Raw genomic sequence first — 57,521 nt, 5'->3', positions numbered from 1 at the left:
TTTGCCACAAGGCGGACAAGGTCTACAGATTCAGTGAACGCAGATACGACCACTTCTTGACCACTTTGAACATTTACACCTACTTCAACGATGGTTTTTGCATATTGATCTAGTTGTTTTTCGAATGAATTCATAAAAAACCCTCCTTTAGTCATGTTCATCATATCAGATTTAAGACCGAAAAGGAAAATGGGGAGCCGTCCCGAAGCAAAATAAAAAAGCCGCTTTCGTGCGGCTTTTTTAGCGGTTCAGTTGTTTCACAGGCTGTGCATTAGAAGGGGGCATATGTGAAAACGACAGGCTCATTCCTCCTAAAATAATACCGGTTAAAATGACTGTGACAACGACCCGTTTACCTAAATCAAGCAACATGTTCTTCCTCCTTCACGTTTATCCATTCATCACGATATGATCGAAATGATGAAAAAAGAAGTAGAACATGAAGATTATTTTAATGTTTTTTGCAATTTGTCGATGACTTCTAATGAACGACCTGTTCCAATTGCGACAGATTCAAGAGGGTTTGCTGCGATATGAACTGGGACAACAATTTCTTGAGAGAGCCATTCTTGAATGCCGTTTAATAGTGCACCACCGCCAGTTAGAATGACGCCGCGATCTACGATATCACCACTCAGTTCTGGAGGGCTGTCTTCTAATGTAGCCCGAATCGCCTCTAAAATATGAAGAAGTGATTCACGCATAGCACCTTGAATTTCTGTTGATTCAAGTGTAATTGTTTTTGGAAGACCTGTGACAAGGTCGCGTCCACGAACTTCTAATGACTCAGGTTCGTGTTCAATGAGTCCATAACCAATTTCCATTTTTACTTGTTCAGCTGTCCGTTCACCGATCAGTAAATTGTATTTCTTTCTCACAAAAGTAATGATATCTTCATCCAGTTGATCTCCGCCAATTCGGATCGAATGGCAAGAGACAACTCCGCCAAATGAAATGATCGCTACCTCTGTCGTTCCTCCGCCAATGTCTACAACGACGTTGGCAACAGGCTCGTCCACCGGGAGATCAGCACCGATTGCAGCTGCGACGGGTTCTTCAATTAAATGCACATGCTTGGCCCCGCAATTTTTGACAGCATCGCTGATCGCGCGGCGTTCGACAGCTGTTGAACCTGAAGGTGTACAAACAACCACAGTCGGCTTTCTAAAGGTAAACCCAATATTTTTTCCTGCTTTTTTCATAATTTGTTTGAGTAAATCGGTTGTCATATCGTAATCAGCGATGACACCATCTTTCATCGGACGGATCGCTACAATTTTTCCAGGTGTTTTCCCAATCATCTCTTTTGCTTCTGACCCCACTGCAAGGACAGTTTTTGTTTCCGTATCTACTGCCACAACGGATGGTTCATTGAGAATAATTCCTTTATTTTTACTGTAAACCAATATGTTAGCTGTTCCTAAATCAATTCCAATTTCGGCATTTTGAAACATGTTTTCACCCAATCTCTATTTTTGCTGTTTTAAACAATTTTACATTTAAAAGTTCAGAGGGTTGAGGTCATTTGTGGGGGTGTGTGATCACCTTGAAATGAATCTGTAAAATTCAAGTCTCATTTTGACATTCACAATAAATTTTCCCTTTGGTTTTTCGATTTTGAAAAAAATTTTTATGCAGGAGAAACCTTTTAAGAATCTCTTACGTCTACGATATATCAATTGGTGAAAAACAGATTGATCTTGAGCTAATGAAAGAAAGAGGGAACGAAATTGAAATCTATCGGAGTTGTAAGAAAAGTAGATGAACTAGGGCGTATTGTGATGCCAATCGAATTGAGAAGAGCACTTGATATCGCTATTAAAGACAGTATGGAATTTTTTATAGATGGAGATAAAATCGTCTTGAAAAAATATCAGCCAGAGGGCGTCTGCCTGATGACTGGTGAGATTACTTCTGAGAACCACGAGTATGGAAATGGTCAAATTACATTAAGCGCTGAAGGCGCAGAACTGCTGCTAAAAGAGCTTCAAGAAGCCCTTCAGCAGTAAATAAAAATAGCCTGTTCTCTCCCATTGTGCTGAGAGCAGGCTATTTTTTCTAAAAAAGTTCCTAAAAAATGCCGCATCTCCCTCAAAAAATAAGTGGAAAATGGTACAATTGACAAAGAATCTCAGGGCGGCAGGTGGAATTATTTGAACAAAACATATCAAGTACGGATCCTGTTATCCGTTCTTGCATTTATATTAATTTTGAGCTGGGATTTCTTTTATTATCTTAGCGGCTATCACATTAATTGGCCGCTCGATCTAGCCTTTACAGTCGTTGTTTTGGTCGGTATTTGGGTCATCTCAGGCCATGTGGACCGGCTGAATTTACTTGTCTCAGATTTAAATAAACGAGAAAAAGAAGCACACGAACTGACAGAGCGGCTGAATCGAATCACAGATAACTTGCAAGAAATCGTTTTTGAAACCAATGAAAAAGGTGAAATCATTTTTTTAAATCAAGCATGGAAACAAATGACGGGTTACGACATAGAGGAGTGTCTAGGTACGATGTACAATCAGTACTTTGATCAAGAAGAGCATGTCGTTCAGCATTTGTTGTCTGTGATCAAAGAGCATAAGGATGAGGGGCGGGTGGAGCTGCAGCTTCTCCATAAAGAAGGAAAAAAGGTATGGGGAGATGTGCATTATAAGCTTTATTTCGATGAACAGCACCAGTTTACTGGAGGTATTGGAACGGTTGCAGATATCACGAAACAAAAGCAGGCAAAGCTTGAACTTGAAAGATCAAATCAGCAACTGCAAATGCAGGCACAAAAGCTGGCTGTTGCAGGACAAATAGCTGCTGGCATTGCCCATGAAGTCAGAAATCCGCTCACCTCAGTCAATGGATTTTTGCAGCTGATGAAAACGCAATATCCTGAAAGAACCGATTATTTTGATATCATCTTTTCTGAAATTAAACGCATTGATTTTGTTTTAAGTGAACTGCTTGTCTTAGCAAAACCTCAATCGGTTCAATTTCAAGAAGTACAGCTCCATGATTTGCTAGAGCAGGTGATTACCTTATTAAAGACAAATGCCGTTCTTTCAAATATTGATCTCAAACAGCCATTTAAAAAGCAGGATGCTGGCACGATATTAGCAGACGCCAATCAAATGAAGCAGCTGTTCATTAACTTAATCAAAAATGCGATCGAGGCGATGCCTGAAGGCGGCAATATATACATATCAACAGAAAAAGTGATGAATGAATGGAAAATCACGATTCAAGATGAAGGAAAAGGAATGTCCGAAGAGGATATTCTGAAAATATATGATCCTTTCTTTTCGACTAAAAAAGAAGGTACAGGACTTGGTTTAACGATCTGTGCGACGATCTTAAAAGATCACCATGGAAGAATGGATGTAAAGAGCGAGCTCAGCAAAGGGACGGCTTTTGATATTTACTTACCTGTGTATCAAAAAAGCAGATAGTAGCAAGGTGAGAGGATGTGATGTGAGATGACGAAAGAGACAAAGACGTTATTTGTGTATGGGACACTTTTAAAGCACGAAAAGTATCACGAGACATTGATGAAAGAAAGCAGTCCATTAGCAGCATCTGCTTGGATAAAAGGGAGACTGTACGATACAGGTGAGGGTTACCCTGTGTGTGTTGTCTCGGAACAAAACACAGTATATGGAGAATTGTATGAGGTCAGTGATGAAACGCTGCATAAGATAGATGAGCTAGAGGAAGGGTATGACCAGCAGGAAATAGAGGTTATGACAGACCAGGGGCCAAGGTCAGCCGTTGCTTATACAATAGGTAAGCAGAAGGCATCGAGCCTGAAGGAGATTGAAAGCGGCTGCTGGAAGTCATATCAACTATGGGAGCGCAAACCGTCTTCCTTCTATTATTTTGCCTATGGGTCCTGTATGGATGATGCAAGGTTTAAGCTTGCGAAAGTGGAACATTATTTCAAACAAATCATCGGCGGCGGCACACTTGATCGTTTTACCACAAGGTTTACATTGGTGCGCCCTGATGGATCAAGAGCAGATATGGTAGAAGACGGCGGAGAAACAGAGGGTGTTCTATATGAAGTGCCTTTTGATGCCATTCGTTATTTGTACAAACGAGAAGGTGTAAATGAAGGGACTTATCGCCCAGCATTTGTCGATGTCACAGTAGGTGATCAAGTGTATGAGGACTGCTTAACGTTTCTCGTTTTAAAAAAGAGCGAAGAAATTGCGCCTCCTGGCCATTATCGCAGTGAAATCGAAAAAGGAGCAGACCTTTACTTAAGTGAAGCATTCCGTAAAAAAATACGGTCACATATGGATTCATTAATCAAACCGTAGTAAAATGCATGGTAAGTGATATAAAAGGAGTCTGAACATGAAAAAGGAATATGCAGTCATTGGTCTTGGACGCTTCGGCGGAAGTATCTGCAAGGCGCTAAGCGAAGAAGGACTTGAAGTCATGGCCATGGATATGAATGAAGATCGTGTGAACGAATATGCTAAAATTGCATCACATGCCGTGATTGGTGATTCGACGGACGAATCTGTCCTAAAAAACCTAGGCATCCGCAATTTTGATCATGTGATCGTGGCGATAGGTGAAAACATTCAGGCGAGTATTTTAACAACGATTATGCTGAAAGAGCTGGGTGTCAAAATGGTCACAGTGAAAGCTCAAAATGACTACCATGAAAAGGTTTTGAATAAAATTGGTGCGGACCGTATTGTCCATCCTGAACGAGACATGGGCAGACGGATTGCACATAAAATTATTTCTAACAACGTGCTTGATTATTTAGAGCTGTCAGATGAGTACAGCCTTATTGAAATCGTCGCCAACAGCAGACTCGCCGGGCACTCTTTGTTAGATCTCGACATTCGTGCAAGGTACGGGATCAATATCGTGGCAATTAAGCGCGGGAAAGAAGTGATCGTTTCACCGCTCGCAGATGAAATGATTCAAAAAGAAGATATCCTCATTGTCATTGGGGCAGTGGCAGATATCGGGCGCTTTGAAAAACGGGAAATGCAGAACGACTATTAAACACTCCGAGAAGGGGTGTTTTTTGCTTTAGAAGTGTACATATGGGGCGGACATTGAGGAAGAGAAATAAGTGGAAATGAGCCGTTTACTTTCTAAAAGAACAGCAAAATAGACCATGGTTATTTTTCAGCCAATTATCACTATTCAGAAATAAAAATCAATCTTTTGATATGGTTGATTTTCTCTAAATGTCATTGACTGGACAAACAGATTCGTTTACGATAAGAAACATTATATTGTTTACTCGGAGGAGGCAGTGTCGTTGGATAAGGAGCTTTTCAGACATCAAATTGAGGTAGCTGCAAAGAGAAAAAAAGCAGCCCTAGTGATTAAACATGCGAAGGTTATGGACGTGTTTAACCAGGAATGGATAGACGCTGATGTCGCTGTTGAAAATGGAAAAATAGTAGGAATTGGGGAGTATGAGGGAGAACAGGAGCTGGATGCAACAGGTCAAATGCTTGTTCCCGGTTTCATTGACGGCCACGTTCATATCGAATCCTCGATGGTGACTCCTGCTGAATTTTCCAAAGCTGTCGTTCCTCACGGTGTGACAACTGTTGTAACAGACCCGCATGAAATTGCCAATGTATCCGGTGTTGCAGGTATCCGTTTTATGCTCGAAGAAGCGAGAAAAGCTGCTTTAAATATATATTTCATGCTGCCATCCTGTGTACCGGCAGTCAGCTTTGAACGATCAGGTGCTACACTAAAAGCAAAAGATTTAAAGCCTCTTTATGATGAGAAAGAAGTGCTTGGTCTTGCCGAAGTGATGGATTATGTCGCGGTGGAACAAGCGGAAGAAGATATGCTTCAAAAACTGCTTGATGCTCAACATGAACATAAACTCATTGATGGCCATCTAGCAGGATTAACGGACCGATTAATTAATGTGTACCGAACAGCTAATGTCCAAACGGATCATGAGGTGACAACAGCTCAAGAGGCCCTTGAACGTGTCAAAAGAGGCATGTATGTCATGCTCAGAGAAGGCTCTGTTGCTAAAAACGTGAAAAACGTATTACCTGCTGTCAATGAGAAGAATGCGAGACGCTTTTTCTTTTGTACGGATGATAAACATTTAGATGATTTAATGGCTCAAGGAAGTATTGATGAACAAGTACGGATGTCGATACAAGAAGGATTGGACCCCTTTTTAGCATATCAAATGGGAAGTTTAAACGCAGCGGAGTGTTTCGGTCTCAAAACAAAGGGAGCGATTGCACCAGGATTTGACGCGGACTTTATGCTCATTTCTGACTTACATGAGGTAGGAATTACAAGCGTCTTTATCGCAGGAGAATTGGTCTCTGAACATGGAGAATATTTGCCAAGTGTCGACAAGATCACGCCAAATTCTTCGCTTATGCAATCGGTACATGCAGTGGACGTTCAAGAGAAAGATCTAATGCTGCCTATAACAGATCATCAAAAGATGAATGTCATTCGCATTATACCGAATCAGCTTGAAACGAAATTAGAACAAATATCTCCATCTGGAAGCGATGGACAATTTACGAGTGATATTGATCGAGATGTATTAAAAATAGTGCTTGTCGAACGCCACAAAGGTCTATCTGAAATTGGGATAGGGGTTGTCAGCGGATTCGGCCTAAAAGAGGGGGCAATTGCAACAACAGTTGCCCATGACTCGCATAACTTAATTGCCGTTGGAACAAATGATGCTGATATGATCAAAGCCATTGAGACGTTAAAAGAAGCAGGGGGCGGTTTGACCGTTGTAAAAGACGGAGAAGTTCTTCATACGCTTCCATTACCGATTTCCGGTTTATTATCAGATCAACCTGCACATACGGTCAATGAAAGCCTTCATGCACTTCATGATGCTTTAAAGGAAACAGGCTTTGTCTTAGACTTTAATCCGTTTTTGACATTATCCTTCTTGGCACTGCCAGTCATTCCTGATGTGAAAATGACAACACAAGGATTGTTTGATGTGAGAAGTTTTCAGCATCTCCCGATTCAATCGTAAAACAATGACTGAACCCGCACGTATCGTACAGATATGCGGGTTTTTTTATTGCGCATAAAAAAGAGACACAGCCAATTGGCTGTGTCTCCCTGTACGTCCTTACACTTCCATAATAATCGGTAAGATCATTGGGCGGCGTCTTGTTTTTTCATAAAGGAAAGGAGCAAGAGTGTCAGTAATCTCGTTCTTAATTTCTGACCATTGAGTCGTCTTACGTTCCATTACTTTTTCAAGATGCTTTGAAATGAGATCTTGCGCGTCATTAATGAGGTCTCCAGATTCTCTCATGTAGACAAAACCTCTTGAGATTAAATCAGGACCTGCAGAAATTTTGAATTCTTTCATATCCATGCTGACAACAACAATGACAAGACCTTCTTCTGAAAGAATGCGGCGGTCTCTTAACACGATGTTGCCGATATCACCAATACCGCTACCGTCGATATACACGTTGCCTGATGGAATTTTGCCAGCGACACTTGCTTCGTCACCTTTCAGAGCAAGAACTTCACCGTTATCCATGATAAAGCAGTTTTCCTCAGGGATTCCGCAATCATTCGCAAGTTTAATATGCGTTTTTTGCATGCGGTACTCACCGTGAATCGGCATGAAGAATTTAGGTTTAATTAAACGGAGCATCAGCTTTTGTTCTTCCTGCCCGCCGTGTCCAGAGGTATGAATATTATTGAGTGAGCCATGAATGACTTCAGCACCAGCACGATACAGCTGGTTAATAGTACGGCTTACGCTAATATTGTTACCTGGGATCGGTGAAGACGAGAAGACAACAGTGTCTCCAGGGTTAATTGAAATCTGTCGGTGCGTACCGTTGGCAATACGAGAAAGAGCGGCCATCGGTTCACCCTGACTACCAGTACAAAGAATGGTTACTTTGTTTGCTGGAAGGCGGTTGATTTCATTGTGTTCAATGAACGTGTTTTTTGGACATTTGATATATCCGAGCTCTTGTCCAATATCAATGGCAGACTCCATGCTGCGCCCAAACACAGCGACTTTTCGGCCGTTGGCAACAGCTGACTCGATCACTTGCTGAAGTCTGTGAATGTTAGATGCAAATGTAGCAAAGATAATACGTCCATCTACTTTTCTGAAGATGTCATCAATGCTTTCACCTACACGTCTTTCGGACATCGTAAATTCTGGAATTTCACTATTTGTACTGTCAGATAGAAGACAAAGAACGCCTTCTTTCCCGATCTCAGCCATTTTCGTTAAATTGGCAGGCTCGCCAACAGGAGTAAAGTCAAACTTGAAATCGCCTGTATGTACGATGTTACCAGGAGGTGTCTTCACGACAATTCCATAAGAATCTGGGATACTGTGCGTCGTTCTAAAGAAAGACACAGCTGTTTTTCTAAATTTGATCGTATCTTCTTCTTCAAAGATGTGAAGTTTGGTCTGTCTTAATAGACCATGCTCTTCCAATTTGTTACGAAGTAGGCCGATTGCGAGTTTGCCTCCGTAAACTGGAATATTCACTTGCTTGAGAAGGTAAGGGATACCGCCGATGTGGTCTTCATGTCCGTGAGTAATAAAAAGACCTTTGATTTTATCTTCGTTTTTAACTAAATACGTATAGTCAGGGATGACGTAATCAATTCCAAGAAGTTCATCTTCAGGGAACTTAATACCAGCATCAATCAAAATGATTTCATCTTGAAATTGAACGCCATACGTGTTTTTACCGATCTCGCCTAATCCGCCGAGCGCAAAAACTGCCGCCTGATCGTTTTTTACAAATTTCATTCCTCTCATAGCTCCAATACTTTAAAATTTTCACTTTCTCGTTCATAGTCTAAAAAAGCACCGTCTACAGGCTGAATGAATTCAATATTGTAGTTATGTTTTTTCAACTTATCGCGTACGTCTCTTTCAGAAACCGCTTCAACGTATAGTGAATCTGTGTGTTCTCTCACAGGTACCTCAGTCGTACTTGCCTGAAAAAATACCTTATATATCATCCAAATCTCTCCTTAAATACCGTATGTTACACTCGCTTATTCTATTATATTAAAAAAACGCGCATAAGAAAAGTCTCAGAGAAAAAAGGACCTTCAGCAAATGTGCGGAAGATCCTTTTAAGCAATCGATTTTTTACGAAGCATGTCCTTCCATTGTTTTCGAATTTTCTTGCGCAGACGACGAAGCATCGCGGATCGCCTCCTTTCGGTATGAGTCTCATTCAGCCATTTGTTCCGTTCTCTCTATATACTTGTATTATATGATGTTTCCACTTAATGTTACATGGTTATATGTGGGAAATGGGTGTTTTAAGAGGAAGTGGTTTCGTCAGTGAAGATCTTTCTGTATGATGAAGGGGAGAGGGTATACATAACAAGAGACAGGAGACGAGATATGAATAAAAAAGTCATCTTCTTTGATATCGACGGTACTTTATATGACCATGATAAAAAAATACCTGAATCAACGAAGCGAGCTGTTCGTTTATTAAAAGAAAAAGGGCATCATCTCTTCATTGCATCTGGCCGTTCGCCTTTTCTCATTCAGCCTATTTTAGAAGAAATAGGGCTTGACTCATTTATTGCTTATAACGGTCAGTATGTCATGTACGAAGGAGAAGTCATTTACGGCAATCCGCTTAAGCAAGAGCTGATGGATAAAATTTATGAAACAGCGGATCAACATGATCATCCGCTTGTTTTCATGGGAGAGAAGACGATGAAGGCGTCTGTGCCGAACCATCCATTTATCCATGAAGGGATTGGCACTTTAAAAACAGAGCATCCCGAGCATGATTTATCATTCTTTAAAGAAAACGTCATTTATCAAATGCTGCTATTTTGTAAAGCAGAAGAGGAACATCTATATGAAGCGTTCCGTGAAGAAATTGATCTCGTCAGGTGGCATGAGCTGTCTACGGATGTCCTGCCAAAAGGTGGATCAAAGGCTGAAGGAATTAAACGAGTCATTGAAAGACTCCCGTACGATCAAAAGGACACAATTGCCTTCGGTGACGGGCTGAACGATCGAGAAATGATTTCGTTTGTTGGAACAGGCGTTGCGATGGGGAATGCAGTCAATGAATTAAAAACATTAGCTGACTTTGTCACCAAACCTGTAGATGAGGATGGCATATTCCACGCTGTGACTGAATTAGGCCTTATTGAAGAATAAAAAACAAGACCCGCTGATGGACGGGTCTTGTTTTTATTTTATGATCTGCCGATCGCAACCGCGTTGTCTGGCTCGGCGAATGGATGATCTTTTTGAATATGATCATAAAACATAATGCCATTTAAGTGGTCAATTTCATGCTGAAAAACGATGGCCGGAAACCCTTTGAGGCGAATATCAATGTCTTCACCTTCAAGCGTTGTACCTTTCACCCTGATTTTTTCATAGCGCGGGACGAATCCAGGGATGGCTTCATCAACAGATAAACAGCCTTCTCCAGTAGCTAAATAAGCTCTTTTGACTGAATGGCTAACAATGCGAGGATTGAATAATGCATAGCTGTAAAGTTCCCCGCCCTCGTCTTCACAGTGAACAGCGATCATTCGTTTACTGATATTGATTTGCGGAGCTGCTAGGCCAACACCGGGTCTAAGTTCATATTTTTCAGCAATGTCTGCATCCTGACTGTTTTTGACAAATTCAATCATGTCAGCTAATTGCTGTTTTTCTTCTTCTGTTGGCGGGAGTTCGACCGCTTCAGCTGTTTGTCTTAAGACGGGATGCCCGTCTCGTACGATATCATCCATGGTAATCACAAAACTTCACTCCTATTTCCTTTGTATGTAAAGTATATAAAATGATACACGACATATGCAATGAAATAAAGAAGACCGGTCGTATGAGACCGGTCAGAGGCTTATTCAGCCATTAGCAGCAGCCACCGCCGCCTAAGAATGCTGCGCCAACAATGATCAATAGAATGAATAGGACGACGATTAAAGCGAATGTACGTCCACCACCGTAACCGCAACCGTATCCACCACCATAACTTGGATAGCAACAACCGCCGCCGTATCCATAACCGTAACCGCCGTATCCACCATACATACTTCCATGACTATAATTAGACATACTTTTGACCTCCTTTGGAAATACACTCGGCCTCTCATAAGTGAAGGCGAAGCGTGTAATATAAACTATGTATGAATGCACTATTTGTATAGTCATGAGCCTAGAGCATGAAAAAAATCTTCTTTCCCCTCAAAAAACCAGCCTCTTTCCTTGTCACAACCGCCCTGAAAAATTATAGTGGTATGTGGAGATGTAAAGGGGGACCTTGTAATTGAAACAGATGAAAAGAAGAATAAAAGCAGGTGCAACTTTAGCGGGGATATGTACCCTCTTGCTTGCGGGCTGCGGAGGTCAAAATCCGCTTTATGAGATGCAAGATGCCATGACGAAAATGAGCGAAAAAGAAGCATCCTTTGAAAAAGAACAAGGCGCACTGCAAAGCTATGAGAAAAAAGAACAGCAGTTGTATAAAAAAATGATTCAAACAACAAAAGACCACACAAAAACAGTCGCAAGCTTGTCTGATCAAGCATTAGCATCGGCAGAAAAGCGTGAAGAACATTTAAAAACAGAAAAAGACAGCATGGATCAATCGAAAAAAGAATTTCAATCTGTAAAGGAATTCGCTGAACAGATAAAAGATGCGGAAGTAAAAGACAAAGCAGAACAAACAGTCAAATCAATTGAAAAAAGATATGCATCGTATGATCAGCTTTACCGTGAGTATCAAAAGGCGCTGAAACAAGACAAGCACTTGTATGAATCTTTAAAAAGAAAAGACTTAGGATACGCTGAACTGAAATCCAAACTGAAAACAGTCAATCGTTCCTATAGTAAAGTGAGAAAAGAAAGCAAGAAGTTCAATCAATATACAGATCAATTGAACGAATATAAACAAACTTTATACAAAACAGCTCAGAAAGAATCACAAAACAGTTAAAAACAGTACTTTCATATTTGCTAGCTCTGTTTATCGCTGCTACTCACAAAGTGCCCGCGTGTCGTTACTCGTTTTTTCAAGAAGTCAAACTGAAAAGAAGAGAAGGGGTTAAAATGAAGTTCATTTTAGCCCCTTGTCCATCACGATCAAAAGAGCTAAAAATAGCTCTTTTTTTATTTTTCGACAAAAACAAACATCTGCTATTGTAGTACAGCGACCCACTCTATACTAGTACAGTTTGTGCTGTTGATTAAACAGATTGATACAGGTCACCATAAAAAGTAAAGCGAATACATTTATTTAAATAAAGCCGTTAAATCAATTGACGGACTATTTTTCTTGTTGTAAACTATTCCTTGTTAACAGAAGTTGTATTAGTTTTTTGTGAACTATCGTTAATACAGTTAGAAAAACTCAAAAGCAAGCGATCATCCAATGTTTCGACAATGATCTTTGTGGCTATTATATACAGGAGTCATATGAGCATTTTGGGTTATCCTATATCTGTATGTATAAATGGATTCACGACAAATTGACTGTTAAAAGAAAGGAAGAGGTGACTTTAGAATGGCTGCAAAAACAAAAAAAGCAATTGTTGATAGCAAAAAGCAATTCGATGCCATCAAAAAGCAGTTTGAAACGTTCCAAATTTTAAACGAAAAAGGCGAAGTCGTAAACGAAGCGGCAATGCCAGATCTTTCAGATGACCAATTAAAAGAATTAATGCGCCGTATGGTGTTTACACGTGTATTAGATCAACGTTCAATTTCATTGAACCGTCAAGGACGTCTTGGCTTCTATGCGCCAACAGCTGGACAAGAAGCTTCTCAGCTTGCAACTCACTTTGCACTTGAGAAAGAAGATTTCATTCTTCCAGGATATCGTGATGTGCCACAATTAATCTGGCATGGTCTTCCACTAACAAAAGCATTCTTGTTCTCTCGTGGACACTTTGTTGGAAACCAAATGCCTGAAGATGTGAATGCACTTTCTCCGCAAATCATTATCGGTGCACAAATCATTCAAGCTGCTGGTGTAGCTCTTGGTTTGAAAAAGCGCGGTAAAAATGCTGTTGCAATCACTTACACTGGTGATGGTGGAGCTTCACAAGGTGATTTCTACGAAGGTATTAACTTTGCAGGGGCTTACAAAGCGCCAGCGATTTTTGTTGTCCAAAACAACAGATATGCGATCTCTACACCTGTTGAAAAGCAATCTGCTGCACAAACGATTGCACAAAAAGCAGCTGCAGCTGGTATCGTAGGCGTACAAGTTGACGGTATGGATGCATTAGCTGTATACGCAGCGACTGCTGAAGCTCGTGAGCGTGCTGTAAATGGTGAAGGTCCAACATTAATTGAAACTCTTACATTCCGTTACGGCCCACATACAATGGCTGGTGACGATCCAACAAGATATCGTACAAAAGAAGATGAAAATGAGTGGGAGCAAAAAGATCCATTGGTACGCTACCGCAAATTCTTGGAAAACAAAGGCCTTTGGTCTGAAGAAGAAGAGAATAAAGTCATCGAAGATGCAAAAGAACAAATCAAACAAGCAATCAAAGAAGCTGACGAACAGCCTAAGCAGAAAGTCACTGATTTGATTGAAAACATGTACGATGTGAAACCATTTAACTTGGTTGAACAGCTTGAAATCTACAAACAGAAGGAGTCGAAGTAAGCCATGGCGCAAATGACATTGATTCAAGCGATCACTGATGCGTTACGCACAGAACTGAAAAATGACGAAAACGTTCTTGTTTTCGGAGAAGACGTTGGTAAAAACGGCGGCGTATTCCGTGCGACTGAAGGATTGCAAAAAGAGTTTGGTGAGGATCGTGTATTCGATACTCCACTTGCTGAATCTGGTATTGGCGGTCTTGCAATTGGCCTTGGACTACAAGAATTCCGCCCAGTAATGGAAATTCAATTCTTCGGATTCGTTTACGAAGTATTAGATTCTGTTTCTGGACAAATGGCTCGTATGCGTTACCGTTCTGGTGGACGCTGGCATTCTCCAGTGACAATCCGTTCTCCATTTGGCGGAGGAGTTCACACACCTGAGCTTCACGCTGATAGCTTAGAAGGTCTTATTGCACAACAGCCTGGTATCAAGGTTGTTATTCCTTCAACACCTTACGATGCAAAAGGACTATTAATTTCTGCAATCCGTGACAACGATCCGGTTGTATTCCTTGAGCATATGAAACTTTATCGTTCTTTCCGTCAGGAAGTTCCTGAAGAAGAGTACACAATTGAAATCGGTAAAGCTGACGTGAAACGTGAAGGTTCTGACCTTTCAATCATCACTTACGGTGCAATGGTTCACGAATCACTTAAAGCTGCTGAAGAACTTGAAAAAGAAGGCGTTTCTGCTGAGGTCGTTGACCTTCGTACAGTGAGCCCGCTTGATATTGAAACAATCATCGCTTCTGTTGAAAAAACAGGTCGTGCGATCGTTGTTCAAGAAGCACAAAAACAAGCTGGTATTGCAGCAAACGTAGTAGCTGAAATCAATGATAGAGCAATTCTTAGCCTTGAAGCACCAGTACTTCGTGTAGCTGCACCTGATACTGTATTTGCTTTCTCTCAAGCTGAGAGCGTATGGCTTCCAAACCATAAAGACGTGCTTGAAACAGCTAAGAAAGTTCTTGAATTTTAATTAAATGACAGAGGGGAAAAGAATTTATTTCTCTTCCCCTTTATCAATTACATGACCGTGTAATGTTGACAGAACAAGGGTTTAACATAATCTAGGAGGCGAAAAACAGTGGCATTTGAATTTAAACTTCCGGACATCGGAGAAGGTATCCACGAAGGTGAGATCGTTAAGTGGTTTGTAAAACCAAACGACGAAATCAATGAAGATGACGTTTTAGCAGAGGTACAAAATGATAAAGCAGTTGTAGAAATTCCTTCACCTGTTAAAGGAAAAGTATTAGAATTAAAAGTTGAAGAGGGAACAGTTGCAACTGTAGGACAAACAATCATTACGTTTGATGCACCTGGCTACGAAAATCTTCAATTTAAAGGCAGCGAAGAAGAAGGCGAAGCGAAAACTGAAGCTCAAGTACAAGGTAGTGCTGAAGCTGGTAACGAGCCTGAAAAGAAAGAAGTTGCTCAAGAAGAAGCGGCAGCAGCAACTGGTGCTGGCGCACAAGAGCAAGTAGATGCTGATCCTAACAAACGCGTTATTGCTATGCCATCTGTACGTAAATATGCGCGTGAAAAAGGCGTTGAAATTTACAAAGTTGCAGGTACTGGTAAAAATGGCCGCGTGCTAAAAGAAGATATCGACAGCTTCCTTAATGGCGGTTCTGCAGCAACTCAAGAAGCAGCACCTCAAGCAGCTGAAAGTGCGAAAGAAGAAGCGGCTCCAAAAGCGGCAGCAGCTCCAGTTCTAGAAGGAGAATTCCCAGAAACTCGCGAGAAAATGAGCGGAATCCGCAAAGCGATCGCGAAAGCAATGGTGAACTCTAAGCACACAGCTCCTCACGTAACATTAATGGATGAAGTTGATGTAACAAACCTTGTTGCACATCGTAAACAATTCAAACAAGTTGCAGCTGATCAAGGAATCAAGTTAACTTACTTGCCTTACGTTGTAAAAGCTCTAACGTCTGCTTTGAAAAAGTACCCAGTACTTAACACTTCTATCGATGATAAAACAGATGAAGTTGTTCAAAAGCATTACTACAACATCGGAATTGCAGCTGATACTGAAAAAGGCTTGCTTGTTCCAGTTGTGAAAAATGCAGATCGCAAAGCGATTTTCGAAGTATCTAACGAAATCAATGAGCTTGCAACAAAAGCACGTGATGGTAAATTGGCTCCAGCTGAAATGAAGGGTGCATCTTGCACAATCACAAACATCGGTTCTGCTGGTGGACAATGGTTTACTCCAGTCATCAACCACCCAGAAGTAGCGATCCTTGGTATTGGCCGTATCGCTGAAAAAGCGGTTGTTCGTGATGGCGAAATCGTTGCAGCTCCAGTCTTAGCTCTTTCCCTAAGCTTTGACCACCGTATGATTGATGGAGCTACTGCGCAAAATGCCCTTAACCACATCAAGCGTTTATTGAATGATCCACAATTAATTTTAATGGAGGCGTAAATTCATGGTAGTAGGAGATTTTCCAATCGAAACAGATACTCTTGTCATCGGTGCAGGTCCTGGTGGATATGTAGCTGCTATTCGTGCTGCACAGCTAGGACAAAAAGTAACAATCGTTGAAAAAGGAACACTTGGCGGCGTATGTCTAAACGTCGGCTGTATCCCTTCAAAAGCATTGATCAATGCTGGACATCGTTTCGAGAATGCAAAGCATTCTGAAGACATGGGTATCAAAGCTGAAAACGTAACAGTTGATTTCACAAAAGTTCAAGAGTGGAAAGCTTCTGTTGTCAACAAATTAACAGGTGGAGTTCAAGGTCTTCTAAAAGGAAATAAAGTAGACATCGTCAAAGGTGAAGCTTATTTCGTAGACAGCAACTCTGTACGTGTCATGGATGAAAATTCAGCGCAGACTTATACATTTAAAAATGCAATTCTTGCAACTGGATCTCGTCCAATCGAATTGCCTACATTTAAATACACAGACCGCGTGATTAACTCAACTGGTGCTTTAGCGCTTAAAGAAGTACCTAAAAAGTTAGTTGTCATCGGTGGTGGATACATCGGTACTGAGCTTGGTACTGCTTATGCGAACTTTGGAACAGAAGTTGTCATCCTTGAAGGTGGAGACGAAATCCTTCCAGGTTTTGAAAAGCAAATGAGCTCATTAGTGAAACGTAACCTGAAGAAAAAAGGAAACGTTGAAATTCACACAAACGCTCTTGCAAAAGGCGTTGAAGAAAAATCTGACGGTGTCACTGTTACTTTCGAAGTAAAAGGTGAAGAAAAAACTGTCGATGCTGACTACGTACTTGTGACTGTTGGTCGTCGTCCAAACACAGATGAGCTTGGTCTTGAGCAAGTTGGTGTTGAATTGACAGACCGCGGAGTTGTCAAAACTGACAAACAATGCCGTACAAGCGTTTCAAACATCTATGCAATTGGTGACATCGTTGATGGACCACCACTTGCACACAAAGCTTCTTACGAAGGTAAAATTGCTGCTGAAGCAATCGCTGGAGAGCCAGCTGAAATTGATTACCTTGGTATTCCTGCTGTTGTATTCTCTGAGCCAGAACTTGCAACTGTTGGATACACTGAAGCAGAAGCAAAAGAAGAAGGAATCGATATCGTTGCAGCGAAATTCCCATTCGCAGCAAACGGACGTGCACTTTCTCTTGATGCAACTGATGGCTTCATGAAAATGATCACTCGTAAAGAGGATGGTCTAGTGATCGGTGCACAAATCGCAGGTGTTGGTGCTTCTGATATGATTTCAGAGCTTAGCCTTGCAATTGAAGCTGGTGTGACAGCTGAAGATATCGCAATGACAATTCACGCTCACCCAACTTTAGGTGAAATCACAATGGAAACGGCTGAAGTAGCAATCGGAAGCCCAATCCATATTGTAAAATAATGAACGTTTAACCCCTCTCCGTATGGAGAGGGTTTTTTTATGTATGTGAAACCTCGCTGAAAACGAAAAGCCCTCATGAGCTGAGGGCTTTTTTCATATGGATATATAAGTGCAAAGTCGAACCGTTAATTTGTATTCACTCGATCTAATGCTTGGCATATGGGTGATAAGATATCCTCTTTACTTCGGACATTACCTTCCACCTTCACAATGACTTTTTCATTATTGACAAGTAAAATAGCCGGCAGTTCGTCTACTTCATTTTTCCAGCCTTTACGATCTTCTTTGACAATCATCTTGGACATTTCCTTCGGATATTCATTTTTTAAATCGAGCACTGCGTCATAATAAGGACTTTCTTTATCAAGATTTTCTGCATCAGTAAAAAAGAGAATTCTTGGCTTTTGAATATGACTGACCTGGTCTGTCTGATTCGGTATGATATACGCAAATGAGCATGAACTAAGTACAAAGAGCATAGGGAATATAATGAGAAGGGTCCTCATAAAATTCAATCTATTCACCTCAAAATCCTTTGGGGTTGTACCAACATTTTTAGGAGCCAGTTCCCTGTTAGTCACTCTAGTGTATCACGTCCTTTTTGACAATTTTCGATTGTTACTCAATTGTTACAGAATTGATATGAAGCAAAATACATTTGAAACGTTTCCTCAATATGATGAGAAAAAAACATATTTTTATAAAAAATGATTAATTGTGTCATACAATTAACCGTTGACAACTTAAATGTGACATCATATTATAGAGATATGAAATAGATTAAACGCTTTCAAACTTTGAGTAAAGAAAAGGGGAATGTACAAGTGGGTACAATTATTTGTCAAGATTGCAATGAAACCATTGATCAATTTGAAAATGAAAAAGTGACAACACTTTATGGAACATGTGGTCACTGTCATTGCTGTGATGAAGCCTCTGAATAAATAAAAAAGCATGCAGCTCCAATGGGGCTGCATGTTTCTTTTTTATAAAATGGCTTTTTGTTCTTTAATGACACGAATCATATCTAGTGTGGAATCTTCTGGTCCTTGAACAGGAAGACCGATTTCGATATTTTTAAAGATATAGGAGATATTTTCTTCTGTGATGATTTCTCCTGGTATAAAAATAGGAATACCAGGCGGATAAACCATGACAAATTCTGCAATGATCCGGCCAGCCGCTTCTTTAAATGGAATGACTTCCGTTGTTGCGTAAAAAGCGTCACGCGGCGTCATCGCAAGCGAAGGGATTTCAGGCAGTAACACTTCTGTCACGGCTTGTTTGCCGCCTTGACGTGCAGAGGTGGCCGCAATTTCCTTCATAGCCGTTACAAGCGTATCAATCGTCTCATCACAATCGCCAGGCGTCACGATACATAAAATATTGTATAGGTCAGAGAGCTCTACTTCAATTCGGTAGCTTTCTCTTAGCCATTTCTCCACATCATGGCCATTCAGTCCAAGGTCTTTAATGGAGATGATTAATTTTGTTGGGTCATAATCGTAAGTAGAAGGTGAACCGAGAATTTCTTGACCAATGCAAGTAATACCTTCAATTTCGTTTAAACGAGTTCTTGCTGATTCAGCTAATCGAATGGCTTCATCTGCAAGTGCCTTTCCTTCAGTCGCTAATCGCTTTCTAGCGACATCCAGGGAGGCTAAAAGCAAATAAGAAGTAGACGTAGTTGTCAGCATGCTTAAAATAGATTGTACTCGATCCTTTGAAACAAGCCCTTCTTTTATATTTAAAATCGAGCTTTGGGTGAGAGAGCCGCCAAGTTTATGCACACTTGTTGCTGCCATATCAGCTCCCGCCTGCATCGCTGACAATGGAAGCTCATCGTGAAAATGAATATGCACACCATGTGCCTCATCTACAAGAACAGGTACGTCATATGAATGAGCAATCTCTACAATGGTTTTTAAATCAGCTGAAATGCCAAAATACGTTGGGTTAATTACAAGCAGCCCTTTCGCATCTGGATGTTTAGTCAGCGCTCTTTTAGCTGACTCTGGCGTGATGCCATGAGAGATGCCAACCTCTTTGTCAATTTCCGGGTGAATAAAAACAGGTACTGCACCAGAAAATACAATAGCAGACATAATCGACTTATGGACATTACGTGGAACAATAATTTTGTCTCCAGGGCCACAGACGGTCATCACCATTGTCATGATCGCACCGCTTGTTCCTTGTATAGAGAAAAACGTATGGTCTGCACCAAATGCTTCTGCTGCAAGCTCCTGTGCTTCTTTGATCATTCCTCGAGGCGAATGTAAATCATCAAGAGGTTCTATATTAATAAGGTCAATGCTTAATGCATTGTCTCCAATGAATGCTCTAAATTCAGGATCCATTCCGGCTCCTTTTTTATGGCCTGGAATGTGAAATTGGACTGGATTGGTTGAAGCGTGTTTTTTTAGTCCAGTGTATAAGGGTGTATCATGTTGTGACAATTGCTTTCCCACCTTCATCGAAATACCTGCTATTATTATCCCAATAACAGCAGATTTCATTGCATAAAACAAAAGAATTATATTATGAACTGATCGGAATGTAAAGCATAAAATCAATCGGATTCTGATCAAACAGATGCTATAATAAAAGTTCAAATAAGAAATGTGGATTAAAGTGAGGGACAAGTAATGGAATATCAATATCCAATGGACGTCGACTGGACAACTGAAGAAAAGATGGCGGTCATTTCATTTTTTCAAGCCGTTGAAAAAGCCTATGAAACAGGAATTGCGAAACAAGCGTTACTAGAGGCTTATAAACGATTTAAAGAAGTTGTACCATCAAAAGCAGAAGAAAAGACGCATTGTGCGGCGTTTGAAAAGGGAAGTGGGTATTCCCCTTATCGCACAGTAAAAAGTGCAAGAGAGGCTGAAGAAACAGCTATGATACGGATGTGAAAAACGAGCCAATATAGGCTCGTTTCAGCGTGTAGACAAACCCTCGCATTCGTTGTCAGTCCTGCGCGCTGGTGCTCACGAATGTCAAATTCGCTCCGTAAAAGTAGCTGTCCTTCCTAGACTTCAAGGGCCTTCTATCACGCTGAATAGAAGACAAAGGGCTAAAATCAAGTTCATTTTAGCCCTTTGTCAACAATCTGAAACGAGCCAATATAGGCTCGTTTTTTTATACAGATTCTTTTTGTGTAAAGCGGTATAGATAAGTTACTGTGCGGAAGGCATCTTCAATTTTTGATAAGAATTCTTCATTATTCATTTGAACAACTTCTTCTCTAGGAAGCTGGATGCCGCAAAGGAGTTCGGCCTTCTTGACTGTTTGAACACGTTCAAATAGTGTTCTCAGCTCTTCAGCATCAAGTTCGCTGTGGCGGAGGACGTCCGGTTTCATATGATCCTTAGACCAAACAAAGTCTTGCGGTATTTTCTTTTGGATTGTGTCCAGCTCTTTTTCGAATAGTTGCCCATATTCACCTTTTACTGGAGATTCATAAATGAGCGCAAACCATACAAATACATGAGTTTTCCAAAGCCCAATTTGAAAATGAGGGAGCTTTTTATACCCACGCTTACTGTTAGCGAAAGCCACCCAAGTGTCATTTGGCGGGTTGACTGATCTTCTTGCATGTTTTGCCACGTGGACAAACATTTCGTCTCCTGTAATAGAAGAAAGAAGCGGCGCAAAATGTTCACCAAGTGCTTCAAGCTTTGGACGGACTCTCTCTTTTAATACGGTCATACGTTCATCTAAACCGTCTACTGTGAATGTTTCAAAATCTTCATCTCTAAAACGCATTTCACTCATGTTATGCCTCCTGTATCTTTTCGCTGATCATATTTTATCATAGCTTGGGTCAAGCTCAAAAAAAGATGCACTTTAAGGAGAAAGATAGCAGGGATCTTGGTTCGGCGTTTAAAGACATCGATTTTGTGGTACATAACAAATAGGTAAAAACACAATTTTCAGAATGTCGTTGCGGTTATGCGATCGCTTCATACGATATAAGCAAGAACCATTTCTCTTATCGATTGTATTTTTTATCAATGAAAACTGACAAGGAATGAATCATTCTCTGGAAGGGGCGTTGACCAATGAAGCAAATCGTGAAGCATGGGTATAGACAAGAGAAGAAGAATCGCATCGCTGTGTGGAGATTAGAGGTTGATTATGAGCTTTCTACGCTTCATGAAGCCATCGAGCAAAAAGATGATATCCAAGTAGAACGCAGCAAACGAAAGCTTGAGCGCCTAAGAAAAGAATGGGAGCAGCTTCAAGGGTAAAACAAGGTGAGGTAAAAACGAACCAATTCATCGGTTCGTTTTTGTATGAAGCTGCTTTTTTCTTGCTTTTACGTACATAATATCAGTATGCTAATACAAATAGGTACTACATAGAAAAGAGGTTTACAGTCCGATGACAAACTGGGTGGAAATTGACCGACTTGCAAAGCTTTGGGTAAAAGAAGCGGGTAGCCGCATTAAAGCATCCATGCAGGAAGGTCTATCAATTGAAACAAAATCAAATCCAAATGATCTTGTCACAAACATCGATAAAGAAACAGAACGTTTCTTCATTGAAAAGATACAGTCGACATTTTCAGATCATCATATTTTAGGAGAAGAGGGCCAAGGGGAAGAAGTGACCTCTCTTGACGGGATAGTATGGATCATTGATCCAATTGATGGCACCATGAACTTTGTCCATCAAAAACGAAATTTTGCCATTTCAATTGGGATATTTGAACATGGTGTGGGGAAAATCGGTCTTATTTATGACGTCATCCATGACGAGCTCTATCATGCAGTCAAAGGAGAAGGGGCGTATATGAACGATACCTTACTCCCGCCTCTAAAAGATGTCGCCATTGAAAAAGCCATTGTCGGCATTAACCCAACATGGGCGATTGAAAGCCCTCATTTTGACGCTAAGCCGTTTGCCCGTCTCGTACGCGATGTGAGAGGAACACGAACGATTGGGTCAGCTGCACTTGAACTAGCTTATATTGCAAGCGGAAGAAGCGACGCATATGTCACGTTAAGGTTAGCGCCTTGGGATTATGCGGCTGGATGTGTGTTACTTGATGAAGTAGGCGCTGTTTACTCGAATATTCACGGAGAACGCTTGACGTTTCTAGAGAAAAATAGCATTGTTGCTGGAAATCGATCCGTCTGTGAAAAAATCTTGCATGATTACATAAAAGGAAGCGGAAATAAAAAATAAACAACATCACTTCATGAGAATGAAGTGATTTTTTGTATTTGATGAAACTTTTTGACAAGTCAAATGTCTATACGAACGAGGCCTTAATTTGAAGTAAAGGATTGTGTAGCGATGTTTGATTTGTTTAGTGATTTATCCCTCCATTTTGAAAGGTTTTTTATTTTAAATGAGTACAGTATCCACATGATTCAATGGTGTGTGCTTGGACTATTTGTCCTTTTTATTACACTTCCCATATGGAAAGAAAAGAAGAGTCGTTATGTATTTTATGCTGGAATCATATTAAGAGTAGTTCTGCTAGGGAGTATGACACTTGAGATGATCCACCAAGTGCTAGCTAGACAGTATACGATCGAAACATTTGAAGTGCTGACAGATTTCATGCAATTTCTCATCTATGGATATGTCTTGCTTGCATCACTTTTCTATGTGATTTCTCTTCCTTATTTAAAAAATAGGGGCATGTTTTTTGCATTTGATTTATCTGTGTTACTTCTGCCTTTATGTCAAACGGTATTTATTGTGTTAGTTGAAAGCAAAAAGTTCTTTCTCAGCGGTGATACGGAGCTGGTATGGAGAGATTTGATCATCATTTTGCTTATGATTGGCTTTGCCGCTTTGGTACTTCACCTATTCTTTCGTTTGTTTTGGCATCAGAAGTGGAAAGAATTGCTGTTTTTCTATGGCCTGATTTTCGCTGCGCTGCTGTATATTTTTTATCCTTCTATCTCGAAGTATGAGCTACAATCTTCGTTTAAATCCATTGTGATTTTAGTAGCGGCCGCAGGAAGCTTTATGACATTACATTTGTTATGTGCGTTACTACAAAACAAGGTGAAGTTGAGACAGTGGGGTACTTGGGGAATTGTCGTCTTTTTTACGCTAATGCTGAACCCGATCCTAAATCTCCCACATATCATGTTTCAATTTACTAAAACGGAACTGACAGATACTTTCTCAGAAGAATATCGCCCTTTATCTGAAGCAAGTGCAAAAGCATTCGCTTCAAAGTTTGTACCATCGGACACTACATTATATTCAACGACTAGTAAACAGCCGATCTCTTATAACTATGTGTTTGCAGCCGATCAATATGAAGTGAATGTTTCTGCGTTTACAGGTGAATTAAACAGCTATTTTTATCATGGTCGCGCAAAGGGTCAGCATTTGACCGATAAAGAATATAGGGAAAAAACGATTGAATTTTTTGAAAGAAGCGGCCGATCCGTTGATCTAGACCGCATTCATATCGTCGTCGAAAAAGAAGACGGGGAGACAAGCGTTCTTCTTTTGCCAAAAATGTCTCAGAATAAAGATGAGAGCCTAGCGTTTGCCACATGGAAAAAAGAGACGCTTCGACAAGCGCAATATGGGAACGCCATCTTTCAATTGAAGGATGTAGACGGGATCAATTTAACAAACAAAGAAATGAAAACGAAAATTAATCGTATTTATAAAAAGTTAAATTTACAGCCCCCAGCTTACCAGATCACAGACGTTGATGCTTTTTATTTTGAATGGCAGCATGAAGTGGCGGTAAAGACAGCCGATCAATCTGAATTTCTGTTTAATGGTTCAACGAAAGAATTGCTGAAAATACAGCTATCAAAAGCGATTCTTCAACAGAAAAAAGGAAATATCAGTGACGAAGATTTGTTTGAAATGATAGGGGAACAGTCAAAAGACGTGAAGACAGAAACAGGAACTCGTGAACACAAACAATATACTTTTCACGGGTCATCAAATTTACTTCATGTGACGAGAGATGCCGATGGAATTGAGTTGAATTGGCAATCAGACTCTTCTTTACCGCATACGGTATCGAATCAAGAACGTGATGAAGTCTATCAGCAAGTTCTCAAAAAGTATGAACCTTATGCCATCTATAAAAAACAAATCAAGCCGGTGAGAATGATCGACAAAGAGGGGAAAATGAGCATTTCCTGGTTTGTGATCATTCAAACCTTCGGATCGAATGAGCGGAAAATATATGAAGTAAATGGACGAACAAAAGAGGTGCAACGTTTTGACAGATAAAGAAAAACAAGCCATCTTTCAAGACTTATATGAATTGTATCAGGAAGGGGAGCTTGGAGAAGAGGCTTCTAACTGGATGAAGACGCATGAAAAGCAGTTTCAGCATTCTGTTAAGGGAAACGAGTTTGCTCCTGTCCACACTGAGGATCAGAGCGATTATCACGAATTAAAACGCATGAAGTGGTTTATTTCTTCGTTATACTTCTTTTTTATCGTTTTATCAATTTGGATGACTGTGTGGTTTTATTTTTGATGTCTAGACCGACCAATCAAATTGAAAAAATATATGAAGAATATTTTCAGGAAATCACCAAATATTTATATCGCAGAACGGGAAATGTCGAAACAGCCAAGGATCTTGCGCAGGATGTATTTATCAAGGCACTGCATGGATTATCCTCTTTTAAAGGACATTCAAGCATTAAAACATGGCTTTACACCATTGCTTATCATACATTTGTCAACGACTATCGCCGAAAAGTAAAACGAACTTTTACGGATGTAGAAAAAGCTGACTTTTTAGAGCAGCAGATATTCATGACACCTGAAGCGCATTTAGAAACTCAAGCGGAAATTCAAAGGCTGTGGAGCCATATCAATCAATTGAAGGATTCTTACCGAGAAGTCCTCATTTTAAGAGATATTCAGGAATTATCGTATGAAGAAGTAGCGGAAATTTTGAATTGGACTTTATCTAAAGTAAAGACAACCCTTCATCGAGCAAGATTAGAGCTGAAACGAAAGCTACATTGTGAGGAGTTCAACAAATGAACTGTTATTTGATTGAAGAACTATTACCACTTTATATAGAAGGGGACACGAGTGAAGAAACAAATCAATTAGTGAATGAGCACTTACGTTCATGCAAAAAATGCCTTCATCTATATGAAGAAATGAAAGAACCAGTGTCTATTGCAAAGTCAACAGAATTCATACCGTTCATAGATGAAAAAGAAGAAAAAAGAAAGTTTGAAAGGCGCTACTATGGAAAACTGTTATTACGGGCAAGTATCGTATTTAGTATCGTCTATTTCATCATGCTCTTGATTTATTGGATATAAGAAAGAACCCCCATCTGGATGAACCGGATGGGGGTTTTTTGAGCTTAGTTCAATTTTTCTTTAGCAATTTGAACTGCATCATAGAACGTTTTTAATTGCTCTTGAGGAATTTTCTTAAGCAATTGGTTGACAACAAGTAATTCAGTAGAGCTGAATCCAAGACCTTTAGCGATTTTAGAATCAATTACAACGTTTCCTTTTTTGTCTAGAACAAGTGCATCACCAGCAAGATCAGCAATTTTGATCACTGATTTGAAAAGCTTTTCGAATTTAGTTGCTTCTTCTTTAGTAAGACCAAGTTCAACAGCTTTTTCTGCATCAAAAACTAATTTTCCTTTTTCGTTTTTAGTGATGCTTTCACTGAAAACGATTGTAAGAACAGCTGCGCGATCTAAGAATTTCTCAGCAGTCGCCGCTTCTTCTTCAGTCAAACCGAGCTCAACAGCTTTTTTCACATCAAATGTGTAGTTGTTGTCTTCCTCAACAAATGAATTGATGAGAATGCTGATAACACGCTCGTTTTTCTCCAATAAATCTTTAATAATTTGTTGCTGCTCAAAAGGAATCCCTTTGAAAGTTGCAGCGCTTGCTTGCCCAGGAGCTACTGTTGTGAAAGTAAAAATGATAGCTAAAGCGAAAAATACAACAGAGCTGAGCGATTTGCTCAAAAACTTCTTCATGCTTCTTTTCTCTCCCTTTTCTGTTAAATTTTGTTGCAAGAACAGCATACCATGAGAAACTTTGTGGAAGAATAGGAAAAATGTAACTTTGTGTTTGATTTTGGAGAACTATAAAAGTTCTTGTCGAAAAATGGAAGAGTTCAGATTGCTTAGATTTGCCAACACTATATGAAATTTTTAGTTGAATCACTAGGATTACATAGGTGGTTGGTCTTGTTTTTACCCAAAATAAAAGCCTTCTACATGTAAAATGTAAAAGGCTTTTCATAAATTTTATGATTGCACGTTTAATTTTCGTTTTAATGTAAATCCTGTACCCATGAAAATCATGGCGAACACAATACTTAAGCATGTTCCCAGTATGCTTTTTTCTGCAACAGACACTCCAATAAACGCCATACTGACGACGGCAAGTAATGCACATAATAATAGAAGCCATTTGATTTGTTTCATTTGTCTCCATCCCTTTTTTTAGAGTTAATATAAGTTTACAGAAAAACGATCGGCATTTAAAGGGGATTGTGATATAATATGAAAGTTATCTAATTATTTTAGGAGATGAAAATGTGAAACTTCGAAAAGACCTTCGCAACATCGCAATTATTGCCCACGTTGACCATGGTAAAACGACGCTTGTTGACCAATTGCTCCATCAAGCTGGTACTTTCCGTGCGAATGAAAATATCGCTGAGAGAGCCATGGATTCAAATGATTTAGAGCGAGAGCGCGGTATTACGATCTTAGCTAAAAATACTGCGATCCATTATAAAGATACACGCATTAATATTTTAGATACACCAGGACACGCCGATTTCGGTGGTGAAGTTGAGCGTATCATGAAAATGGTAGATGGTGTACTTCTCGTTGTGGATGCATATGAAGGTTGTATGCCTCAAACACGATTCGTGCTAAAAAAAGCACTTGAGCAAAACTTAACACCAATTGTTGTTGTCAATAAAATTGACCGTGACTTTGCTCGTCCAGCTGAAGTAGTCGATGAAGTTATTGACTTGTTCATTGAATTGGATGCAACAGAAGAACAGCTTGAATTCCCAGTTGTATATGCATCAGCAATCAATGGTACAGCAAGTAACGATGCTAGTAAGCAAGATGAAAACATGGAATCGTTGTTTGAAGCGATTGTCAACCATATCCCATGCCCAGTCGACAACCATGAAGAGCCGCTTCAATTCCAAGTGGCGCTACTTGATTACAATGATTATGTTGGAAGAATTGGAATTGGCCGTGTATTTAGAGGAACGATGCAAGTAGGACAGCAAGTTGCTCTAATGAAAGTGGATGGCAGTGTAAAACAATTCCGCGTGACGAAGATTTTTGGTTTCCAAGGGTTAAAACGAGTGGAAATCAATGAAGCGAAAGCTGGAGATCTTGTCGCAGTATCTGGTATGGAAGACATCAACGTAGGAGAAACAGTCTGCCCGGTAGAACACCAAGAGGCTTTGCCGATCCTTCGTATTGATGAGCCGACACTTCAAATGACATTTGTTGTGAATAACAGCCCATTTGCAGGCCGTGAAGGAAAGTACGTGACATCACGTAAAATTGAAGAGCGTTTAGAACAGCAGCTTCAAACAGACGTAAGTCTTCGTGTAGATCCAACGGATTCACCTGATGCTTGGGTCGTATCAGGACGCGGTGAGCTTCACTTATCCATTCTGATTGAGAATATGAGACGTGAAGGATTTGAACTGCAAGTATCGAAGCCAGAAGTTATTGTAAAAGAAGTAGATGGTGTTCGATGTGAGCCTGTAGAGCGTGTTCAAATTGATGTACCTGAAGAGCATACTGGCTCTGTTATGGAATCAATGGGCGCAAGAAAAGGTGAAATGATTGACATGATCAATAATGGTAACGGTCAAGTTCGCCTGATCTTTACAGTTCCATCACGTGGTTTAATCGGATATACAACTGAATTTCTTTCATTAACTCGTGGTTTTGGTATTTTGAACCATACATTTGACAGCTACCAGCCGATGCAGTCTGGTCAAGTTGGCGGACGCCGTCAAGGTGTACTTGTTTCAATGGAAACAGGTAAAGCAACTGCTTACGGAATCCAAGGCGTTGAAGAGCGCGGTGTGATTTTCGTTGAGCCGGGTGTTGAAGTATACCAAGGAATGATTGTTGGTGAGCATAACCGTGAAAACGATCTTGTTGTCAACGTGAGCCGTATGAAACAACAAACAAACGTACGTTCAGCGACAAAAGATCAAACGGTTAGTATGAAAAAACCACGTATTATGTCACTTGAGGAATCTCTTGAGTACTTAAATGAAGACGAATACTGTGAGGTTACACCGGAATCGATCCGTTTAAGAAAGAAAATTTTAGATAAAAACGAACGTGAGAAAGCTGCGAAGAAGAAAAAGCTAGCAGGATTATCTTAATTCCATGAAGAATTAAAAAGATAGAACCCTGAAAGATAAGGGGAGGGAATCTTTTTGAATGATCAGGAAGTAAGTGAGAATCTATCCTTTTTCGCGATGCTGTTTCGTGTCGATGAAAATCCGCAAACAGGGATGTGGCTCCTATATGGCACCATCCTTGTTTTAGCGATTATTGTTTTTAAACTCGGCTTTGCTAGACGTTTACCGATTTTAAAAGCACTTGTCATTTATTTGTTTTTGATTTTTGGTTGCACGTTTCTCACATTTCTAGGTATCTTCTTGCCAGTCGCAGAAGGCCTGGTTGTGGCAGCTGTCATTTTGATTATTTATAAAATACGACTGCATCGTGCGAAAAAAGAAGGAACAGTAAGTACGTAAAAAAGACCTGAACTTGTGTCAGGTCTTTTTTATGTCTTCTGTTCTTTTTTTCCTTTTTTCTTCTTTTTCTCTTTCGTCGCAGGATCTTGATAAAGAGAGAATCTGCCAGTTTTGATGCGTGCCTCTGTCTTTACTTTAATTCTTTCTTGGCAGTCATCGCACATATATGTATGAATCGGTCGATTTCTTAACCGTTTAGCAACAAGTGTATCATCATTAATGGTTTCAAGCTTTTCACATAATGAGCACTTCACTCTCATCATTTTCACCTCACTTTGGTCATGCCTTCATTATAGCATGTTTTTTGAGCCACTTAAAATCAGTATAAAAAAGGCTTATATCACAAGAGATATAAGCCGCAGCGTGTAGGCAAACCCTCGCATTCGGTGTCAGTCCTGCGCTTCGGTGCTCACGAATGTCAAATTCGCTCCGCGCCGATGCTCGTCCTTCCTGGACTGCAAAGGTTTTCTATCACGCTGAAAAGAAGACAAAGAGCCAAAATAAAGTTCATTTTAGCCCTTTGTCAACAATCTAAAACTTATATCACAAGAGATATAAGCCGTTCTCATTATTTCTTCTGATTCATATGATGGTTTGATTGATCGTTTTGATTTTTTTCTAATTGCTTTTGATCTTGTTGTTTGAGCTGATGATTCGGATCATTCGTTGGATCTGTTTCGTTACGGTCGATTTCATTTCGAGGCATTTCTGGCATAACACGGCCCACAATAGCTGCTAATTCGTCCATAATTCCGCTTACTGGCCTGCCAGCTTGTATTTCTTTGCCCATTTCCTTTAAACGGCTCACTGTATCTGGATCAGCGACGACAACAGCATTCGCACCTTCTGGGTCATTTTTCAGTGCTTTGGCGACTGAATATTTAATGGTTTCAACTTTGCTTCTATCTAAATCATCTTTTACATCAATGCCGACGACAGCATACTTGCCGATGACGATCGCTGTTGCGTCATTTACATCTGCTACATGCTCAGTCACATTCACTAGGTGTTTTGCCACATCTGTTGATGGGCGGGCTTTATCAGTGTTTTTCTTGGATGAGTCTGATACTCTTACTAAATGCTTGTTTCCGTCTTGATGTTCTTGTGCCAAAGGCTTCTCTTGATGCTGGCAAGCGCCTAATAAAAGAATGGTTTGAACCATGAATAACGTCAAAAATAGTCGCATGTGTATTCCCTCCTTCACAAACTGCATGATTTATTTTATTGTTGAATTAACCTTCTAACTTTATTCATGAAAACATATATTTTAACAATCGTTTTTGGAAAGACAAGGATGAATGAAACCCCGATCAGGAGGCGAAGGACCTGAGTAAAATTTATGTATTAGACACAAATGTGTTATTACAGGATCCGAATTCAATCTTTTCATTTGAAGACAACGAGGTCGTGATTCCGGCCGTAGTGTTAGAAGAAGTAGACTCGAAAAAAAGATATATGGACGAGGTTGGGCAAAATGCACGACGTGTCTCACGTTTAATCGACGGGTTGAGATCGAAAGGGAAACTGCATGAAAAAATTACGCTGGAGTCAAAAGGAACGCTGCGTATTGAGCTGAATCATCGCTCTTTCCATGAACTTCAAGAAATTTTCATCGAAAAAACAAACGATAACCGGATTTTGGCTGTTGCGAAGAATTTGAGCTTAGAGGAAGAAACAAAACCGGATGGCCGGCCTGTCATTTTGGTCAGCAAAGATGTCCTAGTGCGAGTAAAGGCGGATGCCATTGGTCTGCAAGCAGAGGATTTCTTAAGCGATCGAGTGCTACAAAATGAAGACATTGATAACGGCTATCACGAGCTCTATATTCCGACTGAGCAGCTGAATACATTTTATAAGCAAAATCAGTTACCGATAAAAGACGTCACCCAAACGCCATTAAACCCTCATCAATTTGTTATTATGAAGGGAAATGAAGGTGGATCTGCTTTGGGGATGCTTGATCAAAAAGCAGAGCATGTGAAACGGCTTATTTATGACCAAGAACATATTTGGGGAATTCGCCCAAAAAATGTCCAGCAAACGATGGCGCTTGAGTTACTTTTACGCCGCGATATTCCGCTTGTGACACTTATCGGAAAAGCGGGAACAGGCAAGACACTGCTTGCACTTGCTGCTGGATTAATGCAGACAGAGGACCTCGGCATGTTTAAAAAGCTCATCGTGGCGCGCTCTATTGTTCCTGTCGGTAAGGACTTAGGGTATTTGCCAGGCGAAAAAGAAGAGAAGCTCAGACCGTGGATGCAGCCGATCTATGACAACCTAGAATTTTTATTTAACACAAAAAAACCTGGTGAACTCGATGCGATACTAGCGGGCATCGGTTCAATTCAAGTGGAAGCTTTAACGTATATTCGCGGGAGAAGTATCCCTGATCAATTTATCATTATCGATGAGGCGCAAAACTTAACAAAACACGAAGTAAAAACATTATTAACGCGGGTTGGTGAGGGAAGTAAAATTGTGCTGATGGGAGACCCAGAGCAGATTGATCACCCTTATTTAGACAGCTTAAATAATGGGCTCACATATGTCATTGAGCGTTTCAAAGGGCAGCAAATATCTGGACATGTCAAGCTTGTCAAAGGAGAAAGGTCTGGACTTGCTCAGCTTGCAGCTGATTTATTATAGTCCAGACCCGTCATCTTATGTAATGATTAACTCTTTGACGCCTTTAATCGGCTGAGTGATGTTGGACTGATCCTCGAAATAAACGTGGATTGGTCCTTCTTCTGTTATAGGCTTTCCATTTTGGCTGAAATGGGCAATGCTATCCATCGCCTTAGAGAGCGGAACAGCAATTGTTTCTGTTTCTGTGACAAATTCACACGTCTCCGCTTGTTCGAGCGGTTCTGCATTTTTTATCATGTCGCCAAGTTTCATCCCGAAGCTGCCTGTGACAAGTCTTTCTTTTTCGTATTTTTTCTCTGTTTTTAATGTGGGTGGAAGTGTTTGACCTTCTCTTATGACCCGCTCTTGATCAAGCTCCTGATCTAGCTGCTGCTCTTCGTTTGCTGCACTTTTCTCAAAAAATGAATCCATTAAAAATTTACGGTCATCAAAAATCCATACACTCGGATCAATGGTGATCTTGTATTGTACGTTCCCCTTAATTTGAATAATGCTCATGTTCAAGACAACCCCTTTCCAACATAAATTATAGAAGTTTTCGCCCGCTTTGTCACTTTCATAAACATGCACCTCCTTGTACAAACTACGATTAGACGAAAAATAGGGAGGATTTTGGGCATGGCATGTCGTGACAATGAAGAGCTTCAGCGATTTGTAGAAGAGGCAAAAAAGGTGGCCAAAAATGGAAAGGTAGCATCCTATATTCCGGCACTCGGTAAAGCGGATCAATCGGATTTATCTGTCGCTGTTTATCATGTGAGTAATACGTGCCACTCAGCAGGAAATGTTGATAAACGATTCACCCTGCAAAGTATTTCAAAAGTATTAGCACTGGCGCTCGTGCTCTCAGAAGAAGGACCGAAAAAAGTGTTTCAATATGTTGGACAAGAACCGACTGGCGACCCGTTTAATTCGATGATTAAACTAGAGACAGCAAGCCCCAATAAGCCGCTGAACCCAATGATTAATGCAGGAGCGCTTGCCGTTACAAGTTTAATCAGAGGGGCAACGCCGCAAGATCAGCTGAACCGGCTGCTTGGTTTTATTAGAGAGCTTGCCAATGACACCACCATTACATATTGCAAAGAAACCGCTGCATCCGAATTTGAAACATCAATGATTAACCGCGCAATGTGCTATTATATGAAGCAATATCATATCATTAAAGGGAATGTAGAAGAGGTGATGGACGTCTATACAAAGCAATGCGCCGTCATGATGAATAGCCTGGATTTGGCGAAGATCGCGTGTGTTTTTTCATTAGATGGCAGGCATCCAGAGACAGGAAAGCAAATCCTTTCGAAAGATGTGGCTAGAATTTGTAAAACATTTATGGTCACATGCGGCATGTACAATGCGAGCGGGGAATTTGCGATCAATATCGGAATCCCTGCTAAAAGTGGTGTTTCAGGCGGAATTATGGGGGCGGCGCCATACGACTTTGGGATAGGTATATTCGGACCTGCTTTGGATGAAAAAGGGAATAGTATTGCGGGTATTAAGCTGCTTGAGCTCATGAGTGAAAAATATGAGATGAGTATCTTTTAATGACGAATGGCTTCTTTTTATTTTTACAGAGCGAACTGTACAAATCTGCTTGCAATTTTGGGCGTTTCGCTTTATGATAAATAGAAGAATTAGGTACTCGCCTGGGGAACGGAGGGATACTTTTGGCGTCAGAAATTTTAGTCGATCATCGGCAAAAAGCACTGGCTTTATTAAAATTGGATGCAGATAAAATTTTAAAATTGATCCAAGTGCAAATGGACAACTTAACGATGCCGCAATGTCCTCTTTATGAAGAGGTTTTAGATACTCAAATGTTCGGATTATCGAGAGAAATTGATTTCGCTGTCCGGCTTGGATTAGTTGATCAACATGAAGGCAAAAAACTACTCGATAAACTTGAGAGAGAACTATCCGCACTTCATGATGCGTTCACAAAAAAATAATGATTGAAAACTCAAACTTCCACAACATAAGTTTGAGTTTTTTTGTCCGCCTTTTTATTTTGATTGATGCCAAACGGACTTGATTGTCTCATGAAAGACGAACAATATAAAGAGGTAAAACGGGATCAAACGGAGAAAATGTAGTAGAATAAGAACAGCTAAGAGAAGAGAATATCAAGCAGTAGAAATAGACGTTAGGAAGAGGATTATATGTTAAAGAGAATGCTAAAATCGTATGACTACTCATTATTGTTCGCCATTATATTAATTAGCGCATTCGGCTTGGTGATGGTGTATAGCTCAAGTATGATTACATCTGTGATCAGATATGATGCTGCGCCAGATAATTTTTTCAAGAAACAGCTTTTATTTATGATTGTCGGGGCGGTCATCTTGATGTTTACAGCCCTCATTCCGTATCAGCTGCTCTTAAATAAAAGATTCCAAATTGTGATGCTTTTGCTATCTGTGTTTTCTCTCATTTATGTGTACTTTGGCGGTCACATTGCAGGGAATGCTAGAAGCTGGATCAAATTTGGGCCTTTTAGTCTTCAGCCAGCGGAATTCGTGAAGATCGTTGTCATCATTTATCTTGCTGCTGTCTATGCAAAGAAGCAGCATTATATTGACCATATTTTAAGAGGGGTTACACCTCCAATTGTGGTTGTCTCCATCCTATGCGGATTTATTATTTTGCAGCCAGACTATGGGACAGCTTTTATCATTGGTATGATTGCCCTTGCGATGATTTTATGCTCAGGGTTTAGCGGTAAAACGCTGGCCAAGCTGCTCGCTTTATTTAGTGCGGTGATGGTTGTTGTGACACCGTTTATTATTCTTTTTTGGGATAAAATTTTCACGCAGAATCGTCTTGGACGTTTTGAGAGTTTCCAAGATCCATTTAAAGACGCAGGCGCTTCTGGGCATCAATTGATTAATTCATATTATGCGATTGGATCAGGCGGCTTTTTTGGGCTTGGTCTTGGAGAGAGTGTACAAAAGTATGGATACCTTCCAGAACCGCATACAGATTTTATCATGGCAATTATCTCGGAAGAGCTTGGTTTTTTCGGTGTATTTTTTGTCCTTGCTCTCCTTGGCTTTATTGTCGTGAAAGGTTTTTACATTGCGAGAAAGTGTGAAGATCCGTTTGGAAGTTTGCTTGCAATAGGAATTTCTTCAATGATTGCCATCCAAACGTGTATTAATTTGGGCGGTGTTTCAGGTCTTATTCCGATCACTGGGGTCACACTTCCGTTTATCAGCTACGGGGGATCGTCTATCATTTTACTGAGTGGATGTATGGGAATATTGCTGAATATCAGCATGTTTACTGAATATAAAGAGCGTTATAAAAAGAAAAAATCAATCAGCAAACCATCGATTCAAAAAAATGGATTGCAGAAAACTTTGAATCTTTAGAAAACAAAAGTGTACAGTTTTCATTTCTTCCTTTATTATAGAGTACATATAAAATTTTAAGGGATATGGAGGAGTGAGAATGTCACAGAGAACAATTCAAAAGGTTCTAGTTGCAAACAGAGGGGAAATCGCTATCAGAGTCTTTAGGGCCTGTACGGAGCTCAACTTACGTACAGTGGCCATTTACTCCAAAGAAGACTCGGGCTCTTATCATCGCTATAAAGCCGATGAAGCATATCTAGTTGGAGAAGGGAAAAAGCCGATTGATGCCTACCTTGATATCGAGGGGATCATCGAAATTGCAAAACGAAATGACGTGGATGCGATTCATCCAGGATACGGATTTTTATCTGAAAACATTCATTTTGCAAGACGATGCGAAGAGGAAGGCATCCAATTCATTGGCCCAACTTCTCAACATTTAGATATGTTTGGAGATAAAGTAAAAGCGAGAGATGAAGCGAAAAAAGCTGGAATTCCAGTCATTCCAGGAAGTGACGGGCCAGTTGATTCGGTCAAAGAAGTCGAAAAATTCGGTGAAGAATATGGTTACCCGTTTATTATTAAAGCTTCACTTGGAGGCGGCGGCCGAGGTATGCGGATTGTCAGATCAAAAGAGGAGCTGAACGAAGCCTATGACCGTGCAAAGTCAGAGGCGAAAGCGGCTTTTGGAAATGACGAAGTATACGTTGAAAAGCTGATTGAAAATCCGAAACATATTGAAGTGCAGGTGATTGGAGACAATCACGGCAATATCATTCATTTATATGAGCGTGACTGCTCTGTTCAAAGGCGTCATCAAAAAGTCATTGAGGTTGCACCAAGTGTGTCTCTTTCTAATCAATTGCGTGAAGACATCTGTGAAGCGGCTGTTCAGCTGGCGCAGAATGTATCGTATATCAATGCAGGGACTGTAGAATTCCTAGTGGCAAATGGGGAGTTTTATTTTATTGAAGTCAATCCTAGGGTCCAAGTGGAACACACGATCACAGAAATGATCACAGGTGTCGATATCGTCCAAACCCAAATTCTTGTCGCAAAAGGACATGACCTTCACAGCAAAGAAGTCGGGATACCAAAACAAGAAGATATCTTTACACATGGATTTGCCATTCAATCAAGGGTCACAACAGAAGATCCTTTGAATGATTTTATGCCAGATACAGGAAAAATCATGGCTTACCGTTCAGGCGGTGGTTTTGGTGTACGTCTTGATACAGGGAACAGCTTCCAAGGTGCGGTGATTACACCTTATTACGATTCACTGTTGGTCAAGCTGTCAACTTGGGCACTTACATTTGATCAAGCTGCGGCTAAAATGGTCCGAAATTTACAAGAATTCAGGATTCGTGGCATTAAAACAAATATCCCGTTTCTTGAAAACGTCGCAAAGCACGAGAAGTTTCTAAGAGGGGAATATGATACATCGTTTATTGATTCAACACCTGAGCTATTTAACTTCCCTAAGCAAAAAGACCGCGGAACGAAAATGCTTACTTATATTGGTAACGTTACCATTAATGGGTTCCCTGGTATTTCGGAAAATAAGAAGCCTCATTTTGATCAACCAAATGTGCCGAAACTTGCTGTCCATGAAACGATACCTTCTGGAACAAAACAATTGTTAGACAAGCATGGACCTGAGGGGCTCGCCAATTGGGTGAAAGAGCAAAGCGGTGTACTCTTAACAGATACAACCTTTAGAGACGCGCATCAATCGCTGCTTGCAACACGCTTTAGAACACACGACTTAAAGAAAGTTGCGCAGCCAACAGCAGGTTTATGGCCAGAGTTATTCAGTATGGAAATGTGGGGCGGCGCTACATTTGATGTGGCATATCGTTTCTTGAAAGAAGATCCTTGGGAAAGATTGAAAGAGCTTCGTCAAGAAGTGCCAAACACCTTGTTCCAAATGTTATTAAGATCATCAAACGCTGTTGGATATACAAACTATGCGGATAATGTGATTAAAGCATTTGTAAAGGAATCGGCAGAGGCAGGCATTGACGTCTTCCGTATTTTTGACAGCCTAAACTGGGTCAAAGGTATGACGCTTGCTATTGATTCTGTTCGTGAATCAGGCAAAGTGGCAGAGGCAGCGATTTGTTATACAGGTGATATTCTTGATCCATCACGTCCGAAATATGATTTGAAATATTATGTCTCTCTTGCGAAGGAGCTTGAATCCGCAGGCGCTCATATTTTAGGCATTAAAGATATGGCGGGATTATTAAAACCGCAAGCGGCTTATGAGCTTGTATCGGCTCTAAAAGACGAGCTCACGATTCCAATCCATCTTCATACACACGATACGAGTGGAAATGGACTCTTCACCTATGCAAGAGCGATTGATGCAGGTGTTGATATTGTTGATGTTGCAGTCAGCTCTATGGCGGGGCTCACATCACAACCAAGTGCGAGCTCATTATATTATGCTCTAGACGGACATGAAAGAAAGCCAGAAATGAATGTTCAAGCGGTTGAACGTCTTTCTCAATATTGGGATTCCGTCAGAAAATATTACCATGAGTTTGAAAGCGGAATGAATTCACCGCATACAGAAATTTATGAGCATGAAATGCCTGGCGGTCAGTATAGTAACCTGCAGCAGCAGGCGAAAGGGGTCGGCCTTGGCGAACGCTGGAATGAAGTAAAAGAAATGTACAGACGTGTAAATGACATGTTTGGTGACATTGTGAAAGTGACACCGTCTTCTAAAGTGGTCGGAGATATGGCACTTTATATGGTGCAAAACGATCTGACAGAAGAGGATGTTTATGAAAAAGGAGCAACACTGGATTTCCCAGATTCGGTTGTTGAATTGTTTAAAGGCTATTTAGGACAGCCTCATGGCGGATTCCCAGAAAAGCTGCAAAAGCTGATTTTAAAAGGGGAGGAGCCGCTTACTGTCAGACCGGGTGAGAAACTGAAGCCTGTGGACTTTGAAGAGATCAAAAAGCAGTTCAAAGAATCACATGATCTGACGTTGACAGAACAAGATGCCATTGCATATGCTTTATACCCGAAAGTCTTTTCTGAATTTGTTCAAACAGCAGAAAGCTATGGAGATATCTCTGTTCTTGACACACCAACCTTCTTCTACGGCATGAGACTTGGTGAAGAAATTGAGGTGGAAATTGAAAAAGGGAAAACCCTCATTGTCAAACTCGTGTCCATTGGAGAACCGAATCCGGATGCTACAAGAGTGCTTTACTTTGAACTGAATGGACAGCCGCGTGAAGTGGTCATTAAGGATGAAAGCATCAAATCCTCCGTTCAAGAAAAAATGAAGGCAGATCGCTCAAATCCAAATCACATTGCGGCATCGATGCCAGGCACTGTGATCAAAGTACTTGTTGAAAAAGGACAGAAAATTTCTCAAGGTGAGCATTTGATGATCAATGAAGCGATGAAAATGGAAACGACGGTACAAGCACCGTTCTCAGCAGTCGTGGATGAAATTCATGTCACGAATGGAGAAGGGATTCAAACTGGAGATCTGTTGATTGTCTTAAAGCCTGAATAATGAGTGAGACACATCCACTGCGATGTGTCTCAGCGTATAGACAAACCTTGCATTCTTTGTCAGTCCTGCGTGCTGGCGCTCACGAATGTCACATTCGCTCCGCTCCAGTACTCGTTCTTCCTAGACTTCAAGGGCTTTCTATCACGCTGAAAAGAAGACAAAGGGCTAAAATAAAGAGCATTTTAGCCCTTTGTCAACAATCCAAGACACATCCACTGCGATGTGTCTTTTTTTGAGCGCATTAAAATGTGCAGCCGCCCGCTAGAGTGATTACACTATAGAATGAGGTGAAGAAAGAGTGGAAATTGTCGTGATTTGGTTTCGCCGAGATATGCGATTGGATGATCATATCGCCTTATCAAAAGCGATCACATATGCAAAAAAACATCAGTACCGATTATTTGCTTTTTATCATCTAGATCCGTTTTTTACAGAAATGGAACTGGATTTGAACAACGAACATTTCTTTCAAAACTTGGCCAATTTCGTCAAGGAAGCGAGAGAATCTCACATGTATGTTCATCTCATTCATGATGATATTTTGTCCGCTTTTCAAAAGCTCATGAATGCTTATGACATCAATGCGGTCTTTTTTAATGAAGACGAAGTAGGAAATGGTCAAACACGTGATGAGCAAGTGACCCGTTTCTTAGAAGAAAAGGGCATTCATGTGTCAAAGTGGCAAGATACGCATCTGCATGGGGCGAGAGATATTTTAAAAGCGGATGGTTCTCATTATCAAGTGTTTACTCCATACTATCAAGCGTGGAGGAAGCAGGAGAAGCAGTCTGTGATAAAAGTTGACAAATCATTTCTGAGCAGCAAGCATACGATTTGTGATGAGTCACTTTCTGAAAAGGGAGATGAGAAACTAAGGGACATCATCAAGAAATGTACAAGGAAATTCGATCAGATTGGATCAGACAAAGCGATGAGCACGCTAGGCGGCTTTATTCAAGAAAGATTGACGCATTATCATGAGAAACGAGATATTCCGTCTGTTTTTGGGACGAGCAAGCTGTCTCGGTTCTTAAAAACCGGGACCATTTCTATTCGCACGATCTTTCATGCTGTCAATGAGGAAGAACTTTTTGAAGATAAGGGCAAGGAAACATTTATCAAAGAGCTGGCGTGGCGTGATTTTTATCATATGATCTTTGCGCATTATCCAGAGATGAAAGAAAAAGAAATCAACTCCTCCTTTCAACATATAAAATGGAATGATGATGAGAGACTTTTTGAAGCTTGGTGTAAAGGACAAACAGGCTTCCCGCTCGTTGACGCTGGGATGAGACAGTTAAATGAAGAAGGCTGGATGCATAACCGTTTGAGAATGGTGACGGCTTCATTCCTGACAAAAGATTATTTCATCGATTGGAGAATGGGCGAAGCGTATTTTGCGAGAAAACTTGTCGACTATGATGAGGCTTCGAATATTGGAGGATTTCAGTGGGCAGCCTCTGTCGGAACGGATGCTGTTCCTTACTTCCGTATTTTTAACCCAACGACCCAGTCGAAACGATTTGACCCAAGCGGAGAATATATTAGAAGGTATGTACCAGAACTAAAGCATGTGAATGAAAAATGGATTCATGAACCGAGTAAAATGCCGATAGATGAGCAAATGAAATCGGGATGTGTGCTGGGGGATACATATCCTCTGCCTACAGTCGATCATCAAGAAAGACGAAAAAAGGCCATTTCGCTATTCGAAGAAGCGAAACAAACATAAAAGAAATCCCCCTTTTCGGATGAAAGGGGGATTGTATGTTTATCTGAAAGGCTCTCTATTTTCATATTTAAACCGGGCAATGAGTAAGCAGAAGTAGCATAGTACCCCAAACAAACAAGAAATAAAGAATGAATGAGCAAGCGCATAACCAAGTGCGAGCTGAGAATAAACAGACATGACACCAGAGATCGCTTGAAGTGTAATCAGAATGGCTGAAATGATCCATCCATAATACAGCTGCTTTTGTTCTTTATAATGTTTAAGGGCATGGAACATCGCAACAAATATCCAAACGAATAAAAGAAGGGCTGCTGCTCGGTGAGACATTTGAACCCATTGATTAAAATACGCTGGAAGTGCGCCGTCTTTTGAACAAAATGGGAAGACAGAGCATGCAAGACTTGATTTTGTATGTCTCACATAGGCGCCCGTATACACCACAATATACGTATATGTGATCAACCCATAAATATGGAACTGCATTCTTTTACCGATATGAAGTGGCTTCACAAGCTTTGTTTCAGATCTGGTGGCTTCAAACACAAGCAGTGCCAGCAGTAAAACGGAAGCAAAAGAAATCAGTGAAATACCGAAGTGCAGTGCCATGACAAGTGCGTTAGAACCAAACACAACGGCGAGTGCTCCTAACAGCGCTTGAAGCAGTAAGAATATAATGGACATGATGACCAAAAATTTGGTTTCACGGAATACTGGACTGATTTTTTTCCAGCATAAGACCGCCAGTGCCAGTACAAGAATGGTGGAAACTCCTGTTGACATGCGGTGGCTCCATTCGATAATGGAAGCAGGGTTCATTTCTGGAAAGAAACGACCGTGGCAAAGGGGCCACTGTCTGCCGCAGCCAAGACCGGAGCCAGTTTTCGTCACAAGCGCACCGCCAATCAGAACGATCAGCATCACAAATGTTGTGACAACGCTCAATAACCTTAAAGCAAATTTCATCAAATGATTTCACCTTCTCTAAATAACTTCTGATCTAAATGAAAACCTCACATGCTCTCAAGTTTAAGCCAAATGCGTGTTCTGTTGCAATTCATAATGACCAAAGTTCACAAAAAAATGATATGTTAGTTCACAAAGTTTACAGATTTAGAGTGCTTGATCTTTCTTTGACAGTCTGATAGAAATAGAGGAGAGAATATTTCATTTTGCACCGCCTTCTGAAACGCACATCCTAATAAATTCACGAAAAGTTCACAAATAACTTCAAGTTTGTCGTTTATTATTTAATAGGATGTTTTTTTACAGCTCTTTATCTTGTATGATAGAGTTGTAACGATTTTACGTTTTATTCGTTCGTTTGAAGGTTTGGGCAAGGGAGGTTATACACATTGGCAAATTCCAAAACAGCCGCGGAAGCAGCTATTCATGGACAAATAGAAGAAACAACCGCTTTAAAAGATTTTCTTGCTCTTATTAAAATGGGCATCGTCAATTCCAATTTCATTACAACATTTACTGGAATGTGGCTTGCTTTTTATTTTACAGGTATGAGTTTTCTTGGGAATCTTGATATTGTGCTGTTAACAATGATTGGTTCTTCTCTTATTATTGCCGGTTCATGCGCCATTAATAATGCGTTTGACCGTGATATTGATATACTAATGGAAAGAACAAAAACAAGACCGACGGTGACAGGTAAAGTTCAGCCAGGTCAAGCGTATGCATTTGGTATTCTGCTTGTTGTACTTGGACTGATTATGCTGCTGATGACAACTGTTACATCAGCAGTGATTGGATTTATCGGTGTCTTTACTTATGCAGTTCTATACACGATGTGGTCTAAACGTCATTACACCATTAATACAGTCATTGGGAGTGTATCTGGTGCGGTTCCGCCATTAATTGGCTGGACAGCTGTTACAGGCACCATCGACACAACGGCTTGGGTCCTGTTTATGATTATGTTCATCTGGCAAATTCCGCATTTCTTATCACTTGCGATTAAGAAAACGGAAGATTACCGCAAAGCAGGTATTCCAATGCTGCCAGTTGTTTACGGCTTTGAAGTCACAAAACGCCAAATCATCATTTGGACAGCATGTCTTCTTCCGCTTCCATTTTTCTTAGGTGGATTAGGATGGCCGATTGTCGCACTTGGCACATTGCTGAACATTGGATGGCTCGTCATTGGTCTTATGGGCTTTAAAATGAAAGATATCATGAAGTGGTCAACACTCATGTTCGTTTATTCATTAAACTACTTAACGATCTTTTTCGTTGCGATGATTATTATTACACTATTCTAGAGTGAAATACACTTTGATCACATCAAAACAATGGCTATATCTTATAACACAACATTTTCTTACAACTATGAAAGCCGCCTGATATTCAGTTCTATTTAGGCGGCTTTCTGTTTATACATAGATGGTATTTTGAGTAAAAACATCATTTTTTTATGAAAAGAGGAAATGTAAGTGCTTTTATAAGAGGCGGGGGTTATGGATGGGTGAAAGGTGATTTTATAAATAAGAGGTAAAAGCGAAAGGCAAAGGAGATCAAGCAAAAGGGGTTGGGACAAATTATGATAAGAAAATGGCGTGTTTATTCACTGTTTCTCTTACTGACGCTCGTTTTGGCGGGCTGCGGTGAACCATACTTATCAACACTCAAGCCAGTTGGGGAAGTAGCAGATAAACAGTTTTTCCTAACGGTACTGAGTACACTTATTATGGTTCTTGTCGTTATTGTTGTATCGATCATTTTCTTTTACGTCATCATTAAATTCAAACGTTCTAAAGTGGGAGAAGATACGATTCCTAAACAGGTAGAAGGGAACCGTAACCTCGAAATTACGTGGACAGCGATTCCGATACTTCTACTCATTATTCTCGTTGTACCTGTTGTGGCATACACGCTTGAGCTAGGGGATACAAGCGCCATGGATAAGAAAAAACGAGATCCTGAAAAGACACTTGTAGTGAATGTAAGAGCCAGCTTATATTGGTGGGAATTTGAATACCCTGATTATGGGATTGTGACAAGTCAGGAATTGATTGTTCCAACTGATCAAAAGGTTTATTTTAAGCTGAAAGCATCTGATGTGAAACACTCATTCTGGATTCCATCAGCTGGGGGTAAAATTGATACAAATACAGACAACGAGAACAAGTTTTATTTAACATTTGACTCAAAACGAACGAAAGATGCTGGAGAATATTTCTATGGGAAATGTGCAGAGCTTTGTGGTCCCTCACATGCTTTAATGGACTTTAAAGTTAAAACGCTTTCTCAAGATGAGTTTTTAGGCTGGACGAAAAAGATGACAGATTATAAGAAGCCTGCATCTACGTCAGATCTAGCCCTTGAGGGTGAAAAACTCTTTAAAGAGAAAAACTGTTTAAGCTGTCATGCGGTAGAGCCTGGAGATGAACGGCCAGAGGCGGCAAGGACTGCACCAAACCTTGCAACCTTCGGAGAGCGGACAAAAGTAGCTGGAATTAAAGACATGAACAAAGAAAATGTCAAAGCATGGCTGAAAGATCCAGAGAGCTTTAAACCAGGTAATAAGATGACAGGGACGTACCCTAAACTAAATGACTCAGAAGCAGATGCACTCTACGAGTATTTAAAAGGTCTTAAAATACAGTAAATGCCTTGAGCAGCTTGAAGTTGCGCACATTCAAAAGGGTATACGATCTATGTGAAGTTTTTGTTAAGAGCTCCCGAATAAGTCTCTACATCCAAGAATAAGTCATCTGTCAGATATAGTCTGTTTTTAGAACGTGAAGATAGACATTGATATGAAAAGGGGCAAATGGGAGATAAGAGGGGGATTTCATGGTGAGTACAATAGCTAAAAAGCGGGGGTTTGGCGCTGTCTTATGGGATTACTTAACGACGGTTGACCACAAAAAAATTGCCATACTATATTTAGTGGCAGGGGGATTTTTCTTTTTAATTGGTGGCCTGGAAGCGATGATTATCCGTATTCAGCTAGCCATCCCTGAAAATGATTTTGTGAGTGCAGGGTTTTACAATGAAGTCATGACGATGCATGGAACAACGATGATTTTCCTTGCAGCAATGCCGCTTTTATTTGCATTAATGAATGCGGTTGTACCCATTCAAATTGGTGCACGTGACGTAGCGTTTCCATTTGTGAATTCACTTGGTTTTTGGCTGTTCTTTTTCGGAGGTATTTTCTTAAACCTTGGATGGTTTATGGGCGGAGCACCTGATGCAGGCTGGACTGCCTATGCGTCGCTCACGCTGAATTCAGAAGGGCACGGCATGGATTTCTATATTTTAGGGTTGCAGATAGCGGGTATTGGTACGCTAATTGCCGGAATCAACTTTCTTGCAACGATTATTAATATGAGAGCGCCAGGTATGACGTATATGAGAATGCCGCTCTTTACCTGGACGACGTTTGTGGCATCCGCACTAATTTTATTCGCATTCCCGCCGCTGACAGCAGGGCTTGCGATGCTGATGCTTGATCGAATGTTTGATACGAGCTTTTTTAATCCAGAGCTCGGCGGAAATACAATCATCTGGGAGCATTTGTTCTGGATTTTTGGACACCCAGAAGTGTATATCTTGATTTTGCCGGCATTTGGGATTTTCTCTGAAATCATTCCGGTGTTTGCAAGAAAAAGATTGTTTGGTTATTCGTCCATGGTGTTTGCGACTGTATTAATTGGTTTCCTTGGATTCATGGTGTGGGCGCATCACATGTTCACAACAGGACTTGGTCCAATTGCCAATGCGATCTTTGCCGTAGCCACAATGGCGATTGCGGTGCCAACTGGAATTAAAGTTTTTAACTGGTTGCTCACCATATGGGGCGGTAATGTGAAGTTCACAACGCCGATGCTATATTCAGTTGCGTTCATTCCGTCATTCTTACTTGGCGGTGTAACCGGCGTCATGCTTGCAGCAGCAGCAGCGGATTATCAGTTCCATGACACGTACTTCGTTGTGGCGCATTTCCACTATGTCATTATCGGTGGTGTGGTCTTCGGTATTTTAGCAGGTGTGCATTATTGGTGGCCGAAGATGTTTGGGAAAATACTGAATGAGAAGCTTGGGAAAATTGGCTTTGTGCTGTTTTTCGTCGGTTTCCATTTAACGTTCTTTATCCAGCATTTTCTCGGTCTTTGGGGCATGCCGCGCCGAGTCTTTACATTCTTGCCAGGTCAGGGTCTAGACCTTGGGAACTTGGTGAGTACGATTGGGGCACTGTTCATGTTTGTAGCAGTTGTCATCATGCTGATTAATATCATCTGGACGACAGCAAAAGGGGAGCGTGTATCGGGCGATCCTTGGGGAGATGGAAGAACGCTTGAATGGGCAGTATCTTCACCTCCGCCAGAATATAACTTTAAGCAGCTGCCTCTTGTACGGGGACTTGATCCATTATGGATTGAGAAAATGGATGGTAAAAAAGGAATGACAGCATCTGAACCGCTCGATGATATTCACATGCCGAATAATTCCATCTTGCCTATCATTATCTCATTCGGTCTATTTGTGTCAGCGTTTGGTTTTATGTATCGTCAAGAACACAGCTGGGGTCTACCGGTGATCTTCATTGGTCTTGGCATCACGTTTGCGACCATGCTCGTTCGCTCTCTTAAAGATGATCATGGATACCATATTCACAAAGAAGATTTGACGGATGACGATGACAAAGGGGTGAAAGCATAATGGAACCACAAAAAATGACAGCGGAAACCTTTCCGGCTTCTCCTGAGAAAGCCACGTTAGAAGGAAAGAATAAGTTCGTCGGGTTCTGGTTGTTTCTTGGGGGAGAAACGGTCCTGTTTGCATCTTTGTTTGCCACTTATTTGGCGCTGAAAAATTCAAATGCAGGCGGCGCAACAACAACTGAAATGTTTGACCTCACACTTGTCTTTATTGCTACAATGCTTCTGTTAACGAGCAGTTTAACGAGTGTGTATGCTATGTATCATATGAAAAACTTTGCCTTTAAAAAAATGCAGCTTTGGTTAGGTGTAACCGTTCTTTTAGGTGCTGGATTTTTAGGGGTAGAAATTTATGAGTTTTATCATTATGTGCATGCGTATGAATTTACCATTACGAGTTCTGCACTTGGCTCTTCCTTCTATACGCTTGTTGGAACACACGGGGCTCACGTCGCATTTGGACTTTGCTGGATCACCGCTCTGATGATTCGGAATATGAGACGCGGACTCGATTTATACAATGCACCAAAATATTATGTGGCGAGCCTTTATTGGCACTTCATTGATGTTGTGTGGGTCTTCATCTTTACCGTTGTATATTTAATGGGAATGGTGGGATAAGAATGGGAAATAAAAACACAAATCAGTCCAAAGTCGATCTTGTCTATCGGAAAAAGAAAAATGCCGAAGAAATGAAGCATCAGCTCATTTCTTTCGGCTTGATGATTGGTTTAACGTTTGTTGCCTTTTTAACAATCGCCTCTGAAGACGTCGGAAATTGGTTCGCTGTCCCTTTTATTTTACTGCTTGCAGTGATTCAGGTCGCTTTTCAGCTTTATTATTTTATGCACATGAACCAAAAAGGGCATGAAACACCCGCGTTGTTTCTTTACTCAGGTGTGTTTGTCGCGTTTATTACCGTTTTAGCCTTTTTGACCATTATTTGGTGGTAAGCTCGCTTTGCCCTTGAAGGAGGCGCAGCAATGGAAAACTTAGAGATATTTGGATTTCGTGCATTATGGAGTCCTTACTATTTGACATGTATTGTAGCAGCAGCCGCTTTTTATCTGCTTCTCGTGACGAAGGGGAAGCACCGTGCGACGGTGAAAGAGAAAACGCTGTTTCTCACGGGGCTTGTGTTGCTTTATGCAGTGAAGGGGAGCCCGATTGATTTAATGGGGCATATTATGTTCAGTGCGCATATGGCGCAAATGGCAGTGCTCTATTTGGTCATCCCGCCCCTTCTTATTACAGGTTTGCCTGCGGCGATTTGGGAGCGGACCATTCAAACACGGGGTATTCAGCCGATTTTCCGCTTGTTTTCTAAGCCGTTGATTGCCTTACTCGGTTTTAACGGGTTGTTTTCGCTGTATCATATTCCGCTTGTGTTCGATTTTGTTAAAACAGATCCGTTTTATCACGCATTGATGACGGTTGTCATTTTTATCGCTGCCTTTTTCATGTGGTGGCCGCTTGTCCATAAAGTGCAAAGTCAGCCGCAGATTACAGGCATTTTAAAGCTTGGATATATTATGGCAGATGGGATTTTAATGACACCTGCCTGCGCACTCATTATGTTTAGTGAAGCGCCTATCTATGCCACTTATTCAGATGCCGGCGCATGGATACAAGCACTGCACCTATGTGTACCAAGTGATATGCTTGCAGGTCTTGCGCTTACGGGTCCTGACATGTTTCATACATTGCCGCTGCTAGAAGATCAGCAGCTAGGTGCTATTTTGATGAAAATCATTCAGGAGATTGTATACGGATCCATTCTTGCTGTTGTCTTCTTTGACTGGGCGAGAAAAGAAAGAGCGAAAGATGCCGTACCAGATGCGCTCATTCCGAAATATGAATAAATGAAAAACACAGCCGCAGGGGCTGTGCTTCCAGATTGTTGGCAAAGGGCTAAAATGAACTTTATTTTAGCCCTTTGTCTTCTTTTCAGCGTGATAGAAAACCTTTGCAGTCTAGGAAGGACGAGCACTGGAGCGGATCGAATTTGGCATTCGTGAGCACCAGCGCACAGGACTGACAACGAATGCGAGGGTTTGTCTACACGCTGAAAGCACAGCCGTAGGGGCTGTGCTTCTTTTATGCTTCAGCAGTTATCGCTTCTAGTTTTTCTTTCAATTGGTTCAGCGTTTTTTTGCTGGATTGAATAAGAGATTTAGGGAAATCTTCGCCTTCTCCATATTCAACACCATGCGGATAATAGTGTTTTCCAAGTAAAGGTGTCAGCAGCTGGATGTGGGCTTTTTTGGAGCCGACATCTCCCTCAGTGGCGTAGCCAGAGATCCGTAAGTAAAACGTCCCCTCTACCATGTTATACTTCCTGTCGTACGTCACACGCTCATAATCCCATTGATCGGCTCGTACAAATCCTTCACTTTCCATAATGAAATCCAATTTATTTAAGTCAGCTGATACCTTTTCAATCCCCGTACCTTCAAACTTCACCCAAAACCCCTCCTTATAAAAATTCCCTTTACTGACAATCATAGTATGAAAGCGTTAAACTTTCAACTGTGAAGGGTATGTTCTTTTATAAGCTGGTTACAGTAATAAAGAAAATAACGGATGGAGGAATCAACGTGAAAACGAAAAAAATCAAAGATATCATGACGAAAAAAGTAGTGACGTTGCAAAAGGACGACAATGCGTATGAAGCGGCAGTCAAAATGAAAGATGCTGACATTGGTGCCATTCCGGTAGTCGACGGAGATCAGCTTGTTGGTATTGTCACAGACCGCGACCTTGTACTTAGAGGTATTGCTGAGAAAAAGCCGAACTCACAAGAGGTTGGTGCCATCATGACGAAGGAAGTTTTGACAGCTGAAGAAGATGCAACCCTAGAAGAAATTGTCCGGTTGATGTCAGAACATCAGCTCCGCCGTATCCCGGTTGTCAAAAACGGGGCACTCACAGGGATCGTAGCCCTTGGGGATTTATCAGTTGAAGATTTATCAAACGATCGTGCAGGTGATGCTCTGACGGAAATCTCTCAACAAGACCAGGATCATGGCCAAGGATTTCTTCATTAGGAGGGGCATATTTTAAATTCGTGTTAAATAGGCTGTATTGTCGTTGATAAATGGAGCAAGTTTTGTTTAAATGACAGTAGAAGGTACTTTTTGTACCTTGCCAATTTAACGGAGGTGTTTATTTGAAAACTGTGCTGAAAACACTCTTCATCCTCCTGATTATATCTGGAACGTACGTTCTGTTTATTCAATATGGATCTTCACCAGAAAAAGAAAACAGCAATGAGCCGAAGGTGTCTAATGAAGAAACATCTAGCGATAAGCCGATCAACATTCCGAAAAAAGGTCTCATGTCCTTTATGGGGAAGTCTTCAAACGAAGTGCTTAAACAGCTAGGGGAACCAGATCGCATTGATCCTTCCGCATATGATTATGACTGGTGGATATACAATCAATCGAAGAAACACTATATTCAAGTAGGGGTAAAGGACAGTAAAGTGGTGACCTTGTTTGCGACAGGGGATGGGCTGAATGTTGAGCCGTTTAAAATCGGTCAAGCCACAAGTGAAGTGTTTAAAAAAACACAAATCGCTCCTTACATTCATGTAGAGGACGAGGGAAATTCATATCGCTTTGAATTCTCAGAAGATGATATGAATACCAGGCCGACGGTGAAAGTGGGAGATGATGTGTATGTCCAGCTCTACATGGATAAGTTTGAAAGCACTCTTTCGAGCATTCGAGCCTTTAATGCAGATACATTTGTCAAACAAAAGCCGTATGAAGTCGTTTATCGAGGTCAATTAATTGAACCTGAGGCGATATCAGGCGAAAAGTGGAAGGATATTGAAGCGTCGAGTCAAAAACAAATTTTTGATATGACCAATATTATCCGCCATAAGTACAAACTGCCGACCTTAAAGTGGGACGATGAAACCTCTGAAGTGGCATTCATGCATAGTGAGGACATGAAAGATAATCATTATTTCTCCCATGAATCTAAAAAATACGGCACGCTGAAAGATCGGTTAGAAAGAGGCGAGGTCGCATTTCAGCTTGCGGGGGAAAACATTGCGTATAATTATGTTGATGGCCCTGCAGCTGTAGAAGGCTGGCTGAATAGCGAAGGTCACCGGAAGGCATTGTTAAATCAAGATTACACGCACCTTGGCGTTGGTGTGAAAGAAAAGTATTATACACAAAACTTCATTAAGAAAACGTCTTAATCCTCTAAACAGCTGCGCACAGATGGCGGCTGTTTTTTTATGAAAAGGGCTCACCAAAATAGACCCAGATGTATATAGTATAGTAGGCATTTGTATGGGGGGTGAGGATATGACAAATAAGCAAAAGCAAACATCCATTGATGAATTTAAACAGTTCGTCAGACGCCATCCGAAATTAATTCAAGAAGTGCAGACGCAAGAAAAAAGCTGGCAAAGTTTATACGAGAATTGGGTCATGTTTGGTGAGGAAGATGACATGTGGTCTCCTTACCGGCAAACACAAACGGAAGAAGCAAAAGAAGAAAAAGCCGCTAAGCAAAGTGAACCGGGAAAAGCAGATTTTATGTCTAAAATGGTTTCTGCAGTGAAAAAAATGGACGCTGATCAAATGAATGAACAGATTAATAAAATGAGCCAGTCTATTTCCTCTTTACAAAGCTTACTCGGTCAATTTTCATCAAATGGCTCAAAGAAGGGTTCATCTGGAGGCAGCCAGCACCCATTCTCCTTCAGGAAAGATTAATTGAAAGGGGATGCTTTTGGTGCGGAGAGAAGTACAAGAGTTTGTCATGGCCGAAGAGGATCGAATCAAATTCATCAGGCAGCGCCCACTCTGGTATAGACAGTTAACGCGGCATCCTGAAAATGTCACTTCGTTTGAATTAGATAAAATGAACTTTTACGAAAAAACCATTCCTCATCGTGTGAGCCAGTTGAGCAATAGTGTCCAAATGGCTGAAATGATGATCCAGATGTTCCAAGCAATGCGCAATCAAAATGGAGCCGGGTGAGGCTTTTTTTGAGTTGATTAAGATGTCTATTTCATGAGCATCCTATAAAAGTAGACGAAAGGAGAATCAGAACATGAAATGGATGCTGTCAATATGCGCATTGCTTTTTCTTCTCACCGGATGTCAAAGTCAACATGATCAAGAGCAAGTAACTAGGCAAGAACCAGCAGTACCAGTCATGCAGCAGACGCAAAGTGAAATGAAGCAGCAAGGCTTTTTAAAATACAAAGTGCAGGGATCTGTTGTGTATATAGAAAGTACACTTCAAGATTTTCACCTTGAACCTTCACCCCTAAAAAAGGATAAGAAGGTGGGGTATTTTACAGTGTATGTAGACGGGAAACGGGCAGGCAATGAGTATACTGCGGCGTTTGTGGTCAAGCACCTTTCAAAAGGAAAGCATAAAATGACCGTTGTGCTAAATTCTCGTCACCCTGAATATAAGCAGAAAAGAGAGACGTGGGATGTATTTGTCACGTAAAAGCATTTTCTGATCCATAGGTTTCGTGGTAAACTATGAATTGGAGGTGCAACATTTATGTATGCGACAATCGAATTCGTGGAGCTCCAAGAGGAAGCAAATCAATTGGCTGCCATGATTCTTCAGTCGGAGGAGGCTGAACATTACCGCAACTGCTTTAAGCGTCTCCAGCAAGACGAAGAAGCCCAACAAATTATTGCCCATTTTACAAAAGTAAAAGAGCAATATGAAGATGTGCAGCGGTTCGGCAAATACCATCCGGACTATAGAACGATCTCAAAAGAAATGCGTGAGGTCAAAAGAAAGCTAGATCTTCACGATACAGTGGTTGATTTCAAAAAAGCAGAAACAGCGATTCAATCCATCTTAGATGAGATTAGTATTGAAATCGGTCAAGCTGTATCAGCATATATTAAAGTTCCAACAGGGAACCCATATTTTGATGGTCTATCATCATGCGGCGGTGGCTGTGGATCAGGAGGCAGCTGTGGCTGTAAAGTATCTTGACGAGACTTGAACGTCTCGTCTTTTACATAATGAACGGAAAGAATTGAAAAGCGGCAGGTGAAAAGATGGATACCAAACGTCAAGGGATGGTCGTTTGGCTGCATTCGTTAAAGCAGTCAAAAGCGCTAAGGAAATTTGGGAATGTTCACTATATTTCAAGGAAAATGAAATATGCAGTGATTTATTGTGATATGAATGATCTTGAGCGCCACATGGCAAAGCTCAGTTCATTGCCATTTGTAAAACGTGTTGAGCCTTCCTATAAACCTTTTATTAAATTAGAGTACGAATCGAAATTGGACAAAGCAAAAGAGTATGATTATAAGGTGGGCTTTTAAAGACACAAAAAAATCCCCGCGGCATCACCCGCGGGGTCCTTCTATTCTTAATGATTCATTAAGGAGAAGGCAAAGGGAGAGGAGAAACCGGAGGAAGAACTTATGGGGAAACGTAAGTCTTCTCCGCGGTTGGCAACAGCACCACATCAGATGCTGTTAACAGTAGTATGACCCTCTCTTTTGTGATCTATACATAGAAAATGAATGGAATTCAGTGCATTGTCCCATGTGGAGTGGATATGGTAAGATAATGTTGAATTTTTTGTCATCAAACAATATTCAATAGATGCAAGCAGAAAAAGTGGTGGAAAAATGAGAGTGATTTCTGGAACAAAAAAAGGCCGCACGCTGAAAGCCGTACCCGGCCAATCAACAAGACCAACAACAGATAAAGTAAAAGAATCCATTTTTAATATGATTGGACCGTATTTTGATGGGGGATGGGCCCTTGATTTATTTGCTGGAAGTGGTGGTTTAGGAATTGAAGCGCTTTCTAGAGGATTCGATCATTGTATATTTGTGGATCGAGATATGAAGGCGATTCAGACGATTAAAGGCAACTTGAATCAATTGTCGCTGATGGATCAAAGTGAAGTGTTTCGAAATGATGCAAACCGTGCACTCGCCGCTGTAGTGAAGCGAGAAGAATCTTTTCAAGCCATCTTCCTTGATCCGCCGTATAAAGATCAAAAGTTGAAAACACTTCTTGATACGATTGATGAGCATTCCTTATTAGCAGATGATGGCGTCATTGTGTGTGAGCATGATAAAGATGTGACACTGCCAGAGGAAGCAGGACAGCTGCATATCTCAAGGCAGGAAATGTACGGAATGACTGGCATTACGATCTATAGAAAGCGGGGAAATTAAAGCATGGGGAATATAGCCGTTTGTCCGGGTAGCTTCGATCCAGTCACATTGGGCCATTTGGATATTATCAAAAGAGGGGCAAAGATTTTTGATGAAGTATATGTGTGCGTCCTCAATAACTCGTCAAAAAAGCCGTTGTTTACTGTTGAAGAGCGGTGTGAACTCATTCGTCAAGCAACAAAGGAGCTGCCGAATATCAAAGTGGAATCCTTTCATGGACTGCTCGTTGATTATGCGAAACAAAAAGAGGCGAAAGTCATTTTGCGCGGACTTAGAGCGGTGACGGACTTTGAATACGAGATGCAAGGGACATCAATGAACAAAGTGTTGAATGATGACATTGAAACGTTCTTTATGATGACAAATAATCAATACTCCTTCTTAAGTTCAAGCATTGTTAAAGAAGTAGCGAAATATCATGGATCAGTCAAAGAGCTTGTACCGCAAGAGGTCGAAGCTGCGCTGAAAGAAAAATTTAATGGATGAGTGCATTGTGCACTCATCCATTTTTTAATTTCTGATAATAGAGCGCAATATACACGATCAGACTGAACAAGGTGATGAGAGGACCAGCAGATACAAGCTGATTCCATAACAAGCTGCTAAACATCACGACTTGCTCGCTTGTTTCAAATGCCCCTGCTGGAAGCGCCATTTCTGCTTTAGAGACATAAAGGGGTTTGAATAACAGAAAGGCAAAGACGGCTGCGTAAATACCGTGAAGCAAACGGGCGAAGAAAAACGGTTTAAAGCGTATATCGGTTGCTGCCAAAATGCCGGCTACCTGAGCTTGAACGGAGAATCCGCTAAATCCTAAAATAAAGCTGACCACAATTGTTTTAGCGAGCAGGGAAACCTCTTGTGATCCTGTGAGCTGACTTCCTAATGTGATTTCAAATAGACCCGCAATCATGGCTAGATCTAATTCTGGCGGAAGGTGCATCGTTTTCAGTATAGAGCCGATCCCGATAGAGAGAAGATCTGTTACATGAACGACAGCGAGCATTTGACTAAAGACAGAAAATAAAATGATAAAGCCGCCAATCATAAAGAGCGTTTGAACAGATGACATGACAGCGTCACTTAATATTTGGCCAAGTGGTCTTTTTTCTGCGAGTCTTGCCGTATGAAGAGCGCTGAATGCTTCTCGAATTGGAGGCAATAAAAATCCTTTTCGGCTTCTGAGGTGCGCATCATGACGTGCTTTATATCCGCGCATCGTCACCCCAACCGCGAGATTTCCTAAATAATGTGCACAGGCTAACACAATGCCTAAAGCTGGGTGATGAAAAAATCCTACAGCCACTGCTCCAAAAATGAACAAAGGGTTTGAAGAATTGGTAAATGACACAAGGCGTTCTGCTTCAATTCTTGTCAGCTGTCCTTCCTGCCGAAGTCTTGTCGTCAATTTAGCGCCAGAAGGAAAACCAGAGGCCATTCCCATCGCTAATACAAATCCGCCGACACCAGGCACCCGAAAGATAGGCCGCATAAATGGCTCTAATAATACGCCGACAAATCTAACAATCCCGAAACTGATTAATAGCTCGGACAAAATAAAAAAAGGTAGCAGCGATGGAAAAACCACTTCCCACCACATTGCAAGTCCATTTTTCGATGCTTGCAAAGAGGCTTGTGGATGTGTAATCACAGTGGCTGTTAAAAAGATAAAAAAAGCAGCGATGAACAGAGTGTTCCATTTTTTCATGGAGATGTCGCCCCTTGCCGTTATAATCTATTGGCGAGCTCGTGATTAAAGAAAAAGAGATGCTAGCCGAGCCTGTCTTCTATTACTATACGATGAGAAGGGGCATGTTTAGACCTATAGATTCGTATATATGCATAGAAAGAGGAGGGTGGATTCATGAAACGACCGATTATCGGGCTTGCGCTGGGCTCCGGGGGTGCCAGAGGGATGGCGCATATCGGGGTTTTATCTAGTCTTGAGAAACAAGGAATTCAGGTGGATATGATCGCAGGAAGCAGTATTGGTGCTCTTGTGGGGAGCTTTTATGCGGCAGGACAAGACGTAGAAAAAATGAAAAAACTTGCACTTGTCTTCAGAAGAAAGTATTATGCTGACTATACACTGCCAAAAATCGGTCTGTTAAAAGGAAATCGAATTTTGCAGCTGATTCACACGTTTACATATGGGAAGAATATAGAAGAAATGCGCGTGCCTCTTGCGATTGTTGCCTGTGACCTTCAGACAGGGGAGAAGGTTGTGTTCAAAGAAGGGTCTGTCTCACAAGCAGTCAGGGCAAGCATTAGCATTCCGGGTGTGTTTGTTCCGCATGAAATAGGCGGCAGGCAATTGGTGGATGGAGCGGTAGTGGACCGCATTCCTGTCTCTGTTCTCAAAGAAATGGGAGCAGATCTCATTATCGCCTCTGATGTATCAAGGGTGAAAAAAACAGAAAAGGCAACGAGATTATCGGATGTCATTATGCAAAGTTTGGACATCCTTCAAAATGAATTGGTTCGTCACCAAACCATTCATGCAGATCTCATGATTCGGCCGAAGCTCGAGACCTTTAGCTCTAGTGCGTTTACACAGGTTCAAGAAATGATTGAAGCAGGTGAACTCGCCGCCGACCAACTAAAAGGAAAACTGAAAGATGTCATTGATAAATGGGAGTGTTAATCGAATGAAAAAATTAAATATTCGCTGGCTCAGCTTTTTTGCTGTTGTTCTAGTCTTATTTGGCTTAACTTTTGTGAAACTGCCCTATTACGTCACAAAGCCAGGTGATGCCACAGAAATTGCGCCACACATTCAAGTAGACGGAGGATATGGCGAGAAGGGCAGCTTTTCTCTTATGACCATTAAAGTAGGTCCAGCCAATCCATATACGTATTTGCTTGCAAAAATGAACAAGTATGACGAAATCGTTCCAGAAGAAAATATTAAAGCGGACGGAGAGTCTGATGAGGATTATATGAAACGGCAGCTGCAGCTCATGAAAAGTTCTCAAGAAAATGCGATGATTGCCGCTTATACAAAAGCGGGAAAAAAAGTAGATTATACGTTTAATGGGGTATATGCGAGCTATGTGATGAAAGGAATGCCTGCATATGGGAAGATTGAAGTTGGTGATAAGATCAAAAGTGTCGACGGCCATACATACGAGTCAGCAGATAAAATGGTTTCGTATATCAGCAGTAAAAAAGCAGGCACGACTGTCCGTTTTGTACTTGAACGTAATGGCAAAGAAATCACGCAGAACGTGACGTTAAAACCATTTAAAGAAGAGCCAAAGCGAGTGGGAATTGGCGTATCACTATTTACAGACCGTCATGTGAAAGTGTCTCCTTCTGTGAAAGTGGATATTGAAAACATCGGCGGTCCATCGGCTGGTTTAATGATGTCACTTGAAATTTACAATCAGCTGACAAAAGAAGATGAAACACATGGCTATGCGATCGCAGGAACTGGAACGATTGATGCAGATGGTACAGTCGGACCGATTGGCGGAATTGATCAAAAGGTTGTTGCAGCAGACAAAGCAGGGAAAGACATCTTCTTTGCACCGAATGATAAAGGTGACCCAAACTCTGACTACAAAAATGCAGTCAAAACAGCAAAAGATATTAAAAGTGATATGAAAATCGTTCCTGTGGATACCATGCAGGACGCACTAAACTATTTAAACAAATTAAAAGAGAAAGCATCATAAAAAAGAGCAGCCTGCAAATCAGGCTGCTTTTTTCTATCGAGATGAAAAGAGTCCGCTCTCTTCATCATATCGAATCGGTGATGTTTTAAACTCTGCTTTTGTTAACTCTGTTTGCATGGGTTCACAGATGGGAAGGCTGAACACCCTTGAAGCGCGAATATCAAGATCAAGGGCGGGATGTGAAAAGGAAGACAGTTTACTCACAAGTGGTACATCCAACTCTTTTTTTACAAGAGACAAGTACTGTTGTCCTTTCCTTGTCATTCCAAGTAAACGAATATAGGGCGCTTTTTTCTCTTCAAGCAGCGCGTGCATCGTCTTTTTCTTCACGTTCATTAATAGATGCGTATTCATCCGCTGTAACCTTGTCCACGTATATCGTTTTGTTTTGACAAGTGATAGATACTCTTCGTAGGAAGACGCATGTGTCATGGCTTT

At 40.9% G+C, this 57,521-nt stretch carries 63 protein-coding genes (2 of these 63 running past the window's edge); 44 read left to right on the top strand and 19 right to left on the bottom strand.

The genetic code is table 11. The annotated features are described in order from the left end of the window. The 3 genes from EBQ12_RS02330 to mreBH all read right to left on the bottom strand — a co-directional run. On the bottom strand, positions 1-134 hold the 5' portion of the coding sequence (locus tag EBQ12_RS02330) for an aminopeptidase (protein WP_125588945.1). 1,099 nt of this gene lie to the left of the window's left edge; the window shows 134 of its 1,233 coding nt (coding positions 1-134); it begins with the start codon at positions 132-134; its stop codon lies off the left edge, out of view. A 106-nt stretch (positions 135-240) separates the two neighbouring features. After that, positions 241-372 (bottom strand): protein YkpC, encoded by a 132-nt coding sequence (locus EBQ12_RS19280; RefSeq protein WP_003210922.1) that lies wholly within the window; start codon positions 370-372, stop codon positions 241-243. 74 nt (positions 373-446) lie between these two features. Next, the gene (gene mreBH, locus EBQ12_RS02325; protein WP_017359401.1) at positions 447-1,454 is read right to left on the bottom strand and encodes a rod-share determining protein MreBH; all 1,008 of its coding nucleotides are present in this window, start codon (positions 1,452-1,454) and stop codon (positions 447-449) included. A 276-nt stretch (positions 1,455-1,730) separates the two neighbouring features. On the opposite strand from mreBH, the gene EBQ12_RS02320 reads away from it, so the two are divergent. The 5 genes from EBQ12_RS02320 (at position 1,731) to ade (ending at position 7,012) form a co-directional block, all read left to right on the top strand. Beyond that, complete coding sequence (locus EBQ12_RS02320; protein ID WP_017359400.1) at positions 1,731-2,009, top strand: AbrB/MazE/SpoVT family DNA-binding domain-containing protein; 279 nt, start codon at positions 1,731-1,733, stop codon at positions 2,007-2,009. 144 nt (positions 2,010-2,153) lie between these two features. After that, positions 2,154-3,443 carry an ATP-binding protein gene (locus EBQ12_RS02315; RefSeq protein WP_125588943.1) on the top strand — a complete coding sequence of 430 codons (1,290 nt, stop codon included), beginning with the start codon at positions 2,154-2,156 and terminating at the stop codon, positions 3,441-3,443. Between the two features lie 27 nt (positions 3,444-3,470). After that, entirely contained in the window at positions 3,471-4,313 is an 843-nt protein-coding gene (locus tag EBQ12_RS02310; RefSeq protein WP_125588941.1) for a gamma-glutamylcyclotransferase family protein, read from the top strand. Positions 4,314-4,350: 37 nt separating this feature from the next. Then, on the top strand, positions 4,351-5,019 hold the full coding sequence (locus EBQ12_RS02305; protein WP_008345123.1) for a potassium channel family protein: 669 nt from the start codon (positions 4,351-4,353) through the stop codon (positions 5,017-5,019). Positions 5,020-5,281: 262 nt separating this feature from the next. Beyond that, on the top strand, positions 5,282-7,012 hold the full coding sequence (gene ade / locus EBQ12_RS02300) for an adenine deaminase (protein ID WP_125588939.1): 1,731 nt from the start codon (positions 5,282-5,284) through the stop codon (positions 7,010-7,012). 99 nt (positions 7,013-7,111) lie between these two features. Here the strand turns inward: ade and rnjA are convergent, their stop codons facing one another. Together rnjA and EBQ12_RS02290 are read right to left on the bottom strand one after the other, a co-directional pair. Further along, a complete protein-coding gene (gene rnjA, locus EBQ12_RS02295; protein WP_008345116.1) occupies positions 7,112-8,779 on the bottom strand; it encodes a ribonuclease J1 in 1,668 nt (555 codons plus the stop codon). A 5-nt stretch (positions 8,780-8,784) separates the two neighbouring features. Then, positions 8,785-8,994: a DNA-dependent RNA polymerase subunit epsilon gene (locus tag EBQ12_RS02290; RefSeq protein ID WP_008345114.1), complete on the bottom strand. Its 210-nt coding sequence runs from the start codon at positions 8,992-8,994 to the stop codon at positions 8,785-8,787. 394 nt (positions 8,995-9,388) lie between these two features. On the opposite strand from EBQ12_RS02290, the gene EBQ12_RS02285 reads away from it, so the two are divergent. Then, entirely contained in the window at positions 9,389-10,168 is a 780-nt protein-coding gene (locus EBQ12_RS02285; protein ID WP_098680855.1) for a Cof-type HAD-IIB family hydrolase, read from the top strand. A gap of 38 nt (positions 10,169-10,206) precedes the next feature. Here EBQ12_RS02285 and def read toward each other — a convergent pair whose 3' ends face one another. Both def and EBQ12_RS02275 read right to left on the bottom strand, forming a co-directional pair. Continuing rightward, positions 10,207-10,764, bottom strand: a complete 558-nt coding sequence (gene def, locus EBQ12_RS02280) for a peptide deformylase (protein ID WP_008345111.1) — start codon at positions 10,762-10,764, stop codon at positions 10,207-10,209. A 112-nt stretch (positions 10,765-10,876) separates the two neighbouring features. Next, the gene (locus EBQ12_RS02275) at positions 10,877-11,056 is read right to left on the bottom strand and encodes a YjcZ family sporulation protein (RefSeq protein ID WP_026050085.1); all 180 of its coding nucleotides are present in this window, start codon (positions 11,054-11,056) and stop codon (positions 10,877-10,879) included. A 235-nt stretch (positions 11,057-11,291) separates the two neighbouring features. On the opposite strand from EBQ12_RS02275, the gene EBQ12_RS02270 reads away from it, so the two are divergent. From EBQ12_RS02270 to lpdA, 5 genes are all read left to right on the top strand, one after another. Next, positions 11,292-11,960, top strand: a complete 669-nt coding sequence (locus EBQ12_RS02270; RefSeq protein ID WP_125588937.1) for a YkyA family protein — start codon at positions 11,292-11,294, stop codon at positions 11,958-11,960. Between the two features lie 567 nt (positions 11,961-12,527). Further along, positions 12,528-13,643 (top strand): pyruvate dehydrogenase (acetyl-transferring) E1 component subunit alpha, encoded by a 1,116-nt coding sequence (pdhA, locus tag EBQ12_RS02265; RefSeq protein WP_007498599.1) that lies wholly within the window; start codon positions 12,528-12,530, stop codon positions 13,641-13,643. Between the two features lie 3 nt (positions 13,644-13,646). Continuing rightward, entirely contained in the window at positions 13,647-14,624 is a 978-nt protein-coding gene (gene pdhB, locus EBQ12_RS02260) for a pyruvate dehydrogenase complex E1 component subunit beta (protein WP_007498597.1), read from the top strand. A gap of 108 nt (positions 14,625-14,732) precedes the next feature. Beyond that, complete coding sequence (locus EBQ12_RS02255; RefSeq protein ID WP_125588935.1) at positions 14,733-16,076, top strand: dihydrolipoamide acetyltransferase family protein; 1,344 nt, start codon at positions 14,733-14,735, stop codon at positions 16,074-16,076. Between the two features lie 4 nt (positions 16,077-16,080). After that, positions 16,081-17,493, top strand: coding sequence for a dihydrolipoyl dehydrogenase (gene lpdA, locus EBQ12_RS02250; protein ID WP_003211097.1), 1,413 nt, complete (start codon positions 16,081-16,083; stop codon positions 17,491-17,493). A gap of 125 nt (positions 17,494-17,618) precedes the next feature. On the opposite strand, the gene EBQ12_RS02245 is transcribed toward lpdA, so the two are convergent. Continuing rightward, positions 17,619-17,999 carry a hypothetical protein gene (locus tag EBQ12_RS02245; protein ID WP_223255627.1) on the bottom strand — a complete coding sequence of 127 codons (381 nt, stop codon included), beginning with the start codon at positions 17,997-17,999 and terminating at the stop codon, positions 17,619-17,621. Positions 18,000-18,317: 318 nt separating this feature from the next. On the opposite strand from EBQ12_RS02245, the gene EBQ12_RS02240 reads away from it, so the two are divergent. Then, entirely contained in the window at positions 18,318-18,437 is a 120-nt protein-coding gene (locus EBQ12_RS02240) for a GapA-binding peptide SR1P (protein ID WP_003212464.1), read from the top strand. Between the two features lie 42 nt (positions 18,438-18,479). Here the strand turns inward: EBQ12_RS02240 and EBQ12_RS02235 are convergent, their stop codons facing one another. Further along, positions 18,480-19,952, bottom strand: coding sequence for an aminotransferase class I/II-fold pyridoxal phosphate-dependent enzyme (locus tag EBQ12_RS02235; RefSeq protein ID WP_125588933.1), 1,473 nt, complete (start codon positions 19,950-19,952; stop codon positions 18,480-18,482). Positions 19,953-20,141: 189 nt separating this feature from the next. Between EBQ12_RS02235 and EBQ12_RS02230 the strand changes: the two genes are divergently transcribed. Next, the gene (locus EBQ12_RS02230) at positions 20,142-20,411 is read left to right on the top strand and encodes a UPF0223 family protein (protein WP_008345089.1); all 270 of its coding nucleotides are present in this window, start codon (positions 20,142-20,144) and stop codon (positions 20,409-20,411) included. A gap of 226 nt (positions 20,412-20,637) precedes the next feature. Here EBQ12_RS02230 and EBQ12_RS02220 read toward each other — a convergent pair whose 3' ends face one another. After that, on the bottom strand, positions 20,638-21,273 hold the full coding sequence (locus EBQ12_RS02220; protein ID WP_125588929.1) for a DUF1054 domain-containing protein: 636 nt from the start codon (positions 21,271-21,273) through the stop codon (positions 20,638-20,640). 287 nt (positions 21,274-21,560) lie between these two features. On the opposite strand from EBQ12_RS02220, the gene EBQ12_RS02215 reads away from it, so the two are divergent. The 6 genes from EBQ12_RS02215 (at position 21,561) to EBQ12_RS02190 (ending at position 25,787) form a co-directional block, all read left to right on the top strand. Beyond that, positions 21,561-21,749, top strand: coding sequence for a hypothetical protein (locus EBQ12_RS02215; protein ID WP_008345085.1), 189 nt, complete (start codon positions 21,561-21,563; stop codon positions 21,747-21,749). 133 nt (positions 21,750-21,882) lie between these two features. Further along, a complete protein-coding gene (locus EBQ12_RS02210; protein ID WP_025207273.1) occupies positions 21,883-22,689 on the top strand; it encodes an inositol monophosphatase family protein in 807 nt (268 codons plus the stop codon). 183 nt (positions 22,690-22,872) lie between these two features. Then, complete coding sequence (locus tag EBQ12_RS02205) at positions 22,873-24,726, top strand: hypothetical protein (protein ID WP_235701849.1); 1,854 nt, start codon at positions 22,873-22,875, stop codon at positions 24,724-24,726. Further along, positions 24,716-24,979 carry a hypothetical protein gene (locus EBQ12_RS02200; protein WP_058337388.1) on the top strand — a complete coding sequence of 88 codons (264 nt, stop codon included), beginning with the start codon at positions 24,716-24,718 and terminating at the stop codon, positions 24,977-24,979. The genes EBQ12_RS02205 and EBQ12_RS02200 overlap by 11 nt, the downstream gene beginning before the upstream one ends. Beyond that, positions 24,979-25,497 carry a sigma-70 family RNA polymerase sigma factor gene (locus EBQ12_RS02195; RefSeq protein WP_206428011.1) on the top strand — a complete coding sequence of 173 codons (519 nt, stop codon included), beginning with the start codon at positions 24,979-24,981 and terminating at the stop codon, positions 25,495-25,497. Before EBQ12_RS02200 ends, EBQ12_RS02195 begins: the two co-directional genes overlap by 1 nt. Beyond that, the gene (locus EBQ12_RS02190) at positions 25,494-25,787 is read left to right on the top strand and encodes an anti-sigma factor family protein (protein WP_098680319.1); all 294 of its coding nucleotides are present in this window, start codon (positions 25,494-25,496) and stop codon (positions 25,785-25,787) included. The genes EBQ12_RS02195 and EBQ12_RS02190 overlap by 4 nt, the downstream gene beginning before the upstream one ends. Positions 25,788-25,831: 44 nt before the next feature. Here the strand turns inward: EBQ12_RS02190 and EBQ12_RS02185 are convergent, their stop codons facing one another. Further along, entirely contained in the window at positions 25,832-26,467 is a 636-nt protein-coding gene (locus EBQ12_RS02185; protein ID WP_098680320.1) for a hypothetical protein, read from the bottom strand. A gap of 273 nt (positions 26,468-26,740) precedes the next feature. Then, complete coding sequence (locus EBQ12_RS02180) at positions 26,741-26,920, bottom strand: DUF5325 family protein (protein WP_008345070.1); 180 nt, start codon at positions 26,918-26,920, stop codon at positions 26,741-26,743. A 113-nt stretch (positions 26,921-27,033) separates the two neighbouring features. On the opposite strand from EBQ12_RS02180, the gene typA reads away from it, so the two are divergent. Both typA and EBQ12_RS02170 read left to right on the top strand, forming a co-directional pair. Next, the gene (gene typA / locus EBQ12_RS02175) at positions 27,034-28,872 is read left to right on the top strand and encodes a translational GTPase TypA (protein WP_008345068.1); all 1,839 of its coding nucleotides are present in this window, start codon (positions 27,034-27,036) and stop codon (positions 28,870-28,872) included. A gap of 96 nt (positions 28,873-28,968) precedes the next feature. After that, complete coding sequence (locus EBQ12_RS02170) at positions 28,969-29,250, top strand: YlaH-like family protein (RefSeq protein WP_045034298.1); 282 nt, start codon at positions 28,969-28,971, stop codon at positions 29,248-29,250. A 29-nt stretch (positions 29,251-29,279) separates the two neighbouring features. On the opposite strand, the gene EBQ12_RS02165 is transcribed toward EBQ12_RS02170, so the two are convergent. Continuing rightward, positions 29,280-29,510, bottom strand: coding sequence for a YlaI family protein (locus EBQ12_RS02165; RefSeq protein WP_008345063.1), 231 nt, complete (start codon positions 29,508-29,510; stop codon positions 29,280-29,282). Between the two features lie 308 nt (positions 29,511-29,818). Then, a complete protein-coding gene (locus EBQ12_RS02160) occupies positions 29,819-30,436 on the bottom strand; it encodes a YhcN/YlaJ family sporulation lipoprotein (protein WP_008345059.1) in 618 nt (205 codons plus the stop codon). Between the two features lie 140 nt (positions 30,437-30,576). Here EBQ12_RS02160 and EBQ12_RS02155 point away from each other — a divergent pair, with 140 nt between their 5' ends. Then, entirely contained in the window at positions 30,577-31,899 is a 1,323-nt protein-coding gene (locus EBQ12_RS02155) for a PhoH family protein (RefSeq protein WP_025207279.1), read from the top strand. 15 nt (positions 31,900-31,914) lie between these two features. On the opposite strand, the gene EBQ12_RS02150 is transcribed toward EBQ12_RS02155, so the two are convergent. Then, positions 31,915-32,397: a hypothetical protein gene (locus EBQ12_RS02150; protein ID WP_008345056.1), complete on the bottom strand. Its 483-nt coding sequence runs from the start codon at positions 32,395-32,397 to the stop codon at positions 31,915-31,917. Between the two features lie 120 nt (positions 32,398-32,517). On the opposite strand from EBQ12_RS02150, the gene glsA reads away from it, so the two are divergent. From glsA to EBQ12_RS02120, 5 genes are all read left to right on the top strand, one after another. Then, positions 32,518-33,447 carry a glutaminase A gene (gene glsA, locus EBQ12_RS02145; protein ID WP_035392166.1) on the top strand — a complete coding sequence of 310 codons (930 nt, stop codon included), beginning with the start codon at positions 32,518-32,520 and terminating at the stop codon, positions 33,445-33,447. 122 nt (positions 33,448-33,569) lie between these two features. Next, entirely contained in the window at positions 33,570-33,851 is a 282-nt protein-coding gene (locus EBQ12_RS02140) for an Fpa/YlaN family protein (RefSeq protein WP_003212509.1), read from the top strand. Between the two features lie 210 nt (positions 33,852-34,061). After that, complete coding sequence (ftsW, locus tag EBQ12_RS02135) at positions 34,062-35,273, top strand: putative lipid II flippase FtsW (protein WP_007499829.1); 1,212 nt, start codon at positions 34,062-34,064, stop codon at positions 35,271-35,273. 79 nt (positions 35,274-35,352) lie between these two features. Continuing rightward, complete coding sequence (gene pyc, locus EBQ12_RS02130) at positions 35,353-38,799, top strand: pyruvate carboxylase (protein ID WP_041092203.1); 3,447 nt, start codon at positions 35,353-35,355, stop codon at positions 38,797-38,799. A 298-nt stretch (positions 38,800-39,097) separates the two neighbouring features. Then, a complete protein-coding gene (locus tag EBQ12_RS02120; RefSeq protein WP_125588926.1) occupies positions 39,098-40,531 on the top strand; it encodes a cryptochrome/photolyase family protein in 1,434 nt (477 codons plus the stop codon). A 39-nt stretch (positions 40,532-40,570) separates the two neighbouring features. Here EBQ12_RS02120 and EBQ12_RS02115 read toward each other — a convergent pair whose 3' ends face one another. Continuing rightward, a complete protein-coding gene (locus EBQ12_RS02115; protein ID WP_024720295.1) occupies positions 40,571-41,494 on the bottom strand; it encodes a COX15/CtaA family protein in 924 nt (307 codons plus the stop codon). 389 nt (positions 41,495-41,883) lie between these two features. Here EBQ12_RS02115 and cyoE point away from each other — a divergent pair, with 389 nt between their 5' ends. The 6 genes from cyoE to ctaG all read left to right on the top strand — a co-directional run bounded on the left by cyoE (position 41,884) and on the right by ctaG (position 48,068). After that, positions 41,884-42,801, top strand: coding sequence for a heme o synthase (gene cyoE / locus EBQ12_RS02110; RefSeq protein ID WP_024720296.1), 918 nt, complete (start codon positions 41,884-41,886; stop codon positions 42,799-42,801). Between the two features lie 278 nt (positions 42,802-43,079). Beyond that, on the top strand, positions 43,080-44,147 hold the full coding sequence (gene coxB, locus EBQ12_RS02105; RefSeq protein WP_039168612.1) for a cytochrome c oxidase subunit II: 1,068 nt from the start codon (positions 43,080-43,082) through the stop codon (positions 44,145-44,147). 188 nt (positions 44,148-44,335) lie between these two features. Next, positions 44,336-46,207, top strand: coding sequence for a cytochrome c oxidase subunit I (ctaD, locus tag EBQ12_RS02100; protein ID WP_007499823.1), 1,872 nt, complete (start codon positions 44,336-44,338; stop codon positions 46,205-46,207). Then, complete coding sequence (gene ctaE, locus EBQ12_RS02095; protein WP_007499822.1) at positions 46,207-46,827, top strand: cytochrome c oxidase subunit III; 621 nt, start codon at positions 46,207-46,209, stop codon at positions 46,825-46,827. Before ctaD ends, ctaE begins: the two co-directional genes overlap by 1 nt. 2 nt (positions 46,828-46,829) lie before the next feature. Then, positions 46,830-47,159 carry a cytochrome c oxidase subunit IVB gene (gene ctaF / locus EBQ12_RS02090; RefSeq protein WP_003211520.1) on the top strand — a complete coding sequence of 110 codons (330 nt, stop codon included), beginning with the start codon at positions 46,830-46,832 and terminating at the stop codon, positions 47,157-47,159. Between the two features lie 30 nt (positions 47,160-47,189). Continuing rightward, positions 47,190-48,068, top strand: coding sequence for a cytochrome c oxidase assembly factor CtaG (gene ctaG / locus EBQ12_RS02085; RefSeq protein ID WP_125588924.1), 879 nt, complete (start codon positions 47,190-47,192; stop codon positions 48,066-48,068). A gap of 235 nt (positions 48,069-48,303) precedes the next feature. On the opposite strand, the gene EBQ12_RS02080 is transcribed toward ctaG, so the two are convergent. Then, positions 48,304-48,669 carry a YugN family protein gene (locus EBQ12_RS02080; RefSeq protein WP_008345035.1) on the bottom strand — a complete coding sequence of 122 codons (366 nt, stop codon included), beginning with the start codon at positions 48,667-48,669 and terminating at the stop codon, positions 48,304-48,306. Between the two features lie 161 nt (positions 48,670-48,830). Here EBQ12_RS02080 and EBQ12_RS02075 point away from each other — a divergent pair, with 161 nt between their 5' ends. From EBQ12_RS02075 to coaD, 9 genes are all read left to right on the top strand, one after another. After that, on the top strand, positions 48,831-49,253 hold the full coding sequence (locus EBQ12_RS02075) for a CBS domain-containing protein (RefSeq protein WP_034646433.1): 423 nt from the start codon (positions 48,831-48,833) through the stop codon (positions 49,251-49,253). A gap of 122 nt (positions 49,254-49,375) precedes the next feature. Then, positions 49,376-50,419, top strand: coding sequence for a CAP domain-containing protein (locus EBQ12_RS02070; RefSeq protein WP_058337381.1), 1,044 nt, complete (start codon positions 49,376-49,378; stop codon positions 50,417-50,419). Between the two features lie 109 nt (positions 50,420-50,528). Further along, complete coding sequence (locus tag EBQ12_RS02065) at positions 50,529-50,942, top strand: YlbD family protein (RefSeq protein WP_024720298.1); 414 nt, start codon at positions 50,529-50,531, stop codon at positions 50,940-50,942. Positions 50,943-50,961: 19 nt separating this feature from the next. After that, positions 50,962-51,210, top strand: coding sequence for a YlbE-like family protein (locus tag EBQ12_RS02060; RefSeq protein WP_017359376.1), 249 nt, complete (start codon positions 50,962-50,964; stop codon positions 51,208-51,210). 73 nt (positions 51,211-51,283) lie between these two features. Further along, positions 51,284-51,691, top strand: a complete 408-nt coding sequence (locus EBQ12_RS02055; RefSeq protein WP_125588922.1) for a hypothetical protein — start codon at positions 51,284-51,286, stop codon at positions 51,689-51,691. Between the two features lie 57 nt (positions 51,692-51,748). Beyond that, entirely contained in the window at positions 51,749-52,198 is a 450-nt protein-coding gene (ricF, locus tag EBQ12_RS02050) for a regulatory iron-sulfur-containing complex subunit RicF (RefSeq protein ID WP_017359375.1), read from the top strand. 65 nt (positions 52,199-52,263) lie between these two features. Then, positions 52,264-52,536 (top strand): YlbG family protein, encoded by a 273-nt coding sequence (locus EBQ12_RS02045; protein WP_008345023.1) that lies wholly within the window; start codon positions 52,264-52,266, stop codon positions 52,534-52,536. Positions 52,537-52,848: 312 nt separating this feature from the next. After that, on the top strand, positions 52,849-53,406 hold the full coding sequence (gene rsmD / locus EBQ12_RS02040) for a 16S rRNA (guanine(966)-N(2))-methyltransferase RsmD (RefSeq protein ID WP_058337380.1): 558 nt from the start codon (positions 52,849-52,851) through the stop codon (positions 53,404-53,406). A 3-nt stretch (positions 53,407-53,409) separates the two neighbouring features. Then, positions 53,410-53,892, top strand: a complete 483-nt coding sequence (gene coaD, locus EBQ12_RS02035) for a pantetheine-phosphate adenylyltransferase (protein ID WP_007499803.1) — start codon at positions 53,410-53,412, stop codon at positions 53,890-53,892. A gap of 13 nt (positions 53,893-53,905) precedes the next feature. Here the strand turns inward: coaD and ylbJ are convergent, their stop codons facing one another. Continuing rightward, positions 53,906-55,114, bottom strand: a complete 1,209-nt coding sequence (ylbJ, locus tag EBQ12_RS02030) for a sporulation integral membrane protein YlbJ (RefSeq protein ID WP_125588920.1) — start codon at positions 55,112-55,114, stop codon at positions 53,906-53,908. A 156-nt stretch (positions 55,115-55,270) separates the two neighbouring features. Between ylbJ and EBQ12_RS02025 the strand changes: the two genes are divergently transcribed. Continuing rightward, positions 55,271-56,050: a patatin-like phospholipase family protein gene (locus EBQ12_RS02025; protein ID WP_017367186.1), complete on the top strand. Its 780-nt coding sequence runs from the start codon at positions 55,271-55,273 to the stop codon at positions 56,048-56,050. Between the two features lie 4 nt (positions 56,051-56,054). Further along, positions 56,055-57,083: a SepM family pheromone-processing serine protease gene (locus EBQ12_RS02020; protein WP_017359372.1), complete on the top strand. Its 1,029-nt coding sequence runs from the start codon at positions 56,055-56,057 to the stop codon at positions 57,081-57,083. 33 nt (positions 57,084-57,116) lie between these two features. On the opposite strand, the gene EBQ12_RS02015 is transcribed toward EBQ12_RS02020, so the two are convergent. Next, positions 57,117-57,521, bottom strand: the end of a protein-coding gene (locus EBQ12_RS02015; RefSeq protein ID WP_346772047.1) for a nucleotidyltransferase. The gene runs 843 nt beyond the window's last position; only the last 405 of its 1,248 coding nucleotides appear in the window; its start codon lies off the right edge, out of view; the stop codon is at positions 57,117-57,119.

The organism is Bacillus sp. 2B09 (genome assembly GCF_003946835.1).
GTDB lineage: Bacteria > Bacillota > Bacilli > Bacillales > Bacillaceae > Bacillus > Bacillus altitudinis.
The sequence above is the reverse complement of the archived record's forward strand: the minus strand, read 5'-3'. Positions and strand labels throughout refer to the sequence as shown.

Coding starts and splice junctions, on each gene's coding strand:
- EBQ12_RS19280 (WP_003210922.1), bottom strand. CDS start 372: ATGTTGCTTGATTTAGGTAAACGGGTCGTTGTCACAGTCATTTTAACC.
- mreBH (WP_017359401.1), bottom strand. CDS start 1,454: ATGTTTCAAAATGCCGAAATTGGAATTGATTTAGGAACAGCTAACATA.
- EBQ12_RS02310 (WP_125588941.1), top strand. CDS start 3,471: ATGACGAAAGAGACAAAGACGTTATTTGTGTATGGGACACTTTTAAAG.
- EBQ12_RS02305 (WP_008345123.1), top strand. CDS start 4,351: ATGAAAAAGGAATATGCAGTCATTGGTCTTGGACGCTTCGGCGGAAGT.
- rnjA (WP_008345116.1), bottom strand. CDS start 8,779: ATGAAATTTGTAAAAAACGATCAGGCGGCAGTTTTTGCGCTCGGCGGA.
- EBQ12_RS02290 (WP_008345114.1), bottom strand. CDS start 8,994: ATGATATATAAGGTATTTTTTCAGGCAAGTACGACTGAGGTACCTGTG.
- EBQ12_RS02285 (WP_098680855.1), top strand. CDS start 9,389: ATGAATAAAAAAGTCATCTTCTTTGATATCGACGGTACTTTATATGAC.
- EBQ12_RS02275 (WP_026050085.1), bottom strand. CDS start 11,056: ATGTATGGTGGATACGGCGGTTACGGTTATGGATACGGCGGCGGTTGT.
- pdhA (WP_007498599.1), top strand. CDS start 12,528: ATGGCTGCAAAAACAAAAAAAGCAATTGTTGATAGCAAAAAGCAATTC.
- pdhB (WP_007498597.1), top strand. CDS start 13,647: ATGGCGCAAATGACATTGATTCAAGCGATCACTGATGCGTTACGCACA.
- lpdA (WP_003211097.1), top strand. CDS start 16,081: ATGGTAGTAGGAGATTTTCCAATCGAAACAGATACTCTTGTCATCGGT.
- EBQ12_RS02245 (WP_223255627.1), bottom strand. CDS start 17,999: ATGAGGACCCTTCTCATTATATTCCCTATGCTCTTTGTACTTAGTTCA.
- EBQ12_RS02230 (WP_008345089.1), top strand. CDS start 20,142: ATGGAATATCAATATCCAATGGACGTCGACTGGACAACTGAAGAAAAG.
- EBQ12_RS02220 (WP_125588929.1), bottom strand. CDS start 21,273: ATGAGTGAAATGCGTTTTAGAGATGAAGATTTTGAAACATTCACAGTA.
- EBQ12_RS02215 (WP_008345085.1), top strand. CDS start 21,561: ATGAAGCAAATCGTGAAGCATGGGTATAGACAAGAGAAGAAGAATCGC.
- EBQ12_RS02210 (WP_025207273.1), top strand. CDS start 21,883: ATGACAAACTGGGTGGAAATTGACCGACTTGCAAAGCTTTGGGTAAAA.
- EBQ12_RS02205 (WP_235701849.1), top strand. CDS start 22,873: ATGATTCAATGGTGTGTGCTTGGACTATTTGTCCTTTTTATTACACTT.
- EBQ12_RS02195 (WP_206428011.1), top strand. CDS start 24,979: ATGTCTAGACCGACCAATCAAATTGAAAAAATATATGAAGAATATTTT.
- EBQ12_RS02190 (WP_098680319.1), top strand. CDS start 25,494: ATGAACTGTTATTTGATTGAAGAACTATTACCACTTTATATAGAAGGG.
- EBQ12_RS02185 (WP_098680320.1), bottom strand. CDS start 26,467: ATGAAGAAGTTTTTGAGCAAATCGCTCAGCTCTGTTGTATTTTTCGCT.
- EBQ12_RS02180 (WP_008345070.1), bottom strand. CDS start 26,920: ATGAAACAAATCAAATGGCTTCTATTATTATGTGCATTACTTGCCGTC.
- EBQ12_RS02170 (WP_045034298.1), top strand. CDS start 28,969: ATGCTGTTTCGTGTCGATGAAAATCCGCAAACAGGGATGTGGCTCCTA.
- EBQ12_RS02165 (WP_008345063.1), bottom strand. CDS start 29,510: ATGAGAGTGAAGTGCTCATTATGTGAAAAGCTTGAAACCATTAATGAT.
- EBQ12_RS02160 (WP_008345059.1), bottom strand. CDS start 30,436: ATGCGACTATTTTTGACGTTATTCATGGTTCAAACCATTCTTTTATTA.
- EBQ12_RS02150 (WP_008345056.1), bottom strand. CDS start 32,397: ATGAGCATTATTCAAATTAAGGGGAACGTACAATACAAGATCACCATT.
- glsA (WP_035392166.1), top strand. CDS start 32,518: ATGGCATGTCGTGACAATGAAGAGCTTCAGCGATTTGTAGAAGAGGCA.
- ftsW (WP_007499829.1), top strand. CDS start 34,062: ATGTTAAAGAGAATGCTAAAATCGTATGACTACTCATTATTGTTCGCC.
- pyc (WP_041092203.1), top strand. CDS start 35,353: ATGTCACAGAGAACAATTCAAAAGGTTCTAGTTGCAAACAGAGGGGAA.
- EBQ12_RS02115 (WP_024720295.1), bottom strand. CDS start 41,494: ATGAAATTTGCTTTAAGGTTATTGAGCGTTGTCACAACATTTGTGATG.
- coxB (WP_039168612.1), top strand. CDS start 43,080: ATGATAAGAAAATGGCGTGTTTATTCACTGTTTCTCTTACTGACGCTC.
- ctaD (WP_007499823.1), top strand. CDS start 44,336: ATGGTGAGTACAATAGCTAAAAAGCGGGGGTTTGGCGCTGTCTTATGG.
- ctaE (WP_007499822.1), top strand. CDS start 46,207: ATGGAACCACAAAAAATGACAGCGGAAACCTTTCCGGCTTCTCCTGAG.
- ctaF (WP_003211520.1), top strand. CDS start 46,830: ATGGGAAATAAAAACACAAATCAGTCCAAAGTCGATCTTGTCTATCGG.
- ctaG (WP_125588924.1), top strand. CDS start 47,190: ATGGAAAACTTAGAGATATTTGGATTTCGTGCATTATGGAGTCCTTAC.
- EBQ12_RS02075 (WP_034646433.1), top strand. CDS start 48,831: ATGACGAAAAAAGTAGTGACGTTGCAAAAGGACGACAATGCGTATGAA.
- EBQ12_RS02065 (WP_024720298.1), top strand. CDS start 50,529: ATGACAAATAAGCAAAAGCAAACATCCATTGATGAATTTAAACAGTTC.
- EBQ12_RS02055 (WP_125588922.1), top strand. CDS start 51,284: ATGAAATGGATGCTGTCAATATGCGCATTGCTTTTTCTTCTCACCGGA.
- ricF (WP_017359375.1), top strand. CDS start 51,749: ATGTATGCGACAATCGAATTCGTGGAGCTCCAAGAGGAAGCAAATCAA.
- EBQ12_RS02045 (WP_008345023.1), top strand. CDS start 52,264: ATGGATACCAAACGTCAAGGGATGGTCGTTTGGCTGCATTCGTTAAAG.
- rsmD (WP_058337380.1), top strand. CDS start 52,849: ATGAGAGTGATTTCTGGAACAAAAAAAGGCCGCACGCTGAAAGCCGTA.
- coaD (WP_007499803.1), top strand. CDS start 53,410: ATGGGGAATATAGCCGTTTGTCCGGGTAGCTTCGATCCAGTCACATTG.
- ylbJ (WP_125588920.1), bottom strand. CDS start 55,114: ATGAAAAAATGGAACACTCTGTTCATCGCTGCTTTTTTTATCTTTTTA.
- EBQ12_RS02025 (WP_017367186.1), top strand. CDS start 55,271: ATGAAACGACCGATTATCGGGCTTGCGCTGGGCTCCGGGGGTGCCAGA.
- EBQ12_RS02020 (WP_017359372.1), top strand. CDS start 56,055: ATGAAAAAATTAAATATTCGCTGGCTCAGCTTTTTTGCTGTTGTTCTA.